Raw genomic sequence first — 57105 nt, 5'->3', positions numbered from 1 at the left:
AGAGATCGACGACGAAACCGATGACGATCTGGAGGATATTGAGGTCGAACACGATAGTCTGGATGACGTGGAATTGCCCGGAGACGTGTGCAGCATCATGACCTGGCAGAACGTCAGCCTGCAGGCCGCGTGGCGTATCCTGCGCGGGCTATCCCAGCAGGAGGTGGCGGAGAAACTGGGCATCAGCCAGTCCGCCGTGTCACAGCTGGAAGCGCTGGACTCCCGTCCGCAAAAGCGCACCCGCGAAAAGCTGGCGGCGATCTACGGCTGTAAGCAGGAGCAGATCAGCCTCTATCTCCCGAAAGAGGGTTAACAGCACTTCGCCCCGCCCTTGCCGCCGTAGCGGGCGTCCTGGCGGTCGCGGAAAAATTCTTCGTAGGTCATGGGCGTCTGGTCTGGATGATTGACGCGCATATGCTCGACGTAGTTGTCGTAGTCCGGCACGCCAATCATCATTTTGGCGGCCTGGCCCAGGTACTTACCGGCTTTGGAAAGGGTGTCGAACATAGTTCTGATCTCACAGGGAATGTAGGCCGGGTAAGCGCTAGCGCCACCCGGCACACGGGTTAATGCGCCCCTTTGGCCTGGGTCACAATCTCTTCCAGGTTTTCAGGCATTGGCTCATACGGCGTCTCTTTCGCCGTTGGCGCGTCGACTTTCAATGCCGCCAGCGCGGTCCTGAGAGAATACAACGCCAGCACCACGACCACCACCATAAAGAAGATGGTCAGCCCGGCGTCCAGACGGTTGTTAAACACCAGCTGCGACAGCTGCGATTCGGTGTACTGCGCCGGGATCTTGCCGCTGTCGATCATCGCCTGGAACTTGTTGGCGATCGCCAGGAAGCCCACCTTGTTATCCGGGCTGAAGGCCTTCTGCCAGCCCGCCGTCAGGGTACAGACCAGCAGCCACGCGGTCGGCACCAGCGCCACCCACGCGTAACGTTGGCGCTTCATCTTGAACAGCACCACCGCACAGAGCATCAGCGCCATGCCCGCCAGCATCTGGTTGGCGATACCGAACAGCGGCCACAGGGTGTTGATCCCGCCCAGCGGATCGACCACGCCCTGATGCAGGAAGTAGCCCCACGCCAGCACGCACAGCGCCGTCGCCAGCAGGTTAGCCGGGAGCGAATCGGTCCGCTTCAGGTTCGGGGAGATCACCCCCAGCAGATCCTGTAGCATAAAGCGCGCCGCACGGGTTCCCGCATCCACCGCCGTCAGGATAAACAGCGCTTCAAACAGAATGGCGAAGTGATACCAGAACGAGACATCCATCAGCCCGCCCAGCGCGCCGTGGAGAATATACGCCATGCCGACCGCCAGCGTCGGCGCCCCGCCCGCGCGGGAGATAATCGACTGCTCGCCCACTTCGCTGGCGATGCTCGTCAACGTTTCAGGCGTAATCGCAAAGCCCCAGCCGCTCACCACCTGCGCGGCGGAAGCCACCACGTCAACGGTGCCGGCCGGGGCCAGTACCGCCATCGGGCTGTTCATCGCAAAGTAAACGCCCGGGTCGATAATGCAGGCGGATACCAGCGCCATAATCGCCACGAAGGACTCCATCAGCATGCCGCCGTAGCCAATCAGGCAGGCCTGATTTTCATTCGCCAGCATCTTCGGCGTCGTCCCGGAGGCGATCAGCGCGTGGAAGCCCGACACCGCACCGCAGGCGATGGTAATAAACAGGAACGGGAACAGATTGCCGGTCCAGACCGGGCCGGTACCGTCGATAAATTTGGTTAACGCCGGCATGGTCAGCGTTGGGCGCATAATCAGAATACCGATTGCCAGCCCGACAATGGTGCCGATTTTCAGGAAGGTAGAGAGGTAGTCACGCGGAGCCAGCAGCAGCCATACCGGCAGCACCGCCGCCACAAAGCCGTAGCCCACCAGCATCCAGGTCAGCTGCACGCCGGTAAAGTCAAAGAACGGCGCCCAGGTCGGGCTTTCCGCCACCCAGCCGCCGGAGATAATGGCGAACACGAGCAACACCAGACCAATCACCGACACTTCACCAATGCGGCCCGGACGCAGGTAGCGGATGTAGATCCCCATGAACAGCGCCAGCGGAATAGTAAAGGCTACGGTATACGTTCCCCATGGGCTGTGGGTCAACGCTTTCACCACGATCATCGCCAGCACCGCGAGGATGATCACCATGATCATAAAGGTCGCCACCAGCGCAATCACCCCGGCAGTGGCCCCCATCTCCTCTTTCACCAGCTCCCCCAGCGAACGTCCGTCGCGGCGGGTGGAGACGAACAGCACCATAAAGTCCTGCACCGCCCCCGCCAGCACCACCCCGGCGAGGATCCAGATCATCCCCGGCAGGTAGCCCATTTGCGCCGCCAGCACCGGGCCCACCAGCGGGCCTGCCCCGGCGATCGCCGCAAAATGGTGACCGAACAGCACTTTCTTGTCGGTCGGCACGTAGTCCAGACCGTCGTTATGGCGGACGGCAGGCGTCATGCGGGTGCTATCGACCGCCAGAACATTTTTAGCGATATAGCGACCATAAAAACGATAGGCGATCAGGTAAACGCAGACCGAGGCAACGACGATCCAGAGCGCGTTGATCTGCTCCCCCCGGTTGAGGGCGATGTAGCCCAGGGCAAAGGCTCCCACAACGGAGAGCCCTGCCCATGTAAGGTATTTCCCTGAGTTGTTCATAGTTGTTGTCCGTTGTTGTGAAACAGTGAGATGTTACATTTTGTTTCTAGAACAACCGGAAAAATTTAACAACTTTGAAACGCAATAATGCGTGGTCAAACCAGAGATTTACACCACAGTGTTAAGCCGATCACTTTGATCTGCCTGGGCTAGCCCAGCACCATCGTACTCAACCGGCAGGTACAGCACCGCCGCCCCTGCTCGTCGAAAACCCCAATCTCCCAGCTCTGGCTCGAACGCCCAAGATGCAGCGGCTGACACACGCCACGAACCGTGCCGTGGGATACCGCCCGATGATGCGTGGCGTTCAGCTCCGTTCCCACCACGCTCTGCCCGTCGCGGGTCATCAGAAATCCGGCCATTGAGCCGAGCGTTTCCGCCAGCGCCGCCGAGGCCCCGCCGTGGAGCAGGCCAAACGGCTGATGGGTACGCGCATCCACCGGCATCTCCGCTTCCAGCGTGTCGTCCCCGAGGCGGGTATAGACGATGCCCAGGTTCGCCACCAGGGTATTCACGCTGGTGGCGTTCAGTTCCTCAAGCGATAATGACGTTTCCAGATCATTTATGCCCCCAGCGTGGAGCCGCCGTCCACCACGATATCCTGCAGGGTGATATGGCTGGCGGCATCGGAGGCAAGGAATAGCACCGTGCTGGCGATCTCCTGTGGACGGGCAATTTTGCCCAGCGGAATACCGAGCTTAAAGTGCTCGCCGAAGCCGCGAATGCGCTGCTGCTCCGCATCGTCGCTTTTCCACAGGGTGCGCTGCATATCGGTGTCCGTTGAGCCCGGCGACACCAGATTGCAGCGCACGCCGCTGCCTGCCAGCTCCAGCCCAACGGTCAGAGCCAGACTTTTCAGCGCCGCTTTCGATGCGCCATAGGCGCTCATGCCGATGCGCGGCGTGTGCGCCGCATCGGACGCTACGGTCACAATCGCCCCGCCCTGCTGACGGCGAAACTGCCCCATGGTCTGCTGGAACAGATTGAATGCGCCACCAACGTTGACCGCAAAGGTGTCCTGCCAGTCCTTCTGCGAGAGCTGGTCCGTCGCCCCCATGCGCAGAATGCCCGCCGCGTTGACCAGCACGTCCAGCCGTTCGAGCGAAGCCAGCACGCGCCCGCACACCTCCTGCACCTGCCCGGCATCCGCCACGTCCAGCGTTTCGGTGGCAAACGGATAATGATCCTGCGGGAAGGCCAAATCGAACCCGGTCACCTGCGCGCCGGCTTCGGCAAACGCCAGTGCGGTCGCGTAGCCAATCCCCTTCCCCGCGCCCGTCACCCAGACGGTTTTACCGGTGAAATCCCATCCCATCACTTCACCTCGCGGGAAAGCAGCGCCCACCAGGCGTCGAGGGTCGGATTTTTGGCCAGCATCACGAAGTCGATATCGCCGTGTACTTTGCGCCAGCGGGCGGCCAGCGCCATCATGCGCACTGAATCCAGGCCGTAGTCGATCAGGTTTTCGTCATCCATCGGCTCGTCGGACTCGTCCAGCAGCGGCAGAATGAGCTCGCGCAGTGCGGTCTTCGAGGCCGGAACGGACGGCAGTAGTTCGTCGGTCATCACCACGCGGCCCGAGCGTCCGGCCACATAGTTCAGCGACATCAGGTGCTCGTCACGGGTGAAATCCGCCAGCGCGTCGGCAATGAAGAACGGCTTAATGTCGCGCATAAAGGCGTCGGTGGCGGTGGTCATGCAGCCGATGTGGGCGTAGACGCCGGTAATCAGCAGCTGGTTGCGGCCCGTCTCTTTCAGCATCTGCTCCAGCGGCGAGCGGTGGAACGCGCTGTAGCGCCACTTCACCAGCACCGTGTCCGCTTCGTCCGGCGCCAGCTCGGCGACGATGCGCTGCTGCTCCGGCGAACGGGTCAGGCCCGGGCCCCACATGTCGTTCAGCAGGGCGCGATCGTCATCGCTCTGCTCTTTTGGCTGCGCGGTGTAGTACACCGGGATACCGTGTTCTTTGCACCAGACGCGCAGTCTGGCGATGTTCGCCACCACCTGCTGCATCATCTCGCTGTTTTCGCCCCAGAAGTTCAGGAAATACTCCTGCATATCGTGGATCAGCAGCGCTGCGCGCTCGGGCTCAAACGCCCAGTTCACCTTGCTGGTCGGCAGCTCTGCGGCGGTCGGCAGCGCGTAAGCGGTTAATTTTGGAATGGCCATACTCTTTTCCTCAGCCCCGGGCGCGTTCAGCAAGCCACAGGCGCAACTGTTTCTTATCAACTTTGCCGACCGGCGTCAGCGGGAGCGCATCCACGCTCTCCACGCGGTCCGGCAGCTTAAATTCGGCGACGCCCTGCTCGCGCAGGAAGCGACGCACCTCGACCGCGCGCAGGGGCTGTTTCACCACCAGATACGCGCAGCTCTTCTCGCCCAGCAGGCTGTCCTCCATGCTCACCAGCGCGGCGTGGATCACCGACTCATGGCGCAGCAGCAGGTTCTCGATCTCCTCGGCGGCGATCTTCTCGCCGCCGCGGTTGATCTGATCTTTCTCGCGCCCCTGCACGGTGATGTAGCCCTGCTCGTCAATGGCGATCAGATCCCCGGAGCAGTAAAAGCCGTCGGCGTCGAAGGCGCTGGCGTTGTGTTCCGGGCTGTTGAAATAGCCGCGGAAGGTGTACGGGCCGCGCGTCATCAGGCGTCCGACCTCCCCACGCGGCAGCGGGTTGCCGTGCTCGTCCGCCACCCACACTTCGTCGTCCGGGCACATCGGGCGGCCCTGGGTGTTGATGATGCGTTCCGGGGCGTCGTCGAGCGCGGTGTAGTTCACCAGCCCTTCCGCCATGCCGAACACCAGCTGCAGCTGGCAGCCAATTTCCGCCGGAATACGCGCCGCGAGCGTGGCGGAAAGGCGCGCGCCGCCCACCTGCAGCAGCTTCAGTGATTTAAGCTGCGCGCTGTCCGCCCCGTCGGCAATCGCCTGCAGCCAGAGGCTGACGGCAGGCGGCACCAGCGAGGTGACGTTAATCTGATGCTGTTCAATCAGCGGGAAGCAGAGCGTGGCGCTCGGATCGTTCGCCAGCACCACGCAGCCGCCCGCGGTAAAGACGCCTAACGACCCCGGCGAGCTCATGGCGTAGTTGTGCGCCGCAGGGAGCGCGTTCAGGTAACGCGTTTCGGCGGTAATGCCGCAGATCTCGTTGCTGCGACGAATGCTGTAGTCATAGTCGTTGTGCGTTCGCGGGATCAGCTTCGGCGTGCCGGTGCTGCCGCCGGAGAGCTGGAAAAACGCCACCTCGTCGGCGGGCGTCGGGTTGGCAATAAAATTGTCCGCCGGGCGGGTAATCGCCGCCTCCAGCGCATGCTCGCCCTCGTCACCGCGAAGCAGCACGACGCGTACCGAACGGTGTTCCCCCACGAAAGCGTTGAGGAAGTCATCGCCCGCAAACAGCGCGTGGTCGCGATCGGCGATCAGCACGGCGGGTTTGATCTGCGCCGCGTAGGCGTTGAGTTCGCTGCGCTGATGGCTAAAGAGCGCGTTCACCGGCGCGACGCCGATTTGCAGCAGCGCGAAGAAGGTCATGTAGAACTCGGCCACGTTGCCAAGCTGCACCAGCGCCGTCTCGCCGCGCTGCAATCCTCGCGCCTGAAGGGCTGAGGCCAGGTTGCTTACGGCCTGATTCAGCGCGCGGTAGGTAATGTGGCGATCGCTATCGATAATCGCCACCGCATCGCTGTCCGCCCGATCCGTCAGGAGGTGGGTCAACGGCAGATCCTGCCAGTAACCTTTTTCACGGTAGCGGCGGGCAAAATCCTCAGGCCAGCGGGTAAAGGGAATGGTCATGAGTCTTCCTTAGTGCAAACCAAAAACGTTAAGCATGGTGGAGAGCTTCACGCCCGTCTCGCGCCACTCGCCCACCGGGGAGGAGGCAGGCACAATGCCCGCACCGGCAAACAGGCGAACGGTATTTTCGCGAAGACGCGCGCAGCGGATGGTCACCACCCACTCGCCGTTGCCTTCGCTGTCGCACCAGCCAACGATGCCGCCGAACAGCTCGCGGTCGAACGGCTCCAGCTCGGCAATCAGCTCTTTCGCCGCCTGATGCGGGAAGCCGCTCAGCGCCGGGGTCGGGTGCAGCAGGCAGGCCAGCGTCAGGGCGTTCTCGTTTTCACGCGCCTCGCCTTCTACCGGCGTTGCCAGATGCCACAGCGTCGGCGTGGTAATCAGCTGAGGAGAATCAGGCATGCTGAGATGGTGGCTGCGCGGTGCCAGAATGGCCTTCATCGCCTGGGTGACCAGGTCGTGCTCGTGGCGGTCCTTTTCGGAGGCCAGCAGCTTGTTGCCCGCCTCGCGATCCAGCACATCGTCAGGCTGACGGCGCGCGGAGCCCGCCAGCGGCAGCGAGCTAAAGTGCGCCCCCTCTTTGCGCAGCAGCAGCTCCGGGCTGGCGCCCAGCAGCACGCCGCCGTCTTCCAGCGGCACGTGGAAGTTGAAGCTCGCCGGGTTCTGGGCGATCAGGCGCTCCATCAGGGCGCCGCTGTCCATGCGTTTGTCGGTCGCGATATCAATCAGGCGCGACAGCACCACCTTGTTCACCTGCGGCGTGGCGGTCAGCGACGCGGCGCGCGCGACCATCTCTTCGAAGACGGGCTGCGGCGGGATCTCGGTGCGTTGTGCCACCTTCAGCGTCTGCGCGCCGGAAAAATAACGTGCGGACTGCTGACGTGCGGGACGGGAAAAGGTTTCCCAGTGTTGCGGAATAAACAGCGACGAGGGCTTGCGGGTGTCGAACGGGATCGCCCCCACCATCACCGGGTGAGCAATACCGCTGGCTTTTGCCGTGCGGAAGGCCTGGGCTAATTTTTGCTGGAAGCGACCCGCCGGATCGTCACCGCCGACGGCGGGTTCACTGAAGCGGGAAAAGCAGCCGGACGTGGTAAAGCTGCGGTAAGGCGACATAAAGAAAAAACGGTCTGATTCCAGCGTGGTTGCGGCGTGCTGAACTTCCTCAGCCAGGGACGTATCCATATCATCCTCCTCAAAATGATAAAAGAAGCAATAATGATTATCATTTATATTTTCGTCGGCTAACCTAATCCCACATCGCTTCGCTGTCAACCGTCGGGCAAATAACTTGTGCGACAAAAGCTTGCATCCCGTTGCGGCAACCATGAAAATGAGAAGCATTATCTCCAACAAAAACAGGATCCCGCGCTGTGAAATTCCCTGCCGTTTTCCGTAATCCCCTGCTTTTATTATCACTTTTTGTTTTAGGACTTACCTCAGCCGCTGCCGCCGACTGGCCCCGTCAGGTGACCGACAGCCGCGGCGTTCACACGCTTGAGAGCAAACCGACGCGCATTGTCTCCACCAGCGTGACCTTAACCGGCTCCCTGCTGGCCATTGACGCACCGGTCGTCGCCAGCGGCGCGACCACGCCGAACAACCGCGTGGCGGATGGACAGGGTTTCCTGCGCCAGTGGGGCGATATGGCGAAGCAGCGCAAGGTTGCCCGGCTGTATATCGGCGAGCCGAGCGCAGAAGCGGTGGCCGCGCAAATGCCGGACCTGATTTTGATCAGCGCCACCGGCGGGGATTCCGCGCTGGCGCTGTACGATCAGCTTTCCGCCATTGCGCCGACGCTTATCATCAACTACGACGACAAGAGCTGGCAGGCGCTGCTGACCCAGCTGGGCGCGATCACCGGACACGAAAAGCAGGCCGCAGAGCGCATTGCCGCGTTTGATAAACAGCTCGCGCAGGTGAAACAGCAGATGACGCTGCCGCCGCAGCCGGTGAACGCCATCGTCTACACCGCCGCCGCGCATTCCGCCAACCTGTGGACCGCCGAATCGGCGCAGGGCAAACTGCTGCACCAGCTGGGCTTTACGCTGGCGGACCTGCCTGCCGGGTTGCAGACCTCAACAAGCCAGGGCAAGCGCCACGACATTATCCAGCTGGGCGGTGAAAACCTGGCGACGGGGCTGAACGGCGAAGGACTGTTTGTGTTTGCCGGTGACGAGAAAGACGTGGCGGCGATTTACGCTAACCCGCTGCTGGCGCACCTGCCGTCGGTAAAAAACAAGCGCGTATGGGCGTTGGGAACCGAGACGTTCCGCCTGGATTATTACAGCGCGATGCTGGTGTTGCAGCGTTTGAATGCGATGTTTAAATAACAGGCACGATCCCCGTAGGCCCGGTAAGCGCAGCGCCACCGGGCGTTTTGTCGGGTGGCGGCTCCGCCTTACCCGACCTACAAGGTCACCACACTCTCCTGCCTGAACCGGCGCAATTCCACCAGCGCCACCAATAAGATCACACCAACCATTGCTAACACAAACCCGCTGCTGCTCGCGGACGCCGCCGGGGTCATTATCGCCCCCAGACCGCCGAGGATCGCCGCGCCAATGGCATCGCCCGTGACGTTTTGCGCGGTCCACAGGCCGTTAATGCGCCCGAGCATTCCTTCCGGCGTCTGGGTCTGGATCAGGGTGTACTGCAGCAGCGAGCTGATGGCGCTCAGCCAGCCGAAGATCACCAGACACATCACCCCCAGCGCCCAGACCGGCATCAGGCTGAAGAAGCCAATGGCGATAAACGAGGCCAGCGTGGCAAGCAGCATAATCAACCCCGGCCGCGCGCTCTGTGCTAGGTTGCCGCTGGTCAGCGCCCCGCACGCCGCGCCGAGCGGAATGGCGGCGTAGAGAATGCCTATTTCCGAGGCGCTCATCTGCCACTCGCCCGCCAGCGCCGGGTACAGCACGCGCACGGCGCTCGCCATCGTCAGCAGGCCGCCGAGCAGCGCAATCCCGCCAATCAGCGGGTTGCTGAACAGGAAACGAATCGCGGCCATCAGGGACTTCAGCGGATGCTCGCGCGGCTGCGGCGGAGGTGGCAACAGCGGCAGGCGCAGCAGCGTCAGCGTGGTGATAAACGTCCCCGCCGCGGCCAGGCCGTAGTTCCACGCCACGTTGCCGGTTGCCAGCAGCAGGCCGCCGACCATCGGCGAAATCACCGAGCCGAGGCGCACGGTGAGCATGGTGATCGCCCCCGCCTGCATCAGATTTTCTCGCCCGACCAGCGCGGGCGTCGCCGCCAGCAGCGCCGTCACGCCTAAGGAGGCAAAGAAACCGTCCCACAGCCCGAGGGCATATATGGCCATCAGCGACGGCTCAGGGAGCATGGCGTTCAGACACAGCCCGATAAAGCCCACGCCGCAGGTGCCGCGCGCCAGCAGGATCAGCTTTTTACGCTCGTAGCGGTCCGCCAGCACGCCGCCGACCATCAGACCGATAAACATCGCCCCGCCGGTTAACGTCACCGATAACCCCACCAGCCAGCTGGAGTGCGTCATCGTCTGGATCTGTACCGGCACGGCCACGCCGAGCAGGCCGAGGGATAAAATGGAGATAAAGCGGGCGATAAACACGGCGCGATACGCCGGGTGCGTTTTAAGCAGGCTGAGGTTGAGCAGCCAGGATTTTTGATTCATGACAAAGCCTTGAGTGTAATTCTACCCATTCCATGGGCGCACATGCTAACATAGCCAAATAAGATAGATAACGATAATCACTATCATTATCAAATCATGGATGTTGCTATGTCGTTTTCCTCATCTTCGGTGCGCGCCGTTGCCGTGCCCGTTTTATTGCTGCTGTTGATCCTGGCGATTGCACTCAGCCTGCTGGTCGGCGCGAAGCCGCTTCCCGCGTCCGTCATCGTTGATGCGCTTACTGGCACCTGCCAAAGCGCTGACTGCACTATCGTGCTCGACGCCCGCCTGCCCCGCACCTTTGCCGGACTGCTGGCCGGCGGCGCGCTCGGCCTTGCCGGTGCCCTGATGCAAACCCTCACCCGTAACCCGCTGGCGGACCCCGGCATTCTCGGCGTGAACTCCGGCGCGAGCTTTGCCATCGTGCTGGGCGCGGCGCTGTTCGGCTTCACCTCTCCGTCTGAGCAGCTGGTAATGGCTTTCTGCGGCGCGCTGGCCGCCTCGCTGCTAGTGGCGTTTACCGGCAGCCAGAGCGGCGGTCAGCTGAGTCCGGTACGCCTGACGCTGGCGGGCGTGGCGCTTGCCGCGGTGCTGGAAGGCTTATCTAACGGCATCGCCCTGCTCAACCCGGACGTCTACGACCAGCTGCGCTTCTGGCAGGCCGGCTCGCTGGATATCCGCACTCTTGAAACGCTGAAAGTGGTGGCGATCCCGGTGATGATTGCCGCCGCCGTAGCGCTGTCGTTAAGCCGGGCGCTGAACAGCCTGAGCCTCGGCAGCGACACCGCCACCGCGCTCGGCAACCGCGTCGCGCGCACGCAGCTGATTGGCCTGCTGGCCATCACCGTGCTGTGCGGCAGCGCGACCGCCGTGGTCGGGCCGATCGCCTTTATCGGCCTGATGATGCCGCACATGGCGCGCTGGCTGGTAGGGGCGGATCACCGCTGGTCGCTGCCGGTCACGCTGCTGGCGACGCCTGCCCTGCTGCTGTTTGCCGACGTGCTGGGCCGCCTGCTGGTGCCGGGTGAACTGCGCGTCTCGGTGGTCAGCGCCTTTATCGGCGCGCCGGTGCTGATTTTCCTGGTGCGCCGTAAACGCGGAGGTGGCGCATGAGGGCCCCGTCCCGTCGTTTAGTCACCAGCGTCTCCCTGCTGGTCGTCGCCAGTCTGCTGCTGGCGGTCTGGAGCCTGCAAAGCGGTGCCGTAACGCTTGATTTCGCGCAGGTATTTCACGCTCTCACCGGCAGCGCGCCGCGTAACATCACCATGGTGGTCACCGAATGGCGGCTGCCGCGCGTGGCGATGGCAATCCTGGTCGGCGCGGCGCTCGGCGTCAGCGGCGCGATATTCCAGTCGCTGATGCGCAACCCGCTCGGCAGCCCGGACGTGATGGGCCTCAATACCGGGGCCTGGAGCGGCGTGCTGGTGGCGATGGTGCTGTTCGGCCAGCACCTGACGGCCATTACCTTCACGGCGATGGCGGGCGGCATTCTGACGTCGCTGGTTATCTGGCTGTTGGCCTGGCGCAACGGCATCGACACCTTCCGGCTGATCATTATCGGTATCGGCATCCGTGCGATGCTGATGGCCTTCAATACCTGGCTGCTGCTGCAGGCCTCGCTGGAAACGGCGCTTTCCGCCGGGCTGTGGTACGCAGGTTCTCTCAACGGCCTGACGTGGGGCAAAACCTGGCCCACCGCGCCGCTGATTGTGCTGATGTTTATCGGCGCGCTGCTGCTGGTGCGACGCATGCGGCTGCTGGAGATGGGCGACGACAGCGCCTGCGCGCTGGGCGTGAGCGTCGAACGCTCGCGCCTGATGCTGATGCTGGTGGCGGTCTTACTGACCGCAGCGTCTACCGCCATCGCCGGGCCGATCTCGTTTATCGCCCTTGTCGCGCCGCATATCGCACGACGTCTAAGCGGGACGGCGCGCTGGGGATTAACTCAGGCGGCGCTGTGCGGCGCGCTGTTACTGCTGGCCGCCGATCTCTGCGCCCAGCGGCTGTTTATGCCTTATCAACTGCCGGTGGGCGTAGTGACCGTCAGCCTCGGCGGGATTTACCTTATCGTCTTGCTCGTTCAGGAGTCACGCAAGAAATGACAGACACAACCACCCGCTTGCGCGGCGAAAACCTCACCCTCGGCTACGGCAAAAAAATCATTGCCCGAGACTTAACCGTTGCCATTCCGGACGGCCACTTCACGGCGATTATCGGCCCGAACGGCTGCGGCAAATCGACCCTGCTGCGCATGCTGAGCCGCCTGATGACGCCGGTGGAGGGGAGTGTCTTCCTGGACGGGGAGCAGATCCAGCGCTTCGCCAGCAAAGAGGTGGCCAGGCGCATCGGGCTGCTGGCGCAAAACGCCACCACGCCGGGGGACATCACGGTGCAGGAGCTGGTCTCGCGCGGGCGCTACCCGCACCAGCCGCTGTTTACCCGCTGGCGTAAAGAGGATGACGAGGCGGTGAACCGCGCGATGCGGGCGACGGGCATCACCGATCTCGCCCAGCAGAGCGTGGACACCCTTTCCGGCGGCCAGCGTCAGCGGGCGTGGATTGCGATGGTGCTGGCGCAGGAAACGTCGATCATGCTGCTGGACGAGCCGACAACCTGGCTGGACATCAGCCACCAGATTGATCTGCTGGAGTTGCTGAGCGAGCTGAACCGCACGCAGGGCTATACTCTGGCGGCGGTGCTGCACGATTTAAACCAGGCGTGCCGTTACGCCACGCACCTGATTGCCTTGCGCGACGGGGAGATTGTGGCGCAGGGTACGCCGAAAGAGATTGTCACGCCGGAGCTGATCGCGCGGATCTACGGTATGCGCTGCATGATTATTGACGATCCGGTGGCGGGAACGCCGCTGGTGGTGCCGTTAGGTCGGCGGTAATTGCCGGGTGGCGGCTACGCCTTACCCGGCCTACACTCGGCTCCCGTAGGCCGGGTAAGGCGTAGCCGCCACCCGGCGCTTTTGACGTTACCCCAAAATCTCCCTCAACACTGGCCCAATTTTCTCAAACGCCTGCGGTGAAATGATATCCACGTGGGCGCAGTCCTGGCTGTACACCTCAAGCTCCGCCACCCACGGTGCCCAGGCGGCCTGCGGCTCCATCATGCGCGTGCGTTCGGCAACGAACAGCGTCGCTTTACCATCAAAGCGTGAACTGTGCGCCGTGGTGAGCAGCCGCACCGCATCGGCGTAGTTGCCTTCGATAGCGTTAAACAGCTCGCTGGAGCCCTGTCCCTGCTGGGCGGCGATAAACGCCTGCCGCTCGCGCTCGATCTCCGCCAGCACCGCCGGGTCGAGGCCGTTGGCCTCTTTTTCCGCCCAGTTCTGGGTTTCCGGCGGCCAGGTATCCAGCAGGCCGAGGAACGCCACCGCTTCACCCTGCTCGCGCAGGCGGGCCGCAATGCCCTGCGCCAGCGTGCCGCCGAGGGAATAGCCGAACAGGTAATACGGCCCCTGCGGCTGCTGCTTACGCAACGTTTTCAGGTGATGATCGATGACCCCATCGAGATCCGAGCACTGCTGCATCGGGCCGTCCGGGCGCGGCGACTGAATGCCGACGATTGACCTGCGCGGGCTGAGATAGCGCGCCAGGACGCTAAACTGCCAGGCAAAGCCGGACGCCGGATGGAAGCAGAACAGCGTCGGGCCGTCGCCCTCACGCAGCGGCAGAAGGGTTTCATACCCCAGACGCTGCGCCTGCTCGTCGCTCAGTTGCGAGTCCAGCAGCGCGCTAAGCTTGCTCACCGTCGAGGCGACCATAATTTGCCCCGGCGTGACCTTGCGGTTGAACGCGCGGCTGAGCTGCGCCGCGAGGCGCATCGCCAGCAGCGAGTGGCCGCCGAGGGCAAAGAAATCCGCCTCAATGTCGCTGATCTCACAGCCCAGCAGCGCGGAAAACGCCTGCGCGACGGCGACTTCGGTTTCAGTCTCCGGCGCACGGCTGGAGGATTTACTCGTCAGCTCCGGCAGCGGCAGCGCCTTGCGGTCAAGCTTGCCGTTCGCGCTGAGCGGCAGCGCGCTGATTTGCAGCAGCACCACCGGCACCATATGCGGCGGCAGCTGGGTTTTGAGCGATTCCAGCAGCGCGTCGCGGTCCAGCGGTAAGCCGGATTCAGAAACCACGTACCCCACCAGCTGGCGCGCATCGCCGCCCGTTGCCGCCGCCTGGTTGAACACGCAGGCGTGCGCCACGGCCTGGGCCACGTCCGGCAGCGACAGCATCGCCCGGTCGATTTCACCCAGCTCGATGCGCTGGCCGCGGATTTTGAGCTGGTCATCGCTGCGGCCCAGATATTCCACCGCGCCGTTATCCAGCCAGCGGGCAACGTCCCCGGTGCGGTACATCCGCTCGCCCGGCGCGAACGGGTCGGCGATAAAGCGGCTGGCGGTGAGATCGGGGCGTCCCAGATACCCCTGCGCCAGCTGAATGCCGGTGAGGTAGAGATCCCCCGCCACGCCGAACGGTACCGGGCGCATCATCGCATCCAGAATGCGCAGCCCCGTGTTCCACACCGGGAAACCGATCGGCACGCTGTTACCTTCCACCGCCGCCAGCTCGGGCCCAAACGCCGGATACCAGCTGACGTCCACCGCCGCTTCCGTCGGGCCATAGAGGTTATGCAGCGGCACGTGCGTCAGCTGTTCCCACTCGCGGCACAGCGCGGTCGGCAGCGCTTCGCCGCTGCAGAACACCTGCTTAAGCGTTTTGCAGCAGTCGACGTTTTCCGGCGTCAGCGAGGCAACAAACGCCGCCAGCATCGACGGCACGAAGTGGGTAGTGGTCACGCCGTAGTGCGCGAAGAAGCTCTGCATCGCCTGCGGATCGCGGTGCGCGTCCGGCTCCGCCATCACCAGCTTCGCCCCGGCGATAAACGGCCACCAGAACTCCCACACCGACACGTCAAAGCTGCACGGCGTTTTCTGCGCCACCACATCGTTCGCGCCCAGCGGATAATGGTCCTGCATCCACTTCAGGCGGTTAACGATGGCGGTATGGCCGACCATGACCCCTTTTGGACGCCCTGTCGAGCCGGAGGTAAAGATGATGTACGCCGTCTGCTCCGGCTTTGCCAGACGCAGCGGCTCAGCATCGGTGGCCGGTAAAAGTGTGTTGTAACTAAACGTCTCAACGGGCAGATCGCTAAAGCGCGGAAGCTGTTCGTCGGTGGTAATGAGCAGGGACGGCTTCGCGTCCTCGAGCATCATCCGCAGGCGATCGTCCGGGTAGCCGGTGTCAAGCGGCAGCCACGCGGCGCCCGCCTCCACAATGCCGTGCAAGGCTAACGTCAGGAATACCGAGCGCGGCAGGGCCACTGCCACGCTGTCGCCCGGCTTCACGCCGCGCGCGCGCAGCAGGTTTGCCAGCGCGACCACCTGCTCGCGCATCTGGCGGTAGTTCAGTTCAGTATGGGCATCCGCCAGCGCGGGGGCGTCCGGCGTTCTGCTCGCCTGTTCCGCCACCAGATCCGCGAGCGTGGTGGACGGCAGCGCCAGCCCGGTATCGTTGATGCGCGTGAGCTTTGCGTATTCCTGCTCTGAAACGGTTTCCACCTCGCCGCAGCGCAGGTCAGGATTGGCCGCAAACTGCACCAGCATCGCGTTCAGGCGCGCCACGTGACGCGTCAGCGTCGCCTCGTCGTAGCGCTGCTTATTAGCGAGGATCTCCATGCTCAGCCCGCCCTGCTCGTCCGGGAACAGCGCCAGCTCAAGATCGTTCACCGGGCCGGTCGCCAGCGTGTGGGTAATGGCCTCCACGCCGTCGATATCCAGCTGGTAGTCGAACACTTTAACGTTCAGCACCGGACCAAACAGGGCTTCATCGCCTGCGGCACGTCCGCTGTCGCGCACGATCTGCTCGGCGTCGTAGCGCTGATGGCGGCGCATTTTTTTCAGCTGGTTCGCCAGGCGCAGCGCCAGCGAAGGAAGGCTCTCCAGGGGATCGATATTGACCGCCAGCGGCAGGACGTTAAGCACCGGCCCGGTCGCGGTGAGCGCCGCGGACCCCATCCTTCGCATAAAGATAAACCCGGCGGCGTAGTCCAGCCGTCCGGTGAGGCGCCCCAGCCACAGCGCCACCAGCGCAAGCGCCAGGTCGGTGCGCTGTACCTGCCCTGCCGCCTGTGCAAGCTGGCTGAAGGCGCGGCCGTCGGCGGTAATTTTCAGACGCAGAATGTCGGTCGTGGCGGCGCGGCCCGGCAGCGGCGCGGAGGAGAGCGAGACCGGAGAAGGCAGCTCTTTGCGCTGCCCGGCCCAGAAGGCGCCGTCGCGCCGGTACGCCTCGCTGTCGCGATAGCGCTGATACTCGTCCACCACCTCTGCAAATGGCGTAAACGGGGATTCCGGCGTGGGTTCGCCCTTTTTCCACGCGGCATAAATCGCGGCGATCTGGCGGGTTATGGCCGGGAAGCTGAAGCCATCCACCACCAGATGGTGATAGCGTTGATACCAGTACCAGTGTTTTTCACCGACCTGAATCAGCTGATGGAAAGCGAGCGGCTGACCGCTGTCCACGCGCAGATCCTGACTGAGATCGGCCTCCATCAGCGCCACGGCGGCGGCGTGGGAATCAACGCGAACGATGGACGGTTCCGGCAGAATGAAGGTGTCATCCACCCACTGCCACGCCTCACCGTTGTCTTCCGCAAAGCGCATGCGCAGGGTATCGGCCTGCATCATGCCCGCGGCAATGGCTTTTGCCAGCAGCGGCGCATCGATATCGCCTTTCAGCTCGGTGTAGTGCGCCACGCTCCAGGCGTTTGGCAGCGTGGACAGCTGTTCCGCCATCCAGATCCCCGGCTGGGCGGCGACGAGAGGAAGACGGTTCATGCGTTCTCCCCCGCGAAATAAGACGGCTCAAGCGTCTGCCAGCGTTCCGCCAGCCACTGCTGGCACGCCTCCTGAGACTGTGCTTCGCACACCACGCCCCACCCTGCCGGCAGTTCGCACTGCTGTGGCCACAGGCTGTACTGCCCCTGGTCGTTTTGCAAAATGGCGAACTGTCCCTGCGGATTATCGAAAGGATTGCTGAATTCCATACAGACTCCGTTAGTGAATAAGCGGCTGCCAGAGGGTGATAAGCCCCTGCGTCAGCCCACCGCGCCAGCAAAGCGCATCGTGTCCGCCGTCAACCTGACGCCAGATAACCGGTTGGTGTGTGTGCAGTTCGGCATAAATCGCCTGATTCGCGCGGAAGATGAGCGGCTCGTTGCGCCCGGCCTCAAGAAGGATGCGTAACCCGCGAGGGGATATTTCGCCGGTTTTAAGTTGCTCGATTAACAGCCCGTCCTGCTGACCGCCGCGGTGTGGCCACCAGTAGGAGCCGGACTGGCTAAGCACGCAGCCAAAACGCTGCGGCCAGTGCAGTGCGGCATAAAGGGATGATAGACCGCCAAAGCTTTGCCCTGCGACCACCGTACGGTCGGCGCGGTCGCTGAACGGCGCGCGTTTTTTAACAAGGGGGAGAAGTTCTTCCTGCACCGCCAGCCAGAAATCGGGATTGCACGGCAGCTCGCGGTTGCGATGCGCCATATCAATAACATCGATTAAGACGTAGACCGCAGGCGGTAATTTGCCTTCACGGGTGAGCGACGCCAGCGCAGGCCAGACCGGCATACTTTCGGCCCAGAACTGCCCGTCGAGCAGCACCGCCAGCGGGCGTTCCAGGTCTTCTCCACCGGTGGCGAAAATCCAGACGCGACGGCGATTTTTCAGGCGCGCGCTTTCCCACTCAATGCAGACTGGTGGCTGATACGGCGTATCGGGATGATTCCACCCCGGCTGAACCGGTGCTTCCGGCATTTCCAGCGCCGAGACGGCATGGCCGCGCCCGCCGCGCCAGCTTTGCGGGTTCAGCGGGTCAGAAACCGCGTGCGGCAGCAGCTTGCGCCAGCCTTCACGCAGCGCCATGCGTTCCGGCTGCTCGCCTTCAAACACAACGCTGGCAAAATCGTTTTCATTCACGGAAGGGATAAAACAGTAGCTTCCGCGCCACTCGGGGCTGAACTCGCCCTGCCACTGCCAGACGTCGGTATCGGGAATGCGTTCGAGGGACTGCGGGCGGGCATTTTGGTGGTGATCGGTCACGCCGGTGACGTAGAGCCAGACGCGTTTGATCGGTGACGTTCTTTGCGTTCCTGCCGGGTCACGCCACCAGAACGTGACGCGATAGTTTCCCTTTTCCGGCGTCCATTCAGGCCCGTTTTTCGACTGCCACCACGCTTCACTTCCCGTTGTTAACGCCGTCACCCTTATAACCTCATGTTTAACAGTCTTTTTTGTTTCAGAGCAAATTTTATTGATAATATTATTGATAACTATTTGCATTTGCAATAGCGTAGTGCCCGCGCTGTGGGAAGCGCTCATAAAACAACCACAAAAGCAGGACGTACAATGAATAAGAAGATTCACTCTCTGGCCTTGCTGGTCAATTTAGGGATTTATGGCGTCGCGCTGCCTGCTCTGGCAGACGACAACACCGCCTCTGCGCAGCACGAAGACACGATGGTGATCACCGCCGCCGAGCAGAATCTGCAGGCGCCGGGGGTATCGACCATCACCGCCGATGAGATCCGGAAAAACCCGCCCGCGCGCGACGTGGCGGAAATCATCCGCACCATGCCAGGCGTTAACCTGACCGGTAACTCCACCAGCGGCCAGCGCGGGAATAACCGTCAGATTGATATCCGCGGCATGGGGCCAGAAAACACCCTGATCCTGATCGACGGCAAGCCGGTGACCAGCCGTAACTCCATCCGTCTGGGCTGGCGCGGCGAGCGCGACACCCGCGGCGATACCGGCTGGGTGCCGCCGGAGATGATCGAGCGCATCGAAGTGATCCGCGGTCCGGCCGCCGCGCGCTACGGCAACGGCGCGGCAGGGGGCGTGGTGAACATCATCACCAAAAAATTCGACGACCAGTGGCACGGCTCCTGGAACACCTACCTGAATGCGCCTGAGCACAAGGATGAAGGTTCCACCAAACGCACCAACTTCAGCCTGAGCGGCCCGCTGGGCGGCGACTTCAGCTTCCGCATGTTCGGCAATCTGGACAAAACCCAGGCCGACGCGTGGGACATCAACCAGGGTCACCAGTCTGACCGTACCGGTGCCTACGCCGACACGCTGCCCGCGGGCCGCGAGGGTGTAGAAAATAAAGACATTAACGGCGTGGTGCGCTGGGACTTTGCGCCGATGCAGTCTCTGGAATTTGAGGCGGGCTACAGCCGTCAGAACAACCTCTACGCCGGTGATACCCAGAACACCAACAACGACAACAGCTCCAGCGGCCTGGTGAAAAAGAACTACGGCAAAGAGACCAACCGTATCTATCGCCAGAACTTCGCGGTGACCTGGAACGGCGGCTGGGATAACGGCATTACCACCAGCAACTGGGCGCAGTACGAGCACACCCGCAACTCCCGTCTGGGTGAAGGGCTGGCGGGCGGTACGGAAGGCTTGTTCAACATCAATAAATTCACCGACACCGATCTGGCCGACGTGATGCTGCACAGCGAAATCAACCTGCCGATTGATTTCCTCGTTAATCAGAACCTGACGCTGGGTACCGAGTGGAACCAGCAGCGCATGAAAGATTCCACCTCCTTCACGCAAACCCTGCAGGGCGGCACCATTCCGGGCATGAGTAACGATCGCAGCCCGTACACCTCAGCGGAAATCTTCTCCCTGTTCGCTGAGAACAACATGGAGCTGACCGACAGCACCATGCTGACCCCTGCCCTGCGCTTCGACCACCACACCATCGTCGGCAACAACTGGAGCCCGTCCCTGAACCTGTCGCAGGGTCTGGGGGATGACTTCACGCTGAAGATGGGCATCGCCCGCGCCTATAAGGCGCCAAGCCTGTATCAGACCAACCCGAACTACCTGCTCTACAGCAAAGGTCAGGGCTGCTACGCCAGCTCCGACGGCGTAGGCTGCTACATGATGGGTAACGACGATCTTAAGGCCGAAACCAGCATCAACAAAGAGATTGGTCTGGAGTGGAAGCGCGACGGCTGGCTGGCGGGCGTGACCTGGTTCCGCAACGACTACCGCAACAAGATCGAAGCGGGCTACGCGCCGATCGGCCACACCTCATCTGGTAAAGTGCAGACGGATATCTACCAGTGGGAAAACGTACCGAAAGCGGTGGTTGAAGGGCTGGAAGGCTCCCTGAACGTGCCGGTCAGCGACACCATTAACTGGACCAACAACATCACCTACATGCTGCAGAGCAAGAACAAGGAGACCGGCGACCGTCTGTCGATCATTCCGGAGTACACGCTGAACTCGACCCTGAGCTGGCAGGTTCATCAGGACGTGTCGCTCCAGTCGACCTTTACCTGGTACGGCAAGCAGCAGCCGAAGAAGTACAACTACAAAGGTCAGCCTGTGACCGGGTCTGAAAAAGACGAGGTCAGCCCGTACAGCATCGTTGGCCTGAGCGCGACCTGGGACATGACCAAAAACGTCAGCCTGACCGGCGGCGTGGATAACGTCTTCGACAAGCGCCAGTGGCGTGCGGGTAATGCCCAGACGACCGGGAACGCCACCACCGGCGCGTATATGTACGGCGCGGGGGCTTATACCTATAATGAGCCAGGCCGCACGTGGTATATGAGCGTGAATACGCGATTCTGATAAAGGCAACAACGCCGCCCTCTCCCTGTGGGAGAGGGCTGGGTGAGGGCATCAGGCCGCACTATTTATTGATAGAGGGGAAACCATGCACACCACCCACCGCACGTTCATTCTCGCCGGCCATACCGTACACCACGTCACCTTCGACCCAACCACCTTCACCGACGCCGATCTCCTCTGGCTCCCCCACCACGCTGAGCTTGCAAACGCCGGGCGCAAACGCAAAGCCGAGCATCTGGCAGGCCGCATCGCCGCCGCGCATGCCTTACCTGACCACACCGTGCCCGGCATCGGCCCCAGCGGTGAACCGCTCTGGCCGGAAGGCGTTTCAGGAAGCATCACCCACAGCGGCACGCAGGCGATGGCGGTTGCCGTCCGTTATCCAGACGCGCTTGTGGGTATTGATTGCGAAGCCATTCTTCCTGACCGTGAAGCCCGAGAAATCCAGGACGGCATCATTAATGCACAGGAAGCGATGTGCCTGACGCGCTCGGGCTACCCCTTTGCGCTGGCGTTGACGCTAGCTTTTAGCGCCAAAGAGAGTCTGTTTAAGGCGCTCTACCCACGGGTGAAGATTTACATGGGTTTTGACTGTGCCCGCATAACAAGACTCAATGAGAAAACACTCACGCTGGCGCTGACCTACCCACAGGCTGAGTTTAAAGTAGGAACTCTATTTACACTTCACTGGCTGCTTCATGGCTACCACGCGATCACTTTGCTGTAACGCTCATCAGGTTTCGAAAATCTTCTTTCAGTCCATATTTGATTTATTTCTCACAACGCAAAAATCGTTTTTTAGGAATATATCAATCTTCTTTTCCATTTCGACAGGAGTAGGATAAAAACTCAATAACCATATTATTACAATGGATTTATAATGCCGGTAAATGAACGCATTATTCCCACCTCAGGAACCCCGATTAACCCAGGCGGTATCCGACAACTCACCATCGGTGAGATAGCCCTCGCGAAGACGCTTTACGGTTACAGTATCCATTATCATCTAGTGTGGGTGCACAGGGAAAGTTATCTTCCTTTTAATCTCCAGCCTGTCGATATAGCGATGAGTCCCAATGGTGAAATGTGGTTTAGAGAAGAAACTTATTCACCTGATTTCTCATTAGAGGACGACTTAGTTAAGAAGCATAGATTTATGCATGAGATGATGCACGTCTGGCAAACACAAAAAGGGATGTTTGTCAGGACCAGAGGATTATTTTCAGGTATTGCTGACTATACTTATAGTTTAGATAAAGTAGATTTATTGCATTATGGGTTAGAACAACAAGCATCAATTGTAAGCGATTACTGGTTATTGAAATACTTTGGTCTGGATAAAAATCAAAGTTTATTACAATATCGCGATCTGCATCTTAAAGAAACACTCTATTATCTCCTGAATAAATATAAAACAGTTTTAAAAGGATTACCCGGATGAAAAAACTGCTGGTTATTATTGCTATATGTATTTCAATTACCGGCTGTCCCGGTGGTAAACGAGCCCCCAAAACACGACTAACTTTTATTAACGGCAATCATATTTGTTTCAGCATAAATAAAAATGACATTTTGAAATATTATACAATTTATTCAAGCAAAGCCCATCAGATAAGCATAGTGACGGGATCCGGATACGGTGATTTAAACGCTTCCTATCCTGATACTTGTATGAATATTAAATGGGAGAATGAACATACTTACGTAATTCACTACGGCTTAAATGGCAAAGAATATGTACATCAGTTCGATATCGATAAAAATGGCAAGCTAATAAATTTAGGAGAACGATAATGTCACTACCCGCTTACCTATTTCTCTACGACGAGAACGGAATGCTCGTACAGGGCGAATGTATGATGCCAGGTCGAGAAGGTGCTATCGAAATCATGAACAGCAGCTATGGTGTAAAACAAGCCGTCGATAGTCATACCGGAAATATGACCGGAACACGACAGCATGGCCCGGTTACGCTGCATAAGCAATTAGATAAGGTAAGTCCTTACCTTGCCGTTGTCGCTTGCGAAGGAAGACGCCTGCAAAAAGCCATTATTAAATATTATGAAATTATTGAAGCGGGAGCAGAAAGAGAGATCTACACCATCACGCTTGATAGCGTGGTAATCTCATCTTTAGATTTTACGCATGTATACTATCCAGGCAGCTCTGCCCCTAACATGCATGAAGTAGTAGGCCTGCGATTTCGTGGCATTCAATGGAACTATGTTAAAAGCAATATTATTTATGATGATGCATGGATGAAACCTGCGCAGAAAGAAAAACAGAATGGTGAATATAAATAAAGTAAATATTGCCTTTCAGTCCCAAAGTACATTTAACGCCTGATGGCGCTTCGCTTATCAGGCCTATGGTAAACCGGTTTTGTAGGCCGGGTAAGGCATCGCCGCCACCCGGCATGAAGGCAGCGGCGATGCCTTTTTACGTTCTTCACTTCAAGGATCAAACATCCGGGAACATCACGCTATTCCCCGGCGCTTCCCTGTGCAGGTGGATAAAGTTCAGATGCCGTTCATACTGGTCCAGAATATCCGTAATCACCTGCTCCTTGCTGTAGTCCATCAAATCATTGCCCTGACTTCCTTCCAGCAGGAAGGTCTCAAGCCGGTAGTAGGTCGACTTCCCGCTGCGCGCCCGGTAGGTAAAGCCGGGGACCGAGTACTGCTGTGGCCAGATCTGGTAGACAAAATTCTGCTCGTCGCCCATGTGCACCAGCAGGTCCAGGTGCCCCAGGGTCTCGCCCTCCTCCGGCGGCAGGTTTTTCAGCTCCACGTAGGCGCCGCGCAGCTTCAGCTCCTGCGCCACCTCTTCCATTGCCGGGAAGCAGACCGTCTCCATCATCTGTTTGGTGTAGCGCGTGCCCGGGTAGTTCATCAGGCGCGACAGGCGTTTCTTCCAGCTCAGCCTGTCCTGGGCCCCCATCGGACGCGGTGCGGTGTCGCGGCTGGCGCTGACGCGGCGGTAATCTTCCACCTTGAGCGATTTATACAGCCCGGCCATCACGAAGAAGATAACGAAGCTGAACGGCAGCCCCATGATCACCGTGGTGTTCTGCAACGCCGAGATGCCGTTGGTCATCAGCATGCCGAGCGTCAGCAGGCCGATGGCGACGGACCAGAAGATGCGCAGCCAGTTCGGCGCATCGCTGTTGATGTCTTTGAGCTTCGAGGTGAAGTTGCCCAGCACCAGCGCGCCGGAATCCGCTGAGGTGACGTAAAACAGCAGGCCGGTAATGGTCGCCACGGAGGCGCTAAAGGTGAACGCCGGGTACTGCGCCAGCAGGCTGTAGAAGCCGCGCTCCGGGTGCGCCATCGCTTCCTGTGCAAAGGTTGCGTTGCCGTGGATGATCTCATGGAGCGCGCTGTTGCCGAACACCGACAGCCACAGCAGGGTAAAGGTGAACGGGATAATCAGCGTGCCCATCACAAACTGACGGATGGTGCGGCCACGTGAAATACGCGCCAGGAACAGGCCGACAAACGGCGACCACGCGACCCACCACGCCCAGAAGAACAGCGTCCAGTTGTTCATCCACTCCACCGGGCGGTCGAAGGCGAAGCTGTTCAGCGTCATGCCCATAAAGCGGTTCACGTAGTCGCCCACGTTCAGCACTAAGGCATTGAGCAGGAACGAGGTGTCACCCATAAACAGCACGAACAGGATCAGGCCCAGCGCCAGCGCCACGTTCAGCTCGGAGAGCACGCGGATGCCTTTATCGACGCCCGACGTCACCGAAATGGTGGCAATAATGACGGAGAGCGCAATTAGCGCCGCTTTCGCCGCCATCGAATCCGGAATATCAAACAGCACGCTCAGCCCGTAGTTGAGCTGCACCACGCCAATCCCGAGCGTGGTCGCAATACCGAAGATGGTGCCGATCACCGCCGCGATATCCACGCTGTGACCAATCGGGCCGTTAATCTTTTTACCGAAAATCGGGTACAGCGCGGAGCGAATGGTGAGGGGCAAATTATAACGATAGCTAAAGTATCCCAGCGCCATGCCCATCAGGGCGTACATTGACCAGCCGGTCAGGCCGTAGTGGAACAGCGTCCAGACCATCGCCTGGCGCGCAGCCTCCATCGTCTGCCCTGCCCCTTCCGGCGGCTGCATATACTGCGTGACCGGTTCCGCCACGGAGAAGAACATCAGGTCGATGCCGATGCCCGCGGCAAACAGCATTGCGGCCCAACTCAGCAGGCTGAACTCGGGCTTGGACTGCTCGGGACCGAGCTTCACGGAGCCGAAGCGCGAGCAGGCAATGCAGACCACAAAGACGATATAGAGCGTCGCCGCCAGCAGGTAGTACCAGCCGAAGGTCTTTGACACCCAGTTCAGGGTGCGCCCAATCCACTCGGCAGAAAAATCGCGAAAGAAGATCGTTGTCAGGGAAAACAACAAAATCAGCCCGGCGGACGTATAAAAAACGACCGGGTTGATTTTGTCTTTTTCTCTGTCCTGTGAAAGGTCTGTCATCCAGTATCCTCACTTTTTTTGTAACTATTAAAATCCAAATCCGCAACAATTAAGACACATTTTATATTGAACGTCCAATCAAAAAACGCTTTAATGGTTAACCAACGCTGATGAATGGAGTGGCAATAATGCCCAAAGTGGGGATGCAGCCGATCCGGCGCAGGCAGCTTATCGACGCCACGCTGGAAGCAATAAATGAAGTGGGAATGCATGACGCGACGATCGCGCAGATCGCCCGTCGGGCGGGCGTTTCCACGGGGATCATCAGTCATTATTTCAAAGACAAAAACGGCCTGCTGGAAGCGACCATGCGCGACATCACCGGCCAGCTGCGCGATGCGGTATTAAGCCGCCTGTACGCCCTGCCGAACGGCAGCGCGGAGCAGCGTCTGCAGGCGATTGTCGGCGGTAACTTTGATGAAACCCAGGTGAGCAGCGCGGCGATGAAGGCCTGGCTGGCCTTCTGGGCAAGCAGCATGCATCAGCCCATGCTCTACCGCCTGCAGCAGGTGAGCAGCCGCCGCCTGCTGTCGAACCTGGTGTACGAGTTCCGCCGCGAGCTTCCGCGCGAGCAGGCCCAGGAGGCGGGCTATGGGCTGGCGGCGCTGATCGACGGGCTGTGGCTGCGCGCCGCGCTGAGCGGCAAGCCGCTGGATAAGACCCTGGCGCAGTCGCTCACCAGCCACTTTATCAGCCAGCATTTACCGACCGACTAACCGAGGAGAATTTATGTCCCGAATGGCAGAACAGCAGCTTTATATCAATGGTGGTTATACATCGGCCACCAGCGGTCGCACCTTCGAGACCATCAACCCGGCCAACGGTGACGTTCTGGCGACCGTACAGGCCGCCGGGCGTGAAGACGTCGACCGCGCCGTGGAAAGCGCAAAACGCGGGCAAAAAATCTGGGCGGCGATGACCGCCATGGAGCGCTCCCGCGTTCTGCGTCGCGCCGTCGACATCCTGCGCGAGCGCAACGACGAGCTGGCAAAGCTGGAAACCCTCGACACCGGTAAAGCGTATTCCGAAACTTCCACCGTCGACATCGTCACCGGCGCGGACGTGCTGGAGTACTACGCGGGGCTGATCCCGGCGCTGGAAGGCAGCCAGATCCCCTTGCGTGAGACCTCATTCGTCTATACCCGCCGCGAACCGCTGGGCGTGGTGGCGGGCATCGGCGCGTGGAACTACCCGATCCAGATCGCCCTGTGGAAATCGGCCCCGGCGCTGGCGGCGGGCAACGCGATGATCTTCAAGCCGAGCGAAGTGACGCCGCTTACCGCCCTGAAGCTTGCCGAGATCTACACCGAAGCGGGCCTGCCGGACGGCGTGTTTAACGTCCTGCCGGGCGTGGGCGCGGAGACCGGCCAGTACCTGACCGAGCATCCGGGCATCGCCAAAGTCTCCTTTACCGGCGGCGTCGCCAGCGGCAAAAAGGTGATGGCCAACTCGGCGGCCTCGTCCCTGAAAGAGGTGACGATGGAGCTGGGCGGCAAATCCCCGCTCATTATTTTTGACGATGCGGATCTGGATCTCGCGGCGGACATCGCCATGATGGCCAACTTCTTCAGCTCCGGCCAGGTCTGCACCAACGGCACCCGCGTGTTTGTTCCGGCTAAGTTCAAAGCCGCGTATGAGCAGAAAATCACTGAACGCGTGGGCCGCATCCGCGCGGGCGATCTGTTCGATGAAGCTACCAACTTTGGCCCGATGGTCAGCTTCCCGCACCGCGACAGCGTGATGCGCTACATCGCCAAAGGCAAAGAGGAAGGCGCGCGCGTGCTGTGCGGCGGCGACGTGCTGAAGGGCGAAGGCTTCGATAACGGCGCGTGGGTGGCCCCAACCGTGTTCACCGACTGCACCGACGAGATGACCATCGTGCGCGAAGAGATCTTCGGCCCGGTGATGTCCATCCTCACCTATGAGTCCATTGAGGAAGCGATTCGCCGCGCCAACGACACCGACTACGGGCTGGCGGCAGGCATCGTCACGACCGACCTGAACCGCGCCCACGGCGCCATTCATCAGCTCGAAGCGGGCATCTGCTGGATCAACACCTGGGGTGAATCCGCCGCAGAGATGCCGGTCGGCGGCTACAAGCACTCCGGCATTGGCCGCGAGAACGGCGTGATGACGCTGCAGAGCTACACCCAGGTGAAGTCCATCCAGGTTGAGATGGGTAAATTCCAGTCCATATTTTAACCGGGAGGTTTATTTGCAATTTGACTACATCATTATCGGGGCCGGCTCTGCCGGCAACGTGCTGGCTACACGACTGACTGAAGATCCGAACACCACCGTCCTGCTGCTTGAGGCGGGCGGACCGGACTACCGCTTTGACTTCCGCACCCAGATGCCCGCCGCGCTGGCGTTCCCGCTGCAGGGCAAGCGCTACAACTGGGCGTACGAAACCGAGCCAGAACCCTTCATGAACAACCGCCGCATGGAGTGCGGACGCGGCAAAGGGCTGGGCGGCTCGTCATTGATCAACGGCATGTGCTACATCCGCGGTAACGCGATGGACCTCGACCACTGGGCGAAAGAGCCGGGCCTGGAGCACTGGAGCTACCTCAACTGCCTGCCCTACTACCGCAAGGCGGAGACGCGCGACGTGGGGCCGAACGACTACCACGGCGGCGACGGTCCGGTGAGCGTTACCACCTCGAAACCGGGCGTGAACCCGCTGTTCGAGGCGATGGTGGAGGCGGGCGTGCAGGCGGGCTATCCGCGCACCGACGATCTCAACGGCTATCAGCAGGAGGGCTTCGGCCCGATGGACCGCACGGTCACCCCGCAGGGCCGACGCGCCAGCACCGCGCGCGGCTATCTGGATCAGGCGAAACCGCGTCCGAACCTGACCATCCGCACCCACGCCATGACCGATCGCATCCTCTTTGAGGGCAAGCGCGCGGTGGGCGTCGAGTGGCTGGAGGGTGAAAGCACCATCCCATCCAAAGCGACGGCAAAAAAAGAAGTGCTGCTGAGCGCTGGGGCGATTGCCTCCCCGCAGATCCTCCAGCGCTCCGGCGTGGGCAACGCTGACCTGCTGAAGCAGTTCGATATCCCGCTGGTACATGATTTACCCGGCGTGGGGGAAAACCTGCAGGATCACCTGGAGATGTACCTCCAGTACGAATGTAAAGAGCCGGTCTCCCTCTACCCTGCCCTGCAGTGGTGGAACCAGCCGAAGATTGGCGCGGAGTGGCTGTTTGGCGGCACCGGCATAGGTGCGAGCAACCACTTCGAAGCGGGCGGGTTTATCCGCAGCCGTGAAGAGTTTGAGTGGCCAAACATTCAGTACCACTTCCTGCCGGTGGCAATTAACTACAACGGCTCGAACGCGGTGAAAGAACATGGCTTCCAGTGCCACGTCGGCTCCATGCGTTCCCCGAGCCGTGGACACGTGCGCATCCAGTCGCGCGATCCGCACCAGCATCCGGCGATTCTGTTCAACTATATGTCCCACGAGCAGGACTGGCAGGAGTTTCGCGACGCGATCCGCATCACCCGCGAGATCATGCACCAGCCCGCGCTGGACAAGTACCGCGGCCGTGAAATCAGTCCGGGCATTGACTGCCAGACCGACGAGCAGCTGGACGAGTTCGTGCGTAACCACGCCGAAACCGCCTTCCATCCGTGCGGCACCTGCAAGATGGGCTATGACGAGATGGCGGTGGTCGACGGTGAAGGCCGCGTTCACGGGCTGGAAGGGCTGCGCGTGGTGGATGCGTCGATTATGCCGCAGATCATCACCGGCAACCTGAACGCCACCACCATTATGATTGGCGAGAAGATTGCCGACGCCATTCGCGGTCGCGAGCCGCTGGCGAAGAGCACGGCGGCGTATTATGTGGCGAACGGGGCACCGGTGAGACGCTAAGTCATTTGCCCTCTCCCCACCGGGGAGAGGGGATTCACTTCCCCGCCACAAATTTATTTTCATTTCCCTGCATCCAGTTTCCCCCCGCCCCTCGTATATGAGTATGTGAGCAACGCCTTTGCTCCTTAATCCGAGGATAAATGATGAAAAAGCTACTCAGTGTTGCATTCGTATCCAGCGCGATACTCTTCTGTGCAGTCGCATCAGCAGCCATGACGTCAGACACCGTGATGGTGGGCGGAGCGGCGATGTTCCCGAGCAAAAATATCGTTGAAAACGCCGTGAACTCGAAAGATCACACTACGCTGGTGGCCGCCGTCAAAGCGGCCGGGCTGGTGGATACGCTCCAGAGCAAAGGGCCCTTCACCGTGTTTGCCCCAACCAATGCGGCGTTTGCGAAATTGCCTGCCGGCACGGTCGAGAACCTGGTCAAACCCGAAAACAAAGCCACGCTCACCAGCATCCTCACCTATCACGTGGTCGCCGGTAATTACGATATGAAAGCGCTGGAGCAGAAAATTAAACAGGGCGGCGGCCACGCGGAGCTGAAGACCGTTAACGGTCAACCGCTGTGGATCATGAGCAACGGCCCGCACAATATTCAGCTTAAGGATGGTAAAGGTAACGTGGCGAACATCAGCACCTACGACGTCCATCAGAAAAATGGCGTGATCGATGTGATTGATACCGTCCTGATGCCTAAGTAGTTGTCTATACTTCGGAAGTGTGACGTTGCCTTCCGGAAAAAACATGGATAACGCGCTGGCTGAACAGCAGTTGAAATTAATGCAGGCGATCGCTAACGGCGATCGCCGCGCATTTGAACAGCTTTACCGACTCACATCGCCTCACCTGTTTGCCGTTGCGCTGCGCATGCTGCGCGACCGCGCCTGGGCAGAAGAGATCCTTCACGACTGTTTTGTCACCGTCTGGAGTAAAGCCGAAACCTATAACGCTACCCTGAGCTCCCCGATGACCTGGCTTACGCACATTGTGCGCAACCGCTGTATTGACTGGCTGCGCAGCGGGCAAACCCGGGCTGCAGCCCGTGAAGAGTCGTATTCGGAAGATATTCTGCTGAGCGAAAGCGATGAGCAGAATAACTGGCACGACGATGCGCAGGCAGAGCGGCTCAGGCATTGTCTCGAACATTTGAGCAGCGAGCAGCGCCAGAGCATTACGCTCGCCTACTATCAGGGAATGTCTCACAGCGACATTGCCGACTGGCTCCACCAGCCCGTGGGCTCGGTGAAAAGCTGGATACGTCGGGCAATGGATCATCTTCGGGAGTGCGTGGGGCTATGAATGACGCAGAAAAACGCGACGGCATGCTGGCAGCAGAGTATGCCCTCGGCACCCTGCGCGGAGGGGCGCGGCTTCAGTTCCAGAAAAGGGTCCTCCGTGAACCGGCTCTGGCCGCCCGCGTCGCGTACTGGCAGAAAATGTTCAGCACGCTGGATAGTCATCTTGTGCCCGTCCCTCCACCCGAGACGGTGTGGAAAAGAATCGCCCTCGATCTGCCGCCCAAAAAGCCTTTACGCAAAAGTCGGCCTTATGTCGGCTGGATGGTTGCAGCCTCCCTCGCCGCCCTGTCGGTCGTTGCCTAGTATGCCATCCGTACCCCGGAACTCGCTCCGCTGATGGTCCTCAACGATGCCCAACAGCACGGGGAATGGGTCGTCAGCGCGGATGCCAGCCGCCAGCACCTGAGCATTGCCCCTCTTCGGCCGACGGCCGTCGCGGCGCAACACAGCCTCCAGCTTTGGCTGATCCCAGGCGGGCAGGCGCCGGTCTCCATGGGGCTGCTGCATAACGACATACCGACACGCGTCACCCTCAGGAACACAACGCTCCCTCCTGACGCCACGATAGCCATAAGCCTTGAACCAGAGGGCGGATCGCCCACTGGGCTCCCCACAGGCCCGGTGCTTTACAGTGGCAAATTGTAATTCTCAGGCCCTGTTCGCAGGGCCGCTATCGTGCCCCCATTTCATTTATATACTTTTCTCGGTTACCTATAAGAATTAAATATTAAGCCTGTAATTAATGTAATTATTAAAAAACGACATTGACAGACTCTTGCGTACTCCATTAAGTTTTAAACGAACATCATTTTATTCCCGATACACAATATATCAAAAACCGCATTAATGAATTTGTCATTATTCATTAATGCTTCTCTGCCTTTTATTTTTTGCATCACTCAATAGCGAGATAAGATCATGAATAATAGTGCAAACAAGGTTGTTGTCATTACCGGTGCCAGCAGCGGTATTGGTCAGGCGATTGCCCTCCATTTAGCGAATAACGCGTTTTCGCTGGTGCTGGTGGCGCGCCGTCTGGACAGAATTAATGCCCTGGTGGATCAGATTATTCAGCAAGGCGGCAAGGCGATAGCCGTGAAGGCCGATGTCACCCGTCAGGAGGAGGTTCAGCGCGCCATTGACGCTGCCGTTGCCGCCTACCAGCGCGTGGATGTGCTAATCAACAACGCGGGCTTTATGGCTATCGCCCCCTTGAGCGAGCTGAAAACCGACGAATGGGACAAGATGATTGACACCAATCTGAAAGGGGTGCTGTACGGCATCGCGGCCGCGTTGCCGGTGTTCCAGCGTCAGGGCAGCGGGCATTTTATTAACGTTGCCTCCGTCGCGGGCATCAAGGTGCTGGCACCTGGCGGCGTGGTGTACAGCGCCACAAAATTCGCCGTCCGCGCGCTGAGTGAAGGCTTACGTCAGGAGGCGGGTAAAACTATCCGCACGACGCTTATTTCGCCCGGCGCCGTCGAAAGCGAACTGCAATTCGGCAGCTCTGACGAAGAGAGTAAAAAATTTCTCCATGAGTTTTATAAGCAGGCTATTCCGGCTGACGCAATTGCCCGCGCGGTTTTATTTGCCATAGAACAGCCTGGCGACGTTGATATTAATGAAATTGTTGTGCGTCCGACGCAGGAAGAATTTTAGCCTGGGTTAAATAATACTGAATGAGGTGTCAGTATGATTAAATCATTAACGTCCTTATTAGATCTCAATATGCGAACGGGTGCCGATATTCTTCTTGAAGTGCTGGAGAGTGAAGGCGTGGAATATATTTTTGGCAACCCCGGCACCACCGAGCTTCCTCTGATTGATGCCCTGCTTCGCCATGAAAATATTCACTATATTCTGGCGCTTCAGGAGAGCACCGTGGTGGCGATTGCCGACGGCTACGCGAAAGCCTCCGGCAAAACGGGCTTTATCAATTTGCATACCGCGAGCGGCCTGGGGCACGGCATGGGGAATCTCATTAATTCGCGGATCATGAAAACCCCGCTGGTGGTGACCGTTGGACAGCAGGATACGCGGCACTACGTCCGCGACCCGCTGCTGTATGATGATATTGTTTCCATTGGCTCCCCGGTCATGAAATGGGCGCAGGAGGTCACCAGCGCCGACCAGCTCCCGGTGCTGGTGCGCCGCGCGTTTCACGCTGCCAGCTATCCTCCGGCCGGTCCGGTACTGCTCTCCCTGCCGATGAACGTGATGGAAGAGCTGAGCGATGCCGGGATACAGACGCCGTCGAGAGTGAACTACCACACCGTGGCGGGCTCGCTGGACGAGCTGGCGGAGGCGCTCAGCGAGATCGCGCCGGGCAGGATCATGATTGTGGCGGGCGATGAGGTGCACTCCAGCGGCTCGACGCAGGAGATTGTCGAGCTGGCGGAAGCGCTCAGCGCCCACGTCTACGGCTCCTCCTGGCCGCTGAATTTGCCTTTTCCCACTCAGCACGCGCTCTGGCGGGGCAATATGCCCACCACCGCCAGCGAAATCGCCAGCATCATCAATGCCTACGATGCCGTATTCATCATCGGCGGCAGAAGCCTGATCACCATTTTGTACAGCGAGGGCGAGGCTATTCCGGCGACCTGCGCGGTGTACCAGCTCTCGGCGGATATGCACGAGCTTGGCCGCACCTATGCCACTCGCCTTTCGGTGATGGGGGATATCAAACTGTCCCTGCACGAACTGCTGCCAAAGCTTAAGCAGCGCCTGATCGCCAGCACGCTGGCCCACCAGCGGCTGCTGGTGGCGGCCCGCGACGAACGAGAGAAGGAGTGGCAGCAGCAGGAGGAACGTCTGGCCGTCGAGCGGCTACGCCCGGCCCTTTCGCCGATGGTCGCAGCCTGGGAAGTCATCCGATCCATTCCGGCGGGTACCACCATCGTGGATGAGGCGATAGCGACCGCCAGGCATGTCCGCCGGTTCATCTCTGACCAGCAGCACCAGCGCTACTACTTTATGCGCGGCGGCGGACTGGGCTGGGGGATGCCCGCAGCAGTAGGTCACTCGCTGGGGCTGGGCCGCGAGCCGGTAGTGTGTTTAGTTGGAGACGGAGCCTCCCTCTACTCGCCGCAGGCGCTCTGGACGGCGGCACACGAAAATCTGCCGGTCACCTTTATCGTCATGAATAACAGGGAGTACAACATCCTGAAAAACTTTATGAAGAGCCAGGCTGACTACAGCTCAACGCGGCTGGGGCGTTTTATCGGGATGGACCTGGTGAACCCGCATATCGATTTTCAGTCGCTGGCCACCGCCATGGGCGTCCACTGCTGCCGGGTGACCGAGGCTGCGGATATCGCCGAAGCGGTAACGCGCGGCCTGCAGTCAGGAAAAACCAACCTGATTGAAATCGCGATTTCCGCGGATTAACCGCGCGTTTACGCTGTACCCTACATAAAAAACTTATAACCGAAACGCCTCAAGCCGCTTTATCTGCCGCCCTTCCTCGTCAAAATTCTCCGCCGCCAGCCAGGCGCGCAGCTCCGCGTCTCTTTGCGGCCATTCGCCGTCAATAATAGAAAGCATATCGCTGTCGCGGTTGCGCCCTTTACGCACCAGCTTCTGGCGCAGGCGTCCTTCCCAGACAAACCCCAGCCGCTCCGCCGCCCTGCGCGACGCCACGTTCATGGAATCGCACTTCCACTCGAGGCGCCGGTAGCCGTGCTCAAACGCATTTTTCAGCAGCAGCCACACCGTTTCGGTGCCGATGCGGGAACCTTTCATTTTGCGCGACCAGGTGACGTGACCAATTTCCACCGAGCCCAACAGCCGCTCGTTAGCCATATAGCTCACCAGCCCCACCGCCCGTTCGTTGCGTAAGTCAATGACGGCAAACGGCACCAGCTCATCGTCCATGACCTTCGCCATGATCCAGTGCGCGGTGGCTTCCACGCTCGTGGGCTGCGTGCTGGCAAGCCACGTCCAGTCGCTGTCGTCACCCAGCGCGTAGGCCTCAAAGAGATCGGCCGCGTGGCGATCGGCGTCCAGCGGCTCCAGGCGACAATACTGGCCGAACAGCGGCGTGCGGGTTAACGCGCGCGCGCCTTTCCAGTCGGGAACGATATCGTTAACGGTTTGACCATGTTGATTGATTTCGGGCACGGCGGTGACTCCCTGAAAGGTAAGGCATTTGTTATAGCAGGTTAAAAAGCAGGCGAAAAGCCGCGTGTTTTAATAGCCCGAGCGCATGCGATATTCCCGGAAGGCATAAGTAAAGCTGAATTTCGACTTTGTGGAATGTCACCGTCGCCCTAACGTAGCGGAGCATAAAACAATCACAATATATTCTTCTCAGGGATCGCTATGACAAAAAAACTGTTGCCGTTACTGGTGCTGGCTGCGCTCTCAGGCGCCGCTCACGCCGCTACGCCGCCCAACACGCTGGTGGTTGCCCAGGGGCTTGATGACATCGTGAGCCTCGACCCGGCCGAAGCCAACGAGCTCTCCAGCATCCAGACCGTGCCGAGCCTGTACCAGCGTCTGGTGCAGCCGGACCGCGATAATCCGGAAAAAATCACGCCGATTCTGGCAGAAAGCTGGGACGCGGACGCGGCAGCAAAAACCCTGACCATCAAGCTTAAACCCGATGCGACATTCGCCTCCGGCAACCCGCTGCGCCCGGAAGACGCGATCTTCTCTTATACCCGCGCCGTGACGCTGAACAAATCCCCGGCCTTTATCCTCAACGTGCTGGGCTGGGACGCGAGCAACATCGCCAGCCAGCTGAAAAAGGTGGACGATCATACCCTCCAGCTTCACTGGACGGCGGACGTCAGCCCGTCGGTGGCGCTGAATATTCTCTCCACGCCGATTGCCTCTATCGTCGATGAAAAAGAGGTCGCCGCGAACGTCAAGGATAATGACTTCGGTAACGCGTGGCTGAAAATGCACTCGGCGGGCAGCGGCGCGTTCAAAATGCGCGTCTATCAGCCGCATCAGGCCATCGTGCTGGAAGCCAACAATTCCGCCCCCGGCGGCGCGCCGAAGCTCAAAAGCATCATCATTAAAAACGTTCCCGATCCGGCTTCACGCCGCCTGCTGATCCAGCAGGGGGATGCGGACGTGGCGCGCGATCTGGGTGCAGATCAGATAAGCGCCCTGGACGGCAAGCCGGGCGTGAAGGTGCTGAGCATTCCGTCCGCCGAGCAGAATTACCTGGTGTTTAACACCGGCAACAGCGCCAATCCGCTGCTGAACAACCCGGCGTTCTGGGAAGCGTCGCGCTGGCTGGTCGACTATGACGGCATCACGAAGAACCTGCTGAAAGGCCAGTATTTTGTTCACCAGAGCTTCCTGCCGGTCGGCCTGCCGGGCGCGCTGGAAGACAATCCGTTTAAATTTGACCCGGCAAAAGCGAAGGCAATCCTCGCCAAAGCGGGCATTAAGGACGCGCACTTCACGCTGGACGTGGAGAACAAGCCGCCGTTTATCACCATCGCCCAGTCGATGCAGGCGAGCTTTGCGCAGGGTGGCGTGAAGGTGGATCTGCTGCCTGCCGCCGGGAGCCAGGTCTATGCCCGCGTGCGCGCGAAGCAGCATCAGGCGGCGATCCGTCTGTGGATCCCGGACTACTTCGACGCGCACTCTAACGCCAGCGCCTTCGCGTGGAACGACGGGAAGTCCAGCACCGTGGCCGGACTGAACGGCTGGAAAATCCCGGAGCTGAACAAGGCCACGCTGGCGGCGGTAGCCGAGCCGGATCCGGCGAAACGTCTGGATCTGTACAAGAAGATGCAGGAACAGCTGCAGCAGAGCTCGCCGTACGTCTTCGTCGATCAGGGCAAAACCCAGATCGTGGTGCGCGATAACGTGAAGGGGTATCAGCAGGGGCTGAACGCGGATATGGTCTGGTACGATCGCGTCACGAAGTAGCCCTTGTTGCCGGGTGGCGCTGCGCTTACCCGGCCTGTGTTCTCGGTTTTTGTAGGCCGGGTAAGGCGAAGCCGCCACCCGGCATAAAGAGATTTTCCATGCCACATCTTTCCACCCGCGTGCTTCAGGGCCTGCTGACCCTGCTGCTCACGCTCTTCGGGCTGCTGCTCGTCACGTTTGCGCTCTCGGCGTTTTCACCGGTCGATCGCGTGCTGCAGATCGTCGGCGATCACGCCAGCCAGTCCACGTACGATCAGGTTCGCCACCAGCTCGGGCTGGATCGACCGCTGCCCGTGCAGTTCTGGCACTATCTGCAAAATCTCGCCCACGGGGATTTAGGCACCGCCAGCGCCACCGGGCAGCCGGTGCTGCAGGATCTGCTGCACGCCTTCCCCGCCACGCTGGAGCTGGCAACGCTGGCGCTAATTATCGGCACGATACTCGGCGTGATTGCGGGTGTGCTGTGCGCCCGCTACGCCGGTTCGCCAGTGGACTTAGCGATCAGAACGCTCACCCTGCTCGGCAACTCGGTGCCGATTTTCTGGCTTGGCCTGCTGATGCTGGCCCTGTTCTACGCGAAGCTGCAGTGGAGCGCGGGCCCCGGCAGGCTGGACGACATCTGGCAGTTCACCGTCGAGCCGCGCACCGGCTTTGCGCTGATAGATACCTGGCTTTCCGGCGATCGCGAGGCGTTTCGCAACGCCATCAGCCACCTGGTGCTGCCGGTGGTGCTGCTGGCCTATTACTCGCTGGCGAGCATAACCCGCCTGACCCGCTCCGCCTGCCTGAGCGAAATGAACAAGGAGTACATCCTGCTCGCCCGCGCCAAGGGTGCCGGGGAAATGGCCATTCTGCTGCGCCACGTGCTGCCGAACATTCGCAGCACCCTGCTGACGGTGATCGCCCTGGCCTATACCAGCATGCTGGAAGGTGCGGTATTAACAGAGACCGTCTTCTCGTGGCCGGGCATCGGACGCTATCTCACCACCGCCCTGTTCGCCGGAGACACTACCGCGGTCATGGGCGGCACGCTGCTGATCGGCGTCTGCTTTGTGCTGATCAATAACCTTACCGACCTGCTTGTGCGGGCGACCGATCCCAGGGTGCGCTGATGCCGTTTTATCTCTTCTTACGCCGCCTGCGCCGCTCCCCTGCCGCCGTTTGCGGGCTGATTGCCCTCGCGCTGCTGGTGTTTATTGCCCTGTTCGCGCCCTGGCTGGTACCGGTTGATCCGAACTGGCAGGACGCCGCCGCGCGCCTGCAGGCACCGAACGACCAGCACTGGCTGGGCACCGACAGCTACGGGCGCGATCTGCTCTCGCGCCTGATTTACGGCACCCGTCCGGCGCTCGGGCTGGTGGCCTTAGTCACCGTTATCACCCTGCCCGCCGGGCTGCTGGTGGGGATCCTGTCCGGCTACTACGGCGGCTGGCTGGAGCGAGTCCTGATGCGCTTTACCGACGTGGTGATGTCGATGCCGCGCCTGATCCTCGCCTTCGCGTTTGTGGCGATGCTCGGCCCGGGGCTGGTCAACGGTGCGCTGGCGCTGGCCTTAACCACCTGGCCGGCCTACGCGCGTCAGGCCCGGAGCGAGATTCAGCGTCTGCGCCACAGCGATTATCTGGCCGCCGCGGAGATGATGGGGATCCGCGGCCCGCGCCTGCTGGTCGGCCATATTCTGCCCCTGTGCCTGCCGTCCGCGATTGTGCGGCTGGCGCTGGATCTGGCGGGGATTATTCTGGCCGCCGCCGGTCTCGGCTTCCTCGGCCTTGGCGCACGGCCGCCCATGGCCGAATGGGGCGCGATGATTGCCGACGGCATGCAGGTCATTTTCGACCAGTGGTGGATTGCCGCTATTCCGGGCGGAGCGATTCTGTTTGCCAGCCTGGCGTTTAACCTGCTGGGCGATGGCCTGCGCGACGTACTGGAGCCACAGCATGACTGAACACCGCGTCATCGTCGATGCGCTGAATATCGACTACCCCGCCGCACGCGTGGTCAACAACCTGAGCTTTACGCTTGGCAACGAGCGGCTGGCGCTGGTGGGGGAATCCGGCTCCGGCAAGTCCATGTCCGCCCGCGCCCTGATGGGTCTGGTGCGCAAACCCGGTATCGTGAGCGCCAACCGGCTTAACGTGCTGGGCAACGATCTGCTGACACTGAACGCCCGCCGCTGGCAGGCGCTGCGCGGCAACGGGATTGCGATGGTCCTGCAGGATCCGCGCTACGCCCTTAACCCCGTGAAAAGCGTCGCCGCCCAGCTTGATGAGGCGCTCACGCTGCATCAGCGCCTGCCGCGTCCGGAGCGTACGGCGCGCATTCACGACATCCTCCGCGCCGTCGGGCTGAGCGAGAACGTACTGTCACGCTACCCCGGCGAACTTTCCGGAGGCATGGGCCAGCGGGTGATGATTGCGATGGCGCTGATCAACAACCCGCAGGTGCTGATTGCCGACGAACCGACCTCCGCGCTGGACGCCCGCCTGCGCAACCAGATCCTCGAGCTGCTCGTGCAGCAGTGCGAAGAACGCCAGATGGCGATGCTGCTCATCAGCCACGATCTGCCGCTGGTGGCGGAGCACTGCGACCGCGTGCTGGTGATGTATCAGGGCGAAAAGGTCGATGAGATGGCGGCAAGCCGGCTCCCGCAGACGACGCATCCGTACACGCGAACCCTGTGGACCTGTCGTCCAGACGCCCATACCTATGGGCAGATGCTGCCGACGCTCGACCGTTCGCAGCCGTGGAAGGAGGCCAGCGATGGCGATCGTTGAGGTTAACCAGGTGCAGGTCACCTTCGGGGAAAAAACGGCGGTTTCGGCCGCCAGCTTTAGCATTGAGAAAGGCGAGACGTTCAGCCTGATCGGTGAATCCGGCTGCGGGAAATCGACTATTCTGCGCGTGCTGGCGGGGCTGCAGCGCGAGTGGCGCGGCAGTATTGCGCTACTGGGAGAAGCGTTAACGCCAGGGCGACGCTTTGAAGGCGAGCTTCGCCGCAACGTGCAGATGGTGTTTCAGGATCCGTGGGCGTCGCTGCACCCGAACCACACCATTGCGCGCACGCTGTCGGAGCCGTTAAGCATCCACGGCGAGACGCAGATCGCGGAAAAGGTGGCCAATGCGCTGCACGAGGTGGGGCTTTCCGCCGACGCGGGCAGGCGCTACCCGCACCAGCTTTCCGGCGGCCGGCGTCAGCGCGTTGCGATTGCCCGCGCGCTGCTGCTGCGCCCGCAGCTTCTGCTGCTGGATGAACCGACTTCGGCGCTGGATATGTCGGTACAGGCGGAAATCCTGAACCTGCTTAACCGCCTGAAGGCCGAGCATGAGATGACCTATCTGCTGGTCAGTCACGACGCGGACGTGATTGCCCATATGTCCGACCGGGCGGCATTGATGGCGCACGGGAAGATCCAGAAGGTGTTTGACCGTGAGGCGATGTTACGGGGCGAGCACAGGATGGGTTAAGTGCGTGCGGCGGTGCCCGGTGGCGCGTTGAGGTTTTTCGTAGGCCGGGTAAGGCATCGCCGCCACCCGGCAAACAATTACTTCAGCAGCTTCACCGTGGCATCGATGTCGATCTCATCTTCAGTGAAGATCAGCGTCGTATTCTGGAAGGTGGTGATCGCCAGCTTCTTCACCGTGCGCATTTCGCCCGGCTTTTTATCGGATTTTGGCTTGATGCTGTTCATCAGCAGGCCCACCGACAGCACCGCGTTCTCTTTGTCGATTTTGGTATCAACGGGCTCTTCTTCGCTGAACACCACGAAGGATTTGATCGAGGTGAGCTTTACGCGCTCGCCTGCGATATAGAGATGTTTGCTTTCGGGGATCACCTTCACCGCGTAGGCGGAAAGGCCTTTGTTGTTGGTGGTAGGCTCGAAGGTCACCGCGGCATCTTTCTTAATCAAATCGGGGTTCGCGACCTTAATCACATGAAAATAGCGGTTGTCGCCGTTTTCATCTTTGATAAATCCAAAGCCTTTATCTTTAAACCACGTTGTGATTGTACCGTTCATCGCTGTTACCGCCTGTCAGATCGTAATGACTAAAGTTTTGCAGCGCGCAGTGTAATGCACAATGGCGGAGGAGACAAAAAAAAGCCCCTGCACGGGTGCAGGGGAAAACTCATGTCAGAGCTTATTAGAATTTAGTTGAACACCATCCCACCATCGATGAGCAGAGACTGGCCGGTCATGTAGTCGGAATCCGGTCCCGCCAGGTATGAAACGCAGGCAGCGACATCTTCCGGTTCAGACAGGCGGCCAAGCGTGATGCGTTTGGCAAAGGTTTCGGTCCCGTAGCCCAGCGGTTTACCCGCCGCCTCGGAGACCTGACGGTCGATCTCTGCCCACATCGGCGTTTTCACGATGCCCGGGCAGTAGGCGTTAACGGTGATCCCCAGCGGAGCAAGATCCCGTGCGGCGGTCTGGGTTAAGCCACGCACCGCGAACTTGCTGGAACTGTAGACGGCCAGCTCCGGGTTGCCGGTATGGCCCGCCTGGGAGCAGGCGTTGATGATTTTGCCGCCGTGCCCCTCTTTGCGGAACGCGTCAATCGCGGCCTGGATCCCCCAGATCACCCCTTTCACGTTAATGTTGTAGACCTTGTCGACAATCTCCGGCGTGATGGACTCGATCGGCGTGGACGGCGCGATCCCGGCATTATTGACGATCACATGGAAACCGCCCAGCGCGGTGCGGGCTTTCTCCACCGCCGCAAATACCTGCTCGCGGTCAGAGACGTCCACCTTCACGGCGACGGCATTACCGCCGTTACGGATAATTTCATCGGCCACGGCTCTGGCCGTTTCCACGTTATAGTCGGCAATGGCGACGGCAAACCCATCCTTCACCAGGCGAAGCGCAATTGCTTTACCAATCCCCTGGCCTGAGCCTGTTACGAGAGCAACTTTTTGCATTTCTCTGTCCTTATGTTGAGTCACAAAATCTGGCTGAGATGGAGCTGGCCCATCAGCAGCGGGTTATCGCTGTAGTCGACGGGAATGGCCACCACGGCCGGGCCATCCACATCCATTGCCGCACGCAGCGTGGGTTCGAGCGCGTCGGCGCTCTCCACGGCAAAGCCTTTCGCGCCAAAGGCGTCGGCATAGACTTTGAAATCGACCGGGCCGAACTCGACGCCGGAAAGACGCTGGTATTTTTTCTCTTCCTGAATGGCAACCATGTTGTAGCCGTTATCCACCCAGATGATGTGCAGCACGTTAGCGTTGAGGCGCACCGCGGTTTCCAGCTCCATGCTCGACTGCAGGAAGCCGCCGTCGCCGGAGACCGACACCACCTTGCGGCTCGGGTTGACCAGCCACGCGCCAATGGCCCACGGCAGCGCGACGCCCATGGTCTGCTGGCCGTTGGAGATCATCACCTGGCGCGCCCGGAAGCTGTAGAGATAGCGGGCGATCCAGATGTGGAAGCTGCCCATGTCGACGGTCAGGGTCACGTCGTTATTCACGATGTCCTGCATGGCCCGCACGATACGCAGCGGATGCAGGGCGAACTGATTAAGCGAGGCGCCGCGACGATCGAGCAGATCGCGCTGATGCTGGCGATCGACCAGAATTTCGGAGGCCCGCTGGCTCAGCTCAAGCTTGTGGTCGATACGGTTAGCGAGCTGATTCAGGGTTTCGGCGATGTCCCCCACCAGCTCCAGATCCGGCACGTAGTTACGTTCTTCATAGGCTGGCAGCACATCAATGTGCACCAGCGTGGCGTCGCCGCTGTTCCACATGGACGGCTCGTACTCCACCGGGCTGTAGCCGATGCAGATAATCAGATCCGCCAGATGGAGCAGCCGGTCACCCGCCTGGTTATTGAACAGACCGACGCGTCCGGCGAAACGGGTGAAGTGCTCCTGGTTCACCGCCCCGGCGGCCTGATAGGTGCTGGTGACCGGAATACGGCTTTTCTCCAGCAGCGTGCGCAGCGCCGCGCTGTTGGCGGGCTGGCTCGCCATCAGCCCCAGCAGGATGACCGGGTTTTTGGCCTTTTCGATAAGCTTCGCCACATCGTTGATAGCGGATTCCGGTGCCGGGCCCATCAGCGCGGGACCGCTGGCGGGTAAAATCGCCCCCGTGGCGGGCTGGTCGACAATATCCTGCGGCAGGCTGACGAACGCGCCCCCCGGCCTGCCGTGCTCGGCGGCGCGAAACGCATTCGATACCACCTCAGCAATCGCGTCCGGCGCACTCACCTCCACGGCGTATTTGGTGACCGGGCTGAACATGGCGACGGTGTCCATGCTCTGGTGCACCAGCTTGGCTTTATCCGCCCGCTTCACCGCCCCGCCCAGCGCCACCACCGGGTCGCCTTCGCTGTTGGCGGTAGCAATGCCGGTGATCAGGTTCGAGCAGCCCGGCCCGGAAGTGACCAGCGCCACCCCGGCCTTGCCGGTCAACCGCCCTACCGCCGCCGCCATAAACGCCGCGTTCGCCTCGTGGCGCACCGGGATGATCTCAATGGAGGAGTCCAGCAGGGAGTCAAAGACCTTGTCGATTTTCGCCCCCGGGATCCCGAACACCTGCTTCACGCCCTGCGCTTCCAGCTGGCCGACAACCAAATCGGCGCCGTGCGCCCACTGACGTGACTGTTTCTCACTGTTCACGGTAGTTCTCCTGTTAGTTTTCGACGGCACGGATCGCCGCATCGAGATTGCTGGGGTGAAGGTTGGCCTGTAAAAACGCGCTGTCGGCGGGCAGGTCGATCATCAGCTTGTGAATTTCACCGAAGGTGAGCACGCCGCTCTCCAGCTGGTAGTCGAGCAGATGCCCCCCACCCTGACGGTCGTCGGTAATGAAATGTTCGTGGTAGCCCGCCACGTTGATGCCCTGCATATGCTGCGGCGTGCGGAACCCGACCAGCACCCCTTCACGCTGGTTAAAGCGGAACACCGGCTGGTCGTCCAGCACGTCGGTCATCGCGCGATACGGCGGCTTCTGGCGCGGTACCGTTCGGGTGTGGGCATGGCGGAAGTTGCCGTCAATGCGCAACGCGCAGAACAGGTTATCGGAGGGGATCTGCTGGTCGATCGCATCGTGGATCTGCTGACGGCTGACCGGCGCATTGAAGGTGATACGGTACTGCGGCTGGAACCAGGTCATCACCGCAAACGGCGTTTTTTGCTCCGGCTTCGCGGCCCGGGCGCTGCCGTCGGCGCGCAGCTGGTACACCTGGCTGCTGAAGGCGATCATTTCGCCGTCCAGCTCGTTGAAGGTGCCCAGACCAAAGTCACCGTGTGCCAGCAGATCGGCGATGGTGGTCTCTCCTTCATACACGCCGCTTAGCAGGGCGCTCATTAGCGATGTCTGATAGATCACGCTGTCAGGATGCTGGGCAGAGAACCCGCGCAGGGTCTCGCACAGACTGGCTTCACAGTCGCAGGCAGATGAATGCACCATCATGCTCGTCCTCTTCAACTTTATTTAGAAAGGTTAAATAAATGTTGACCCGATTCAGCAGAGAGTTCCAATATAGAAACCATGCTGGTTTGAGACGTTTTAGATATGGAACTTCGTTATCTGCGGTATTTTGTCGCGGTTGCACGCGAGCGACACTTCACCAGGGCGGCCGAAGCGCTGGGTATTTCGCAGCCTCCTCTGAGTCAGCAGATCAAACGGATCGAAGAGGAAGTGGGCACGCCGCTGTTCAGGCGCCTGACGCGGGGCGTGGAGCTGACCGAAGCGGGAGAAGCCTTCTATGAGGACGCCTGCAAGATCCTGGCGCTGAGCGATGCCGCGCTGGAGAAAGCCCGCGGCATCGCGCGCGGGCTGAACGGCAACCTGTCGATTGGCATCACCAGCTCCGACGCTTTTCATCCCAAAATCTTTACCCTGATTCGCCAGTTTCAGGTGCAGAACATGGCGGTGCAGGTTCATCAGGTGGAAGCCAATATGTCGTCGCTGACGACGATGCTGGCGGAGGGTGAACTGGATATCGCCTTCGTGCGCCTGCCGTGCGAGAGCAGCAAGGCGTTCGAGTTAAAAATCCTCGACCGGGAGCCGATGGTGGTGGCGCTGCATCGCGATCATCCGCTGGCGGCGTGCGATTCGCTGGCGTTGGAGCAGCTTCGGGATACGCCGGTGGTGCTGTTCCCGCAGGAGGTCGCGCCCGGCCTGTACGACCGGGTTCACGGCTGCTGCGAGCGGGCCGGGATCGACGTGCAGCACGCGCTGCAGTCGTCACAGCTTTCATCCTCCCTGAGCATGGTTTCCGCTGGCGGCGGGTTTGCGCTGGTGCCGAAATCCATGGCGGCCATTTCTCCGCCAAATGTCACCTACCACGCGCTGAGCTCGCCGGAGCTGTATACCGACATCGCGCTCTGCTGGCGGCGCTTTGAACGCTCGCGGACGGTGAAGCGGTTTCTGGCGATGATGAGCGAGGGGTAGCGGCCGGTTTGGTTGGTGGTTTTTGTAGGCCGGGTAAGGCGTAGCCGCCACCCGGCAATGCCCTTCTGGAAGCCGCCTCGCAAACCTGCAAGCAACCTTATGTAATTCAGGGTTATCCCCTTTCCATCCTTTTTTCACCGCCGTAAAGTGCCTGCGTTGCGGCCCATACGTAACCGGGCGTAGGAACCCGTTAGCATAACGTGACATTTTTACTTAAAGAGGATGCTAAATGGCTACTGTCCCTGAGTTTTCTTATGCGCTCTCTGAAGAAAGCGCTGTTCACCACCTCATCGATCTTCAACTTTGCGATTCCGCAGATCTCTTCGAACTGGCTGACACCTGCGCCGCCTGCGTGAGCGTGCTGGTTGAAACTGACGATCCTGTGACATTTTCTATACTTTGCGAGCGCTTGCTGGCACTGCTTAAACGCCTGCGTGAATGTTGCGATACAGAACTTCCCCCGCATCTGGTTGAACGGCTTATCGCAGGAGAAAAGATCGTTTCCTGCGTGCCAGACTGCTGGCAGGAGACGACGTTGCAGGTGGATTATGCCGTGGCGTTAACGCTGGCGGTGATGGGCGGGACACTGCCTGCGCGCGTGGCGAAAGAACTCACCGGGTTGCTGCACGATATGGTCTGGCTGCTGGCGGAGTTTGTGAAGGAGCCGTATATCGCGGCGCACTGAGACGGGTGATGGAAGGCCGGAATTCTGCTGCTGCGGATGGGGGAGCATTTCGGCCAGATACCCCTCTCTTTTCCTGGTAATTGCTTGCGGAACGCCATCTGATACTCTGGCTGCACTCAAGGGATGACAAGGAAGAGAAATGCTGAATCCTGGATTCGTAACCCGCAAAGCGCTTGCTCAGTGGCAGGATGTCCCCGCTTTTTTACCTCAGTTCCAGTTTCATGAAAAACACCGAACGGTCATACATACTGCGCATCCCGAACATATTCTGCCATTCATTGCTAACTTTGACGTCCGGCAAGATGTCGTCATTCGGCGGCTGATGTTTTTACGGCAATTACCGCAGAAATTTCTGCGTAATCAGCAGGCTAACTCCATCGGCAACTTTGGCCTGCACAGTTTTACCCTTTTGAAAAACTCAGCATCTGAGCTCTGCTATGGCTTGCGAGGACAGTTCTGGCGTTCAGATTTTGGTCTGGAAAAAGTACCGGATGTCAGCGCTTTTCAGACGTCAGTGACGCCGGGCAGCGCGACATTGTTGCTACGCTATCAGGTAACGGAATTGGCGCCAGGGCAGCATGAACTCAATACAGAAACGTTCGTCTATTGCCCGGACAGAAGCACCCGGCTCAGGATGGCGGCTTACTGGCTGATAATCCGGGCGGGCAGCGGCTGGATCCGCAGGAGAACGCTGAAAGCGGTTAGGTTGAATATCGAGAAGCTGGACTGAAGTGCAACAGATAACCTTATGGCGTTCAGCGTTAGCACTTCGCTTTAAATATCCGTTTCCGGACGAGAACTGCCGGGAAGAAATGTTTGAGGAGCGGTTATTAGCAAAAAGCGGTACCGATCAACCGCCTTTAAAATGAATACCTGCGCGGCGGATATTCACCCTTAACACAAATTTACGCGGAAAATTACCTGTACAGTACACTTATTTATCGGTCAGTTGCGTTTGTAATAGACTTCGTTTAATCTATTGTAAATTATAAAATACTTCAAAGGTCCATATATGGAATGGGGATGCATAAAGTGTGGGGTCGAAATACCTCAGGACAGAGAGTTTTGCGACAGTTGCGAAGATAAAAACTTCAGGAAAATTGGAGGCTTTCTTTTTCTCCCTCTTATAGGATTAGTGGTCACTGCTGCTTCCTATCTTTTTGCAATGACAGATGCATTTAAATTTACGATAGAAAACTATTCGCATTTGAATGCAAATGCAAAAATCTTCTTCATGCTTTCCCTGGTTATTTATATAGGCGAATTTCTTTTTACAGTCACCGTTCTTTCATTTTTCCTAAAAAAGAAGAAATCGCTACCAAAGCTTTATATTTTGTTTTTAATATCAATCGTGACGACAATGTCATTTAATACCTACTTGCTTTACATATTAATTCCTGGCGCTGAAATTGGCTATAATGAACTTGTGCCTGTTTTTAGAAACGTAATTACGGCTTTAATTTTGATTCCCTATTTCATAACCTCTGCTCGCGTAAAAAGAACGTTTATCCGATAAAAGCACGAGTGGCTTCATCATTTTGATGACAGAAGATGCATGGCTATACTAATACACATACAGTCATCAACACTGAGCGGACGCTATCACCGTCCGCTCATTATACGGAAAGGGCAGAAAAGTGGGTAAGGTCCGCACTGAGTTAAGAACGGACACTCTTGTAGAAAGCATGGCGTCGGATTATAGTGAGAGCATTGATTGATAAGTGAGTAGAATCAGAACAGTAGCCAATGAAACAAAAACTTCGCAAACGTAACCAGGACTGGATATCAAGGCAATTACAACGTGCGCGCAAAGAGAAAATGCCGTTAAGTTTCTTTATTAATTTTCCTTCAATACGAGCAACTGCGTGTAATGGTCAGCGCCTTAAACGGCGTGGTCGTCTCAAGCCTGACTGGAGTCGCGCATTGTTTCATCCGGGGTGGGGAGAAGTGCCGATTATTGGACCGCAAGGCTCAGTGTATTGGTTTGAGGGGTTTGATAAGGAACAATTACCTGCAGAATTGATGCCGCTATGGGAAGATGTTTGATTGTATTGACTTTGAATTAATAACTTTCAGTGTAACGCTTAGACAGTGAGGAGTAGAGGCCAATTCTACTCAAAGACTAACGTATTCCTGTTAGCCATTAACCGATTTTATCTAGTTAAAGATAATCTACATAGCTGACCGAATCTGCGTATCCCCAAATTCTATAACCGGTTGATACCTCGATTCCTGGGAGATGAATAGCGCGAAGAATAGTACCTACCATGGTATGTTGTTCAACTGAGTTTGTCATAATATCAAGATACTTGATATCCAAATAGCCACCTTCACAGAAATGGTAAAACCACTCGCCATCAACTGCAGATTCATAGCCATTGAGAAAAGTGATTTTCCATAAGGGGGAAGATTCAATGCTAACCATTGCCATGCGGATCTCATTCCATTTTGTATTATTCATGCAGCTATAAAGCATTTGAACCTCCCGGGATCTGCTCCCGACAGATTAACACGCTACTAGGATAACAACGTAAAATTATGGCACAAAGCTGAACTTCATATTCACTTGTCTTCCCCCCTCTCTATCGCCCCACCGCCACTCTCAGGTACGAATCCGTGAACGCGTTTATCACCATGTTCATAAAAGTGATGGGCAGCACGGCCGCCCATTACTTTGCCGAACGGAAAAACAGTAACCGTTAACCCGGCCCCTCGCTCCCCGCCGCCAGCAGCGGCACCACCACGTCGCTGATGGGCACCGCAATGCCATGTTTGCGGCCGTAGCGCTGGATCACGCCGTTGCGGATGTCCCACTCCATAGGGCGATCCGCCTGACGGTCAGCGAGAATCGACGTGCCGAGGTCCTCAGGCGCGCGCTGAAAGTTCGCCAGAATCTCCTGCGCCACGTCATCGGCCAGCTTCGCCCCCTCGGCGCGGGCGACAGTAAGCCCTTCCCGCAGATAGGCCAGCGAAAGTTCGCTGATATCCTCGCGCCTGAACATCCCGGCTCGGCGGTTAGCGAGCACTATCAGCCCGGCTACAGCATTTTGCAGCAGCTTGCGCCAGGCGACGGTGGGGAAATCAGCCGAGAGTTCAACTTCACAGCGCGTACCGCGAAGCGCCTCGACCACCCGCTGCGCCTGCGGCACGTCCGGCAGCGTCAGGCGCGGTTTGGCCCGCAGCCAGACGGAGGCATCCGGCTCGCGCTGCGCCGGGAACCAGACCACCGACGGCAGCACCGTTGCGCCACTGACCAAAGGCTCAAGCTGCGCCTTCTGCTCTACGCCATTTTGCAGCGCGCAGACCACGGTATTTTCATCGCAAAGGGCGCGCAGCCACCCGGCGCTGTCGGCATTTTGCGTCGTTTTTACCGCGATAAACACGAGGTCAACGGGGCGCGTGATGGCCGCTGGATCGGTTAATACCGGACCGGGCACCACCGTTTCACCCTCATCGTGACGCAGGCGTAATTCCGGATGCGCGGTGCGTCCGCAGAGCAGCGGCGTGCGGCCCGCGTCATGCAACACCGCGGCAATGGTGGTCCCAATCGCACCGGGACCAATCAGCGCAATGGTTGGATAGTCAGACATGTGTCACTCCCCTTTTGCTAAGCCTGCTATCAGTTATACCACCCTGAGACGAGCGCGCCACACCCGTTGTCTATACTCAACATTCACAGACAACGGAGTGCGCCATGCCTTTACCCGATTTTAAATCCTCTGAACCGTTCACCCTTGGCATCGAGCTCGAACTGCAGGTGGTTAACCCGCCGGGATACGACCTCAGCCAGGACTCCTCCGCGCTCATCGCCGCCGTCAAAGACGACATCAAAGGCGGAGAGGTCAAACACGACATTACCGAAAGCATGCTCGAAATCGCCACTGGCGTGTGTCAGACCATCGACCAGGCGGCGGCGCAGTTCTCGGTGATGCAGCAGAGCATCCTGCGCGCCGCGGCGGAGCAGCACATCCAGATCTGCGGCGGCGGGACGCATCCGTTCCAGAAGTGGCAGCGCCAGGAGGTGTGCGACGACGAGCGCTATAACGTCACGCTGGAGCGCTTTGGCTATCTGATTTTGCAGGCGACGGTATTCGGCCAGCACGTTCACGTCGGCTGCCGGACCGGAGATGACGCCATTTACCTGCTGCACGGCCTGTCGCGCTTTGTACCGCACTTTATCGCCCTGGCGGCCGCCTCGCCGTACATGCAGGGCACGGACACGAAGTTCTCCTCGTCGCGGCTCAACATCTTCTCCGGGTTCCCGGATAACGGCCAGATGCCGTGGGTCAACAGCTGGCAGGAGTTCGAAGGGCTGTTCCGCCGCCTGAGCGCCACCAGCATGATCGACAGCATCAAAGATCTGCACTGGGATATTCGCCCCAGCCCGCATTTTGGCACCGTGGAGGTGCGGGTGATGGATACGCCGCTGACGCTCGGCCACGCGATTAACATCGCCGGGCTGATTCAGGCCACGTCGCACTGGCTGCTGACCACGCGGCCTTATAAGCATCAGGAACGGGATTTTCTGCTCTACCGTTTTAACCGTTTTCAGGCGTGTCGCTACGGGCTGGAGGGGATCCTGACGGACGTGCACACCGGCGAGCACAAAACCGTGGCGGAAGATATCGCCTGGCTGCTGGAGCAGGTGGCGCCGTCGGCCGAGAAGCTCGGCGCGACAAGCGCAATCAATGAAATTGCCCTGCTGTTAAAGCAGGGCAAGAGCGAGGCGCAGCGCATGCGGGACTTTATCGCCGACGGCGGCTCGCTGATTTCTCTGGTGCAGAAGCACTGCGAGCTGTGGGCGACGAGTCCGTAAGGCCGTGGCCCCACTCCCGCAGGCGCTGGAACAGCACGAACAGCGCGGGGATGAACAGAATCCCCACCACGGTCGCCACCAGCATGCCGCTGAAGACCGTGGTGCCGATGATGCGGCGGCTCTGGGCGCCTGCGCCGGTCGCCAGCATCATCGGCAAAACGCCGATAATGAACGACACGGCGGTCATCATCACCGCCCGGAAGCGGCGCGAGGCCCCTTCCCGCGCGGCATCGACAATCGCCATTCCGTCCATACGCCGCGCGCGGGCGAACTCGACGATAAGAATCGCGTTCTTGGCCGCTAACGCGATCAGCAATACCAGACCAATCTGCACGTACACGTCGTTGGCGTAGCCCGCCAGCCACAGCCAGACCAGCGCCCCACCGAGAGCGAACAGCACCGAGAGCATCACGCTTGCCGGGAGCGTCCAGCTCTCGTACTGGGCGACGAGGAACAGCCACGCCATCACCACCGCCGCCAGCACGATCCAGATCGCCTGATTGCCGGTCTGCTGCTCCTGATACGACATGCCGCTCCAGGCGTAGTCGTAGCCGGCCGGCAGGCTCTGCGCCAGGATCTCGCCCATCGCCGCCATGGCGGTGCTGCTGCTCACCCCAGCGGCTGCCGAGCCGCTCACCGACACGGACGGGAACTGGTTGTACTGCTGCAGGAACGGCGCGCCGACGGTCGGCGTGATGGTGACGAGGTTGCTCAGGCGCACCCGCTCGCCGCTGTTGCTGCGCACGAACAGCTCGCCGATCTGCTCGGCGCGCTCGCGCCACTGCATCTCGTTCTGCATCACCACGTGGTAGACGCGGTTGTTGATGCTGAAATCCCCGGCGCGGGTGCCGCCAAAAGCGGTTTGCAGGCTGCTGAAGATGCGCGATACCGGCACGTCGAGGCGGGCGGCGCGCTCGCGGTCAACGGTCAGCGTCAGCTGCGGCACGTTGCTGCTCCAGGTGGTGAACACGCGGCTCAGCTGCGGGTGCTGGTTGGCTTTCATCAGCACCTCGCGGGTGACGCGCTCCAGCTCCGCCGGGCTCTGCCCCGCCTGAGACTGGATACGCAGGTCGAAGCCCGAAGCGTTACCCAGCCCCGGCAGCGTCGGCGGCGCGAAGGTCATGATGGTCGCCTCCGGCAGGGCCAGCAGCTGGCGCTGAAGGGTACCCATCACCTCATCCAGCGGCGGACGCTCGCTCCAGTCTTTGAGCATGATGGAGATAAACCCGCCGTTGGAGGCGCTGGTGCCGTTGAGGATGTTAAACCCGGAGACCTGAATCACGTCTTTCACCGCCGGATTTTGGGCGATCAGCTCTCGCGCGGTGGTCATCACCGCTTCGGTGCGCTCCAGCGAAGCCGCTTCCGGCAGCTGAACGCTGGCGAAGAAGTAGCCCTGGTCCTCCTGCGGCAGGAAGCCTTTTGGCATCGACGTAAAGCTGAACAGCACGACGGCCGCCGCGCCCGCGGTGGCCAGCAGCGCCAGCCACGGACGCAGGTTTAAGACATGCACGAGGCGGGTGTACAAACCGCGCGTGGCGTCCAGCCCGCGGTTGAAGACGCGATAAACGGCCGCCGGTTTCTCCGGGCGCGGACGCAGCAGCATCGCGCACAGCGCGGGCGTCAGGGTCAGCGCCACCAGGCTTGAGAGCGTCACGGCCGTCGAGAGCGTCACCGCGAACTGGCGGTACAGCTCGCCGACAATCCCCGGCAGCAGCGCCACCGGCACAAACACCGCCAGCAGCACCAGCGTGGTGGCAATCACCGGCCCGGCAATCTGGCGCAGCGCCAGCGCGGTCGCCGCCGTGCTGCTCTGCCCTTCCGCCATCAGCGTTTCGACGCTTTCCACCACCACGATGGCGTCATCCACCACCATGGTCAGCGCCAGAATGATGGCGAACAGGCTCAGCGTATTGGCGGAGTAGCCGAGCGCGTAGAGCACCGCAAAGGTGCCCACCAGCGACACCGGAATGGCAAGCGCGACAATCAGCGTCGCGCGCCAGCTTTGCAGGAACAGGGAAACGACCACCACCACCGCCAGCATCGTGAGCGCCAGCGAGGCGCCGATCTCTTTAATGGTGGCGGCGACAAAGGTGGTGGTGTCGAATTTCACCTCATAGACCAGGTCGTCCGGGAAGCGCGTCGAGAGGCGCTCCAGCTCCCCGCGCACCGCGTCGGCCACGCGCAGGGCGTTGGCGGACGGCGTCGGGTAGATACCCAAATAGGCGGAGTCGTGCCCGTTCAGCTGCGCGCCGGAGCTGTAGCTGCGCGAGCCGAGCTCGATGGTGGCGACGTCCTTCAGGCGCACCAGCTGGCCCATCTCCCCGGCGCGAATAATGATGTCGGCAAACTCGTCGGCCTGGCTTAAGCGCCCCAGCCCGTTGATGGTCAGGGTCTGCTGCTGGCCGTTAAACACCGGCGGGGTGCCCACCTGGCCTGCCGCGCCCTGTACGTTCTGCTCGCGCAGCGCCTGCGCCACGTCATCGGTGGTGACGTTCAGGGCGTTCATGCGGTCCGGGCGCAGCCAGATGCGCATGCTGTAGTCGCGCGCGCCAAACATCTGCACCTGCCCGACGCCCGGCAGACGCGACAGCGCCTCGCGCACCTGGGTGCTGGCGTAGTTGCTGACGAACAGCGGCGTGTGGGTGTTATTCGGTGAGTAAAGACTTACCCCCATCATCAGGTTGGTGGCCCGCTTGCGCACCTGCACGCCGTTTTGCTGCGCCTCGGTGGGCAGCTGCGCCACGGCCTGCGCCACGCGGTTTTGCACGTCGATGGCGGCGAGATCCGGATCGGTCCCCGCCGCAAAGGTGATGTTCAGGCTGTAAGTGCCTTCGTCCGAGCTGGTGGACTCCATGTAGAGCATATGGTCCACGCCGTTCAGCTGCGTCTCCAGCGGCGTGGCGATGGCCTCCGCCACGTCGGCCGAGCTGGCGCCCGGCCAGCTGGCAGAGACGTTCACCACCGGCGGCGCGATCTGCGGGTACTGCTCCACCGGGATAATCCTCAGCGCGATGGCCCCCAGCAGGGTGATGACCAGCGCAATCACCATCGCGAAGCGCGGGCGTTTGATGAAAAACGTCAGCATGATGGCTCCTTAATTGAGTATCTGGACGGCAGCGCCGGGCTGCACGCGCTGCGCGCCGTCAGTAATCGCTCGCTCACCGGGCTTCACGCCGGAGGCAATCTGAAACTGCTGGCTAATCTGACCAGCCACGTTCAGCGGGCGCATTTCGGCGTTGCCGTCGGCATTAACCACCCAGGCAAAGAAGCCGTCGCCGTTCTGCTGGACTGCGGCGGCGGGGAGGGTCAGCACCGGCTGCTCGCATGCCGGGCGCAAATAGACATTCACGTTGCCGCCGGGCAGCAGCTGATGGCGCGGATTGGCAAACTCGGCGCGCAGCATCACGCTGGCGGTGCGCGGGTCAACGCGGTTATCCACTGACGTCAGCTCGCCGCTGACGCGCTGGCCGTTGCTGCCGATCAGCGCCTGCCAGGCACGCTTCATGGCGTTGATATCCGCATGCTGTCCGGCTTTGGCGGCAAACGCCCCCTCTTCCAGCGCAAAGGCGATGCGGATCGGGTCAAGCTGCACCACCTCCACCAAAACGCCGCTCGCCGGGTTGACCAGGCTACCCACGTGGAAGCTGCTGTGCCCCACGCGGCCGTCAATCGGCGAGGTGATGCGGGTGTAGCTCAGGGTGACGCGGCGGGCGTCGAGCCGGGCCTTCGCCTGCTCGAGAGCGGCGCTGGCGACGTCGCGCTGCATGCGGGCGTTGTCCACGTCGTGGCGGCTGATGGCGTTGCTGCTGCCGAGGCTTTCAAAGCGGGAAAGCTGCTGCTGCGCCTGGCGCAGCGTGGCTTCGGCGCTTTTCACTTCGGCCTGCGCCAGGCGCAGGGCGGCGCGCGGCTCGGCGTCGTCCAGCTCAAACAGCACGTCGCCTTTTTTCACGTACTGCCCGTCGCGGAAGTGGATTTTGGCGATCGCGCCCTCCGTGCGCGCCCGTAGCTCAACGGTGTGAATGGCTTCGATGCGGCCCGGGATCTGGCGCTCGGCGGCGTGGGCGGTTTGCTCCACGGTGGCGACGCGAACGGGAATGGCGGCAGCGAATGCGGGGTGCAGAGTGCAGGCGAGGAGCGCGAACAGGAGTGGGAGTTTCATGGGAGTACCTCAGGGTTGTTGCCCTCACCCCGGCCCTCTCCCACAGGGAGAGGGAGGTCAGAGTCCCCTCTCCCCGTGGGAGAGGGTTAGGGTGAAGGCAAAAGGTTATGCAGCCTTACGGAACCTGCGGGTCAGCCGCTTCTCGATTTCGACGACGAAGAACATCACGCCTGCAACGGCCAGGGTCACAAACCAGTAACGCAGCGGCAGGGCTTCGGTACCGAACAGCATCTGCATAAACGGCAGGTAGATAATCGCCGCCTGGAGCAGGAACAGCACGCCCGTCACCAGCCAGATCCCTTTGTTCGCCAGCAGGCCGCGGTTGAGGGAGAACCCTTCGGTGTTGCGGCAGTTAATCATGTATACCCACTGTGCGCAGACCAGCATCTGCAGCAGCACGGTGCGGATGAACTCCGCGCTGTGGCCGCGCGGGGCCAGCCAGGCTTCCAGCGCAAAGGCGGCGATGGCAATCATGGTGCCGACGAAGGCCACGCGCCAGACGGCGTAGGTGTCCATCACGTGCTGGCCGGTCTGACGCGGCGGACGGCGCATGATGTTGCGCTCGGCGGCTTCAAAGGCCAGGCCGAAGGAGAGCGTGGCGGAGGTCGCCATGTTCATCCACAGGATCAGCACCGGCGTCAGCGGAATGATGTTCCCCGCCAGCAGCGCAATCACAATCAGCAGCCCCTGCGCCAGGTTGGTCGGCATGATGAACAGGATGGTCTTCTTCAGGTTGTCGTAAACGCGACGCCCCTCTTTCACCGCGCTGGCAATGGTGGCGAAGTTATCGTCCGTCAGGACCATGTCCGCCGCCTCTTTGGTCACTTCCGTGCCCTTAATGCCCATCGCAATGCCCACGTCTGCCTGACGCAGCGCCGGGGCGTCGTTCACGCCGTCACCGGTCATGCCGACAATTTCACCTTTGTCCTGCAGCGCTTTCACCAGGCGCAGCTTATGCTCCGGGCTGGTACGGGCGAAGATGTCATACTTCACCGCGGCTTCCGCCAGCGCGGCGTCGTCCATCTTCTCCAGCTCATAGCCGGTGACCGCCTGCTCGCTGTTGCTGATCCCCAGCATCTGCCCGATGCTCATTGCCGTCTGCGGGTGATCGCCGGTGATCATCTTCACGCGGATCCCCGCCTGCTGGCAGGCGTTAATCGCGTCAATCGCTTCCGGGCGCGGCGGATCCATCATCCCGGCGATGCCGAGGAAGATCAGGCCGTGGCTCAGGTCATCGTGCGTCAGTTCCTCCTCGCCGTTCGCCGGCTTGAACGCCGCGGCGACCATGCGCAGCCCCTGACGCGCATAGCGCTCCATCTCACTTTCCCAGTACGCGCGGTTGAAGGCTTCCGCACCGTGACGGGTCTGCTGCTCGGCGCACAAGGCGAAAATGACGTCCGGCGCCCCGGTGATCAGGATCTGCTCCTCACCGCCAATCTGGTAGTGGGTGCTCATGTACTTGTACTGCGAGTCGAACGGGATTTTGTTAACCAGCGTGGTCGTGACCGGCTCAAGGTTGGCCTTCGCCGCCAGCACCTTCAGCGCGCCCTCGGTCGGCCCACCGGTAATGCCCCACAGCCCGCGCTCGTCCTGAATCAGCTGGCTGTCGTTACACAGGTCGATGGTGCGCAGGTACTGCTCCAGCACAGTGCCCGGCTGGATGTGGACCGGCTCGTCGCTGCCTTCCAGGTAGAGGTTACCCACCGGCTCGTAGCTGTTGCCGTCCACGCGGTAGCAGGCGTCGGCGGTGATGATGGCTTTGACCGTCATCTCGTTCATGGTCAGGGTGCCGGTTTTATCCGAGCAGACCACGGTCATCGCGCCAAGCGTTTCCACCGTCGGCAGCTTGCGGATAATCGCCCGCTTGCGCGCCATCGCCTGCACGCCCAGGGAGAGGATGATGGAGATAATCGCCGGCAGACCTTCCGGTACGGAGGCGACCGCCAGGCTGATCAGGGAGAGCAGCAGCTCGCCCATCGGGATCTCGCGGAACGCCAGGCTGAAGACAAACAGCGCGGCCATCATCGCCAGAATAATCGCAAAGATCGCCTTACCCAGCTTGTCCATCTGCACCAGCAGCGGCGTACGGTGCTTCTCGATCCCCGCCATCATCTGGTTGATGTGGCCGAGTTCCGTATCCTGACCGGTGGCGGTGACCACACCGACGCCGCCGCCCGCGCTGACGGTCGTTCCGGAGAAGACCATGTTGGTGCGATCGCCCAGCGGTAATTCGCCGCTCAGCGGATTAACGTGTTTATCCACCACGGTGGATTCACCGGTCAGAATCGCCTCTTCCACGCGTAAATTATGCGCTTCAATTAAACGCATATCCGCCGGAATACGATCCCCCGCGCGTAATACAATAATATCGCCCGGGACTATTTCAGTTGTGGGAATTGTTTCATGGTTGCCGTTACGAATAACGCGCGCCTCGCTGGCGAGCATATTACGAATACTCTTCAGGGATTTTTCCGCGTTGCTTTCCTGAATATGACCAATTAAGGCATTGATTACCGCCACGCCCAAAATAACCAGCGTATCAACCCAGTGGCCCATTACTGCCGTTAATACGGCGGCGGCCAGCAGGACATAAATCAGCACATCATTAAAATGGGCCAGGAAACGGGTAATGGTGCCAACTTACTGATTTAGTGTATGATGGTGTTTTTGAGGTGCGCCAGTGGCTTCTGTTTCTATCAGCTGTCCCTCCTGTTCAGC

Annotated in this window: 48 protein-coding genes and 4 pseudogenes (1 of these 52 only partly in view); 30 read left to right on the top strand and 22 right to left on the bottom strand. The window is 60.1% G+C overall.

The window, feature by feature from the left end; translation table 11 throughout:
• Nucleotides 1-313, top strand: partial view of a helix-turn-helix domain-containing protein gene (locus ACOTXF_RS07220; RefSeq protein ID WP_008500997.1) — the 3' portion only. It extends 92 nt beyond the left edge of the window; the window shows 313 of its 405 coding nt (coding positions 93-405); the start codon falls outside the window, past its left edge; the stop codon is at nt 311-313.
• Here the strand turns inward: ACOTXF_RS07220 and ACOTXF_RS07215 are convergent.
• From ACOTXF_RS07215 to entC, 7 genes and pseudogenes are all read right to left on the bottom strand, one after another.
• Entirely contained in the window at nt 310-507 is a 198-nt protein-coding gene (locus ACOTXF_RS07215) for a YbdD/YjiX family protein (protein WP_006809671.1), read from the bottom strand. The two genes, ACOTXF_RS07220 and ACOTXF_RS07215, sit on opposite strands and share 4 nt — an antisense overlap.
• Before the next feature lie 59 nt (nt 508-566).
• A complete protein-coding gene (gene cstA / locus ACOTXF_RS07210) occupies nt 567-2672 on the bottom strand; it encodes a pyruvate/proton symporter CstA (RefSeq protein WP_048962797.1) in 2106 nt (701 codons plus the stop codon).
• A gap of 149 nt (nt 2673-2821) precedes the next feature.
• A pseudogene (entH, locus tag ACOTXF_RS07205) lies at nt 2822-3234 on the bottom strand (proofreading thioesterase EntH).
• Entirely contained in the window at nt 3235-3987 is a 753-nt protein-coding gene (entA, locus tag ACOTXF_RS07200; RefSeq protein WP_047745868.1) for a 2,3-dihydro-2,3-dihydroxybenzoate dehydrogenase EntA, read from the bottom strand.
• Nucleotides 3987-4841 (bottom strand): isochorismatase, encoded by an 855-nt coding sequence (locus tag ACOTXF_RS07195; RefSeq protein WP_047745866.1) that lies wholly within the window; start codon nt 4839-4841, stop codon nt 3987-3989. The genes entA and ACOTXF_RS07195 overlap by 1 nt, the downstream gene beginning before the upstream one ends.
• Before the next feature lie 10 nt (nt 4842-4851).
• Nucleotides 4852-6462: a (2,3-dihydroxybenzoyl)adenylate synthase EntE gene (entE, locus tag ACOTXF_RS07190; RefSeq protein ID WP_232926761.1), complete on the bottom strand. Its 1611-nt coding sequence runs from the start codon at nt 6460-6462 to the stop codon at nt 4852-4854.
• Between the two features lie 9 nt (nt 6463-6471).
• Nucleotides 6472-7647 (bottom strand): isochorismate synthase EntC, encoded by a 1176-nt coding sequence (gene entC, locus ACOTXF_RS07185; RefSeq protein WP_045416500.1) that lies wholly within the window; start codon nt 7645-7647, stop codon nt 6472-6474.
• Between the two features lie 188 nt (nt 7648-7835).
• On the opposite strand from entC, the gene fepB reads away from it, so the two are divergent.
• Nucleotides 7836-8795 carry a Fe2+-enterobactin ABC transporter substrate-binding protein gene (gene fepB, locus ACOTXF_RS07180; RefSeq protein ID WP_045416503.1) on the top strand — a complete coding sequence of 320 codons (960 nt, stop codon included), beginning with the start codon at nt 7836-7838 and terminating at the stop codon, nt 8793-8795.
• A 77-nt stretch (nt 8796-8872) separates the two neighbouring features.
• On the opposite strand, the gene entS is transcribed toward fepB, so the two are convergent.
• Nucleotides 8873-10111 (bottom strand): enterobactin transporter EntS, encoded by a 1239-nt coding sequence (gene entS, locus ACOTXF_RS07175; RefSeq protein ID WP_045416505.1) that lies wholly within the window; start codon nt 10109-10111, stop codon nt 8873-8875.
• Between the two features lie 108 nt (nt 10112-10219).
• Here entS and fepD point away from each other — a divergent pair, with 108 nt between their 5' ends.
• The 3 genes from fepD to fepC are packed head-to-tail and all read left to right on the top strand — an operon-like array spanning nt 10220 to nt 13004.
• Nucleotides 10220-11224 carry a Fe(3+)-siderophore ABC transporter permease gene (gene fepD, locus ACOTXF_RS07170; RefSeq protein ID WP_232926763.1) on the top strand — a complete coding sequence of 335 codons (1005 nt, stop codon included), beginning with the start codon at nt 10220-10222 and terminating at the stop codon, nt 11222-11224.
• The gene (gene fepG, locus ACOTXF_RS07165) at nt 11221-12213 is read left to right on the top strand and encodes an iron-enterobactin ABC transporter permease (RefSeq protein WP_045416511.1); all 993 of its coding nucleotides are present in this window, start codon (nt 11221-11223) and stop codon (nt 12211-12213) included. Before fepD ends, fepG begins: the two co-directional genes overlap by 4 nt.
• Entirely contained in the window at nt 12210-13004 is a 795-nt protein-coding gene (gene fepC, locus ACOTXF_RS07160; RefSeq protein ID WP_047745862.1) for an iron-enterobactin ABC transporter ATP-binding protein, read from the top strand. The genes fepG and fepC overlap by 4 nt, the downstream gene beginning before the upstream one ends.
• Nucleotides 13005-13091: 87 nt before the next feature.
• Here the strand turns inward: fepC and entF are convergent, their stop codons facing one another.
• From entF to fes, 3 genes are read right to left on the bottom strand one after another with little or no spacing between them, the layout of a single operon-like run.
• Nucleotides 13092-16949 (bottom strand): enterobactin non-ribosomal peptide synthetase EntF, encoded by a 3858-nt coding sequence (gene entF, locus ACOTXF_RS07155; RefSeq protein ID WP_232926767.1) that lies wholly within the window; start codon nt 16947-16949, stop codon nt 13092-13094.
• Nucleotides 16946-17158 carry an MbtH family protein gene (locus ACOTXF_RS07150; RefSeq protein ID WP_021242619.1) on the bottom strand — a complete coding sequence of 71 codons (213 nt, stop codon included), beginning with the start codon at nt 17156-17158 and terminating at the stop codon, nt 16946-16948. Before ACOTXF_RS07150 ends, entF begins: the two co-directional genes overlap by 4 nt.
• A 10-nt stretch (nt 17159-17168) precedes the next feature.
• Complete coding sequence (gene fes, locus ACOTXF_RS07145) at nt 17169-18368, bottom strand: enterochelin esterase (protein WP_047746147.1); 1200 nt, start codon at nt 18366-18368, stop codon at nt 17169-17171.
• 144 nt (nt 18369-18512) lie between these two features.
• Between fes and ACOTXF_RS07140 the strand changes: the two genes are divergently transcribed.
• The 5 genes from ACOTXF_RS07140 (at nt 18513) to ACOTXF_RS07120 (ending at nt 23065) form a co-directional block, all read left to right on the top strand.
• Nucleotides 18513-20762, top strand: a complete 2250-nt coding sequence (locus ACOTXF_RS07140) for a TonB-dependent siderophore receptor (protein ID WP_045416521.1) — start codon at nt 18513-18515, stop codon at nt 20760-20762.
• An 85-nt stretch (nt 20763-20847) separates the two neighbouring features.
• Nucleotides 20848-21489 carry an enterobactin synthase subunit EntD gene (gene entD / locus ACOTXF_RS07135; RefSeq protein ID WP_023293069.1) on the top strand — a complete coding sequence of 214 codons (642 nt, stop codon included), beginning with the start codon at nt 20848-20850 and terminating at the stop codon, nt 21487-21489.
• A 153-nt stretch (nt 21490-21642) separates the two neighbouring features.
• The gene (locus tag ACOTXF_RS07130) at nt 21643-22203 is read left to right on the top strand and encodes a hypothetical protein (RefSeq protein ID WP_047746145.1); all 561 of its coding nucleotides are present in this window, start codon (nt 21643-21645) and stop codon (nt 22201-22203) included.
• Nucleotides 22200-22556, top strand: a complete 357-nt coding sequence (locus ACOTXF_RS07125) for a putative T6SS immunity periplasmic lipoprotein (protein WP_023334840.1) — start codon at nt 22200-22202, stop codon at nt 22554-22556. Before ACOTXF_RS07130 ends, ACOTXF_RS07125 begins: the two co-directional genes overlap by 4 nt.
• Nucleotides 22556-23065, top strand: coding sequence for an Hcp family type VI secretion system effector (locus ACOTXF_RS07120; RefSeq protein WP_045416529.1), 510 nt, complete (start codon nt 22556-22558; stop codon nt 23063-23065). The genes ACOTXF_RS07125 and ACOTXF_RS07120 overlap by 1 nt, the downstream gene beginning before the upstream one ends.
• A gap of 157 nt (nt 23066-23222) precedes the next feature.
• Here ACOTXF_RS07120 and betT read toward each other — a convergent pair whose 3' ends face one another.
• Entirely contained in the window at nt 23223-25256 is a 2034-nt protein-coding gene (gene betT / locus ACOTXF_RS07115; protein ID WP_024906970.1) for a choline BCCT transporter BetT, read from the bottom strand.
• Nucleotides 25257-25384: 128 nt separating this feature from the next.
• On the opposite strand from betT, the gene betI reads away from it, so the two are divergent.
• From betI to ACOTXF_RS07075, 8 genes and pseudogenes are all read left to right on the top strand, one after another.
• A complete protein-coding gene (betI, locus tag ACOTXF_RS07110) occupies nt 25385-25972 on the top strand; it encodes a transcriptional regulator BetI (protein ID WP_045416531.1) in 588 nt (195 codons plus the stop codon).
• Between the two features lie 13 nt (nt 25973-25985).
• Nucleotides 25986-27458 carry a betaine-aldehyde dehydrogenase gene (betB, locus tag ACOTXF_RS07105; protein WP_045416534.1) on the top strand — a complete coding sequence of 491 codons (1473 nt, stop codon included), beginning with the start codon at nt 25986-25988 and terminating at the stop codon, nt 27456-27458.
• 13 nt (nt 27459-27471) lie between these two features.
• A complete protein-coding gene (gene betA, locus ACOTXF_RS07100; RefSeq protein ID WP_023293075.1) occupies nt 27472-29136 on the top strand; it encodes a choline dehydrogenase in 1665 nt (554 codons plus the stop codon).
• 143 nt (nt 29137-29279) lie between these two features.
• Complete coding sequence (locus ACOTXF_RS07095; RefSeq protein ID WP_047746143.1) at nt 29280-29843, top strand: fasciclin domain-containing protein; 564 nt, start codon at nt 29280-29282, stop codon at nt 29841-29843.
• 43 nt (nt 29844-29886) lie between these two features.
• Nucleotides 29887-30441 carry an RNA polymerase sigma factor gene (locus ACOTXF_RS07090; protein WP_023343548.1) on the top strand — a complete coding sequence of 185 codons (555 nt, stop codon included), beginning with the start codon at nt 29887-29889 and terminating at the stop codon, nt 30439-30441.
• Nucleotides 30438-31085, top strand: a pseudogene (locus ACOTXF_RS07085) (anti-sigma factor). The gene ACOTXF_RS07090 and the pseudogene ACOTXF_RS07085 overlap by 4 nt, the downstream one beginning before the upstream one ends.
• A gap of 273 nt (nt 31086-31358) precedes the next feature.
• Entirely contained in the window at nt 31359-32099 is a 741-nt protein-coding gene (locus ACOTXF_RS07080; RefSeq protein WP_032674323.1) for an SDR family oxidoreductase, read from the top strand.
• 33 nt (nt 32100-32132) lie between these two features.
• Entirely contained in the window at nt 32133-33827 is a 1695-nt protein-coding gene (locus ACOTXF_RS07075; protein ID WP_047746137.1) for a thiamine pyrophosphate-binding protein, read from the top strand.
• 33 nt (nt 33828-33860) lie between these two features.
• Here ACOTXF_RS07075 and ACOTXF_RS07070 read toward each other — a convergent pair whose 3' ends face one another.
• Entirely contained in the window at nt 33861-34559 is a 699-nt protein-coding gene (locus ACOTXF_RS07070; RefSeq protein ID WP_023326860.1) for a GNAT family N-acetyltransferase, read from the bottom strand.
• A 201-nt stretch (nt 34560-34760) separates the two neighbouring features.
• Between ACOTXF_RS07070 and ACOTXF_RS07065 the strand changes: the two genes are divergently transcribed.
• From ACOTXF_RS07065 to ACOTXF_RS07045, 5 genes are all read left to right on the top strand, one after another.
• A complete protein-coding gene (locus tag ACOTXF_RS07065) occupies nt 34761-36329 on the top strand; it encodes an ABC transporter substrate-binding protein (protein ID WP_032656112.1) in 1569 nt (522 codons plus the stop codon).
• Nucleotides 36330-36427: 98 nt separating this feature from the next.
• Nucleotides 36428-37441: an ABC transporter permease gene (locus ACOTXF_RS07060; protein ID WP_047746135.1), complete on the top strand. Its 1014-nt coding sequence runs from the start codon at nt 36428-36430 to the stop codon at nt 37439-37441.
• A complete protein-coding gene (locus ACOTXF_RS07055) occupies nt 37441-38274 on the top strand; it encodes an ABC transporter permease (protein ID WP_023293081.1) in 834 nt (277 codons plus the stop codon). The genes ACOTXF_RS07060 and ACOTXF_RS07055 overlap by 1 nt, the downstream gene beginning before the upstream one ends.
• A complete protein-coding gene (locus tag ACOTXF_RS07050) occupies nt 38267-39103 on the top strand; it encodes an ABC transporter ATP-binding protein (protein ID WP_047746132.1) in 837 nt (278 codons plus the stop codon). The genes ACOTXF_RS07055 and ACOTXF_RS07050 overlap by 8 nt, the downstream gene beginning before the upstream one ends.
• Nucleotides 39090-39794, top strand: a complete 705-nt coding sequence (locus ACOTXF_RS07045; RefSeq protein WP_047746130.1) for an ABC transporter ATP-binding protein — start codon at nt 39090-39092, stop codon at nt 39792-39794. The genes ACOTXF_RS07050 and ACOTXF_RS07045 overlap by 14 nt, the downstream gene beginning before the upstream one ends.
• A gap of 77 nt (nt 39795-39871) precedes the next feature.
• Here ACOTXF_RS07045 and ACOTXF_RS07040 read toward each other — a convergent pair whose 3' ends face one another.
• From ACOTXF_RS07040 to budA, 4 genes are all read right to left on the bottom strand, one after another.
• Nucleotides 39872-40345, bottom strand: coding sequence for a cold-shock protein (locus tag ACOTXF_RS07040; protein WP_008499407.1), 474 nt, complete (start codon nt 40343-40345; stop codon nt 39872-39874).
• 131 nt (nt 40346-40476) lie between these two features.
• Nucleotides 40477-41247, bottom strand: a complete 771-nt coding sequence (locus ACOTXF_RS07035; protein ID WP_047746127.1) for a (S)-acetoin forming diacetyl reductase — start codon at nt 41245-41247, stop codon at nt 40477-40479.
• Between the two features lie 20 nt (nt 41248-41267).
• Nucleotides 41268-42989, bottom strand: coding sequence for an acetolactate synthase AlsS (gene alsS / locus ACOTXF_RS07030; RefSeq protein WP_198921604.1), 1722 nt, complete (start codon nt 42987-42989; stop codon nt 41268-41270).
• The gene (gene budA, locus ACOTXF_RS07025) at nt 42961-43740 is read right to left on the bottom strand and encodes an acetolactate decarboxylase (RefSeq protein WP_086374961.1); all 780 of its coding nucleotides are present in this window, start codon (nt 43738-43740) and stop codon (nt 42961-42963) included. Before budA ends, alsS begins: the two co-directional genes overlap by 29 nt.
• Before the next feature lie 105 nt (nt 43741-43845).
• Between budA and ACOTXF_RS07020 the strand changes: the two genes are divergently transcribed.
• The 5 genes from ACOTXF_RS07020 to ACOTXF_RS07000 all read left to right on the top strand — a co-directional run bounded on the left by ACOTXF_RS07020 (nt 43846) and on the right by ACOTXF_RS07000 (nt 47458).
• Nucleotides 43846-44727, top strand: coding sequence for a LysR family transcriptional regulator (locus ACOTXF_RS07020; protein WP_048962790.1), 882 nt, complete (start codon nt 43846-43848; stop codon nt 44725-44727).
• Nucleotides 44728-44956: 229 nt separating this feature from the next.
• The gene (locus ACOTXF_RS07015) at nt 44957-45412 is read left to right on the top strand and encodes a hypothetical protein (RefSeq protein WP_047746119.1); all 456 of its coding nucleotides are present in this window, start codon (nt 44957-44959) and stop codon (nt 45410-45412) included.
• 139 nt (nt 45413-45551) lie between these two features.
• On the top strand, nt 45552-46142 hold the full coding sequence (locus ACOTXF_RS07010; protein WP_047746116.1) for a hypothetical protein: 591 nt from the start codon (nt 45552-45554) through the stop codon (nt 46140-46142).
• 282 nt (nt 46143-46424) lie between these two features.
• The gene (locus tag ACOTXF_RS07005) at nt 46425-46928 is read left to right on the top strand and encodes a DUF2569 family protein (RefSeq protein ID WP_234115178.1); all 504 of its coding nucleotides are present in this window, start codon (nt 46425-46427) and stop codon (nt 46926-46928) included.
• A 230-nt stretch (nt 46929-47158) separates the two neighbouring features.
• A complete protein-coding gene (locus ACOTXF_RS07000; protein ID WP_127913798.1) occupies nt 47159-47458 on the top strand; it encodes a hypothetical protein in 300 nt (99 codons plus the stop codon).
• A 115-nt stretch (nt 47459-47573) separates the two neighbouring features.
• On the opposite strand, the gene ACOTXF_RS06995 is transcribed toward ACOTXF_RS07000, so the two are convergent.
• Nucleotides 47574-47888: a DUF6678 family protein gene (locus ACOTXF_RS06995; RefSeq protein ID WP_008499398.1), complete on the bottom strand. Its 315-nt coding sequence runs from the start codon at nt 47886-47888 to the stop codon at nt 47574-47576.
• A 119-nt stretch (nt 47889-48007) separates the two neighbouring features.
• Between ACOTXF_RS06995 and ACOTXF_RS06990 the strand changes: the two are divergent.
• Nucleotides 48008-48115, top strand: a pseudogene (locus ACOTXF_RS06990) (AraC family transcriptional regulator); the annotation flags it as partial.
• Here ACOTXF_RS06990 and ACOTXF_RS06985 read toward each other — a convergent pair.
• Nucleotides 48112-49002: an oxidoreductase gene (locus tag ACOTXF_RS06985; protein WP_232926771.1), complete on the bottom strand. Its 891-nt coding sequence runs from the start codon at nt 49000-49002 to the stop codon at nt 48112-48114. The pseudogene ACOTXF_RS06990 and the gene ACOTXF_RS06985 sit on opposite strands and share 4 nt — an antisense overlap.
• Before the next feature lie 104 nt (nt 49003-49106).
• On the opposite strand from ACOTXF_RS06985, the gene ACOTXF_RS06980 reads away from it, so the two are divergent.
• On the top strand, nt 49107-50228 hold the full coding sequence (locus ACOTXF_RS06980; RefSeq protein WP_021242649.1) for a YbdK family carboxylate-amine ligase: 1122 nt from the start codon (nt 49107-49109) through the stop codon (nt 50226-50228).
• Here ACOTXF_RS06980 and ACOTXF_RS06975 read toward each other — a convergent pair.
• The 3 genes and pseudogenes from ACOTXF_RS06975 to ACOTXF_RS06965 all read right to left on the bottom strand — a co-directional run.
• The gene (locus ACOTXF_RS06975; RefSeq protein WP_048962788.1) at nt 50158-53313 is read right to left on the bottom strand and encodes an efflux RND transporter permease subunit; all 3156 of its coding nucleotides are present in this window, start codon (nt 53311-53313) and stop codon (nt 50158-50160) included. The genes ACOTXF_RS06980 and ACOTXF_RS06975 overlap by 71 nt on opposite strands.
• 9 nt (nt 53314-53322) lie before the next feature.
• Nucleotides 53323-54387 carry an efflux RND transporter periplasmic adaptor subunit gene (locus tag ACOTXF_RS06970; protein ID WP_232926772.1) on the bottom strand — a complete coding sequence of 355 codons (1065 nt, stop codon included), beginning with the start codon at nt 54385-54387 and terminating at the stop codon, nt 53323-53325.
• A gap of 105 nt (nt 54388-54492) precedes the next feature.
• Nucleotides 54493-57012 (bottom strand): annotated as a pseudogene (locus tag ACOTXF_RS06965) (cation-transporting P-type ATPase); the annotation flags it as partial.
• Nucleotides 57013-57105 lie beyond the last annotated feature (93 nt).

It is taken from the genome of Enterobacter cloacae complex sp. IR53041, assembly GCF_049238285.1.
GTDB classification, from domain to species: Bacteria; Pseudomonadota; Gammaproteobacteria; order Enterobacterales; family Enterobacteriaceae; genus Enterobacter; species Enterobacter roggenkampii.
The sequence above is the reverse complement of the archived record's forward strand: the minus strand, read 5'-3'. Positions and strand labels throughout refer to the sequence as shown.

Bases quoted from the DNA above. Each gene is read 5' to 3' on its own strand.
- ACOTXF_RS07215 (WP_006809671.1), bottom strand. From the start codon at position 507: ATGTTCGACACCCTTTCCAAAGCCGGTAAGTACCTGGGCCAGGCCGCC.
- cstA (WP_048962797.1), bottom strand. From the start codon at position 2,672: ATGAACAACTCAGGGAAATACCTTACATGGGCAGGGCTCTCCGTTGTG.
- entA (WP_047745868.1), bottom strand. From the start codon at position 3,987: ATGGGATGGGATTTCACCGGTAAAACCGTCTGGGTGACGGGCGCGGGG.
- ACOTXF_RS07195 (WP_047745866.1), bottom strand. From the start codon at position 4,841: ATGGCCATTCCAAAATTAACCGCTTACGCGCTGCCGACCGCCGCAGAG.
- entE (WP_232926761.1), bottom strand. From the start codon at position 6,462: ATGACCATTCCCTTTACCCGCTGGCCTGAGGATTTTGCCCGCCGCTAC.
- entC (WP_045416500.1), bottom strand. From the start codon at position 7,647: ATGGATACGTCCCTGGCTGAGGAAGTTCAGCACGCCGCAACCACGCTG.
- entS (WP_045416505.1), bottom strand. From the start codon at position 10,111: ATGAATCAAAAATCCTGGCTGCTCAACCTCAGCCTGCTTAAAACGCAC.
- fepD (WP_232926763.1), top strand. From the start codon at position 10,220: ATGTCGTTTTCCTCATCTTCGGTGCGCGCCGTTGCCGTGCCCGTTTTA.
- fepG (WP_045416511.1), top strand. From the start codon at position 11,221: ATGAGGGCCCCGTCCCGTCGTTTAGTCACCAGCGTCTCCCTGCTGGTC.
- fepC (WP_047745862.1), top strand. From the start codon at position 12,210: ATGACAGACACAACCACCCGCTTGCGCGGCGAAAACCTCACCCTCGGC.
- entF (WP_232926767.1), bottom strand. From the start codon at position 16,949: ATGAACCGTCTTCCTCTCGTCGCCGCCCAGCCGGGGATCTGGATGGCG.
- ACOTXF_RS07150 (WP_021242619.1), bottom strand. From the start codon at position 17,158: ATGGAATTCAGCAATCCTTTCGATAATCCGCAGGGACAGTTCGCCATT.
- ACOTXF_RS07140 (WP_045416521.1), top strand. From the start codon at position 18,513: ATGAATAAGAAGATTCACTCTCTGGCCTTGCTGGTCAATTTAGGGATT.
- entD (WP_023293069.1), top strand. From the start codon at position 20,848: ATGCACACCACCCACCGCACGTTCATTCTCGCCGGCCATACCGTACAC.
- ACOTXF_RS07130 (WP_047746145.1), top strand. From the start codon at position 21,643: ATGCCGGTAAATGAACGCATTATTCCCACCTCAGGAACCCCGATTAAC.
- ACOTXF_RS07125 (WP_023334840.1), top strand. From the start codon at position 22,200: ATGAAAAAACTGCTGGTTATTATTGCTATATGTATTTCAATTACCGGC.
- ACOTXF_RS07120 (WP_045416529.1), top strand. From the start codon at position 22,556: ATGTCACTACCCGCTTACCTATTTCTCTACGACGAGAACGGAATGCTC.
- betT (WP_024906970.1), bottom strand. From the start codon at position 25,256: ATGACAGACCTTTCACAGGACAGAGAAAAAGACAAAATCAACCCGGTC.
- betI (WP_045416531.1), top strand. From the start codon at position 25,385: ATGCCCAAAGTGGGGATGCAGCCGATCCGGCGCAGGCAGCTTATCGAC.
- betB (WP_045416534.1), top strand. From the start codon at position 25,986: ATGTCCCGAATGGCAGAACAGCAGCTTTATATCAATGGTGGTTATACA.
- ACOTXF_RS07095 (WP_047746143.1), top strand. From the start codon at position 29,280: ATGAAAAAGCTACTCAGTGTTGCATTCGTATCCAGCGCGATACTCTTC.
- ACOTXF_RS07090 (WP_023343548.1), top strand. From the start codon at position 29,887: ATGGATAACGCGCTGGCTGAACAGCAGTTGAAATTAATGCAGGCGATC.
- ACOTXF_RS07080 (WP_032674323.1), top strand. From the start codon at position 31,359: ATGAATAATAGTGCAAACAAGGTTGTTGTCATTACCGGTGCCAGCAGC.
- ACOTXF_RS07075 (WP_047746137.1), top strand. From the start codon at position 32,133: ATGATTAAATCATTAACGTCCTTATTAGATCTCAATATGCGAACGGGT.
- ACOTXF_RS07065 (WP_032656112.1), top strand. From the start codon at position 34,761: ATGACAAAAAAACTGTTGCCGTTACTGGTGCTGGCTGCGCTCTCAGGC.
- ACOTXF_RS07060 (WP_047746135.1), top strand. From the start codon at position 36,428: ATGCCACATCTTTCCACCCGCGTGCTTCAGGGCCTGCTGACCCTGCTG.
- ACOTXF_RS07055 (WP_023293081.1), top strand. From the start codon at position 37,441: ATGCCGTTTTATCTCTTCTTACGCCGCCTGCGCCGCTCCCCTGCCGCC.
- ACOTXF_RS07050 (WP_047746132.1), top strand. From the start codon at position 38,267: ATGACTGAACACCGCGTCATCGTCGATGCGCTGAATATCGACTACCCC.
- ACOTXF_RS07045 (WP_047746130.1), top strand. From the start codon at position 39,090: ATGGCGATCGTTGAGGTTAACCAGGTGCAGGTCACCTTCGGGGAAAAA.
- ACOTXF_RS07040 (WP_008499407.1), bottom strand. From the start codon at position 40,345: ATGAACGGTACAATCACAACGTGGTTTAAAGATAAAGGCTTTGGATTT.
- ACOTXF_RS07035 (WP_047746127.1), bottom strand. From the start codon at position 41,247: ATGCAAAAAGTTGCTCTCGTAACAGGCTCAGGCCAGGGGATTGGTAAA.
- alsS (WP_198921604.1), bottom strand. From the start codon at position 42,989: ATGCGGCGATCCGTGCCGTCGAAAACTAACAGGAGAACTACCGTGAAC.
- budA (WP_086374961.1), bottom strand. From the start codon at position 43,740: ATGGTGCATTCATCTGCCTGCGACTGTGAAGCCAGTCTGTGCGAGACC.
- ACOTXF_RS07020 (WP_048962790.1), top strand. From the start codon at position 43,846: ATGGAACTTCGTTATCTGCGGTATTTTGTCGCGGTTGCACGCGAGCGA.
- ACOTXF_RS07015 (WP_047746119.1), top strand. From the start codon at position 44,957: ATGGCTACTGTCCCTGAGTTTTCTTATGCGCTCTCTGAAGAAAGCGCT.
- ACOTXF_RS07010 (WP_047746116.1), top strand. From the start codon at position 45,552: ATGCTGAATCCTGGATTCGTAACCCGCAAAGCGCTTGCTCAGTGGCAG.
- ACOTXF_RS07005 (WP_234115178.1), top strand. From the start codon at position 46,425: ATGGAATGGGGATGCATAAAGTGTGGGGTCGAAATACCTCAGGACAGA.
- ACOTXF_RS07000 (WP_127913798.1), top strand. From the start codon at position 47,159: ATGAAACAAAAACTTCGCAAACGTAACCAGGACTGGATATCAAGGCAA.
- ACOTXF_RS06995 (WP_008499398.1), bottom strand. From the start codon at position 47,888: ATGCTTTATAGCTGCATGAATAATACAAAATGGAATGAGATCCGCATG.
- ACOTXF_RS06985 (WP_232926771.1), bottom strand. From the start codon at position 49,002: ATGTCTGACTATCCAACCATTGCGCTGATTGGTCCCGGTGCGATTGGG.
- ACOTXF_RS06980 (WP_021242649.1), top strand. From the start codon at position 49,107: ATGCCTTTACCCGATTTTAAATCCTCTGAACCGTTCACCCTTGGCATC.
- ACOTXF_RS06975 (WP_048962788.1), bottom strand. From the start codon at position 53,313: ATGCTGACGTTTTTCATCAAACGCCCGCGCTTCGCGATGGTGATTGCG.
- ACOTXF_RS06970 (WP_232926772.1), bottom strand. From the start codon at position 54,387: ATGAAACTCCCACTCCTGTTCGCGCTCCTCGCCTGCACTCTGCACCCC.